The sequence below is a fragment of the Ulvibacterium sp. genome (genome assembly GCF_965248315.1).
GTDB lineage: Bacteria > Bacteroidota > Bacteroidia > Flavobacteriales > Flavobacteriaceae > Ulvibacterium.
The window spans coordinates 1,905,294-1,962,964 of record NZ_CBDFIX010000002.1; the positions used below are offsets into that span (position 1 = coordinate 1,905,294).

Sequence of the window (57,671 nt, forward strand, 5' to 3'; positions counted from 1 at the left end):
TCTGTAAAAATTTCAGTTATGAATATTCCCGACCTGATGCGGATATGGGCTTGAAGGAGTTCTTGGACAAGAGTAACTTACTCGCTATTTCGGATGTGGATACCAGGGCATTGGTCAGCTATATCAGGGACAATGGTGCAATGAATGCCGTAATTTCTACGGATGTGGAAAATTTGGATGCTCTAAAAAGTAAATTGGCAGAAGTGCCCAGTATGGAAGGTTTGGAATTGGCTTCTAGAGTTTCGGCAAAAGAAGCCTATTATTACGGGGATGAGAATGCCAGCTATAGGATATCCGCATTGGACATTGGTATAAAGAAAAACATTCTTAGGAATTTGGCAAAACGGGATGCCTATATAAAAGTGTTTCCCTATAATACCTCATTTGAGGAAATGGCAGAATGGAACCCGGATGCTTATTTCATATCCAATGGACCCGGAGATCCGGAACCTTTAACGGAGGCCATAGCTACAGCAAAGGAAATCATTAAGACTGATAAACCACTCTTCGGTATATGTTTGGGTCATCAAGTCATTGCCCTTGCCAATGGCGTATCTACCTATAAAATGCATAATGGGCATAGGGGAATCAATCATCCCATTCTAAACCTGATTACCGGAAAGGGAGAGATAACCTCCCAGAACCATGGGTTTGCCATCAACAGGGAAGAGACCGAAAAAAATCCAAATTTGGAGATTACCCACGTACATCTCAATGATCAAACCGTAGCAGGAATACGAATGAAGAACAAGGATGTATTCTCGGTTCAATACCATCCAGAGGCAAGTCCGGGACCTCATGATGCGGACTATCTGTTTGATGATTTTTTTGAGATAATCAAGAAGACGTCACAGCAAACGGTTTAGATTAAATAATCGTTATTTCATACAGAATATTGTAGCTCAAAGCCTTAGGATAAGGGCACCGTTTCGTATCTTTGCATTTTCAAAATCAATCCTAAAAATTAAAGAAAAAAAAATGAGTATCATCCTTAGTGTACATGCAAGACAAATTCTGGATTCAAGGGGAAATCCAACGGTAGAAGTAGATGTAATTACAGAGAATGGTGTTCTGGGAAGGGCCGCAGTACCTTCGGGAGCATCTACCGGAGAACATGAAGCAGTAGAGTTACGTGATGGTGGCAGCTCATTTATGGGAAAAGGCGTTAGTAAGGCCGTTGATAATGTAAATTCCGTAATTGCGGAAGAAATTTTGGGAATGTCCATTTTTGAACAAAACGGAATAGATCAGGCTATGATTGCCTTGGATGGTACTTCCAACAAATCAAAACTGGGGGCCAATGCTATTTTGGGAGTCTCCCTAGCTGTGGCGAAGGCCGCAGCCAATGAATTGGGAATACCTTTGTATAGATATGTTGGAGGTGTTAGTGCAAACACCTTGCCCGTCCCCATGATGAATATCATTAATGGAGGCTCGCATTCCGATGCACCCATTGCATTTCAGGAATTTATGGTAATGCCTGTGAAGGCCAAGAATTTTACCCATGCCATGCAAATGGGGACAGAGATTTTCCATAATCTAAAGAAAGTGCTTCATGATAGGAATTTAAGCACCGCCGTAGGTGATGAAGGAGGGTTTGCCCCTACTTTGGATGGTACGGAAGATGCCCTGGATACTATTGCCAAGGCGGTGGAAAATGCCGGGTATAAATTTGGGGACGATGTAATGATAGCATTGGACTGTGCGTCAGCGGAGTTTTATGAAAATGGCACCTATGACTATACCTTGTTTGAAGGAGACAAGGGAGCGGTACGCAACTCCGAGCAACAGGCTGAATACTTGGCCGAACTTTGCTCCAAATATCCCATTATTTCGATTGAGGATGGAATGGACGAAAACGACTGGGACGGTTGGAAACTCCTTACTGAAAAAGTTGGGGATAAAGTACAATTGGTAGGGGATGACCTTTTTGTAACCAATGTAGAACGACTTTCGCGCGGAATCGAAAATGGGATAGCCAATTCCATTTTAATCAAGGTAAATCAAATAGGAACACTTTCGGAGACAATAGCAGCGGTCAACATGGCGAAGAATGCCGGATATACTTCTGTAATGAGCCATCGCTCCGGGGAAACCGAGGACAATACCATAGCCGATTTGGCGGTTGCGTTGAACACCGGTCAGATAAAGACCGGTTCAGCTTCCCGTTCGGATAGGATGGCCAAATACAATCAGTTACTTCGTATTGAAGAGGAATTGGGAGATGTGGCCTATTATCCGCAGGAAAAGGCTTTTAAAGTAAAATAAATTACCTTTTGTTAACCTATAGGAAGCCTTCCTAAAAAAGGAAGGCTTTTTCTTTGTAGTTTATGACCAATCTCATTACATATTCAGTGCGCATTGCTTATATTTTGGCCTTCTAATTTTTACGAATGAACAACTTCCTTTTTGTTGCCGCGGAGAATGATGCCATAGCCAACTGTAAGGCTGGTGGTATGGGTGACGTAGTTAGGGATGTCCCCAGGCAGATTTCCGAAAGAGGGGATAAGGTACATGTTATAGTCCCTTCCTATTCTAGACTTCACAGAGATGGAGGAACATTAAAAACGCGACTTACCTTTCATCTAAGGGGAACTACCTATTCTGCGGAGTTGTATGAGGTGATTCCAAAAAAAGAGTATAACAATATCCATCATTATGTTATCCATCACCCTGAAATAGAGGCAGGGGATATTGCCCATATCTACCATAACAATCCGGTTGAGCCATTTTATACGGATTTCATTAAGTACGTTATATTTTGCACTGCAGTGGCCGAAGCTATTAAGGAAGATGCTTTTGGTAGTTTGGATATTGTTCATATGCATGACTGGCATTCCAGCCTCATGGTATTTTTAAAAACATACCACCCGGCATATGAGTCCCTGAAAAGAATACGATTTGTATATACCATCCATAATTTGGCAATACAGGGCATACGGCCATTCGGAGATAATTATTCTTCGCTACAAAATTGGTTCCCGGATATTTCTTTGGATTATGATAATTTGATGGATTATAGATACCGGGATTGTGTGAACCTTATGGCCTTGGGCATTCGGCTTTCCGATGCTGTACATACAGTATCTCCATCCTATAAGGAAGATGTACTTTTACCCAGTTCTCCTCCTGAGTTTATAGGTGGTGAAGGTTTGGAAAAAGATTTAGGGCAAGCAGAAAATCAAGGTAGGCTTTATGGGATTTTAAATGGATCCAATTACAAAAATATCCGTACCGCCAAGAAAGGGAACATCTATCGCAATACGGTCAAGGCACTTTTTGGATGGTTACAACAAGAGTCTAAAAAATACAAAGCGGATTTTTTGGCACATACAGGGGAAAAGGTGATGGAATTGGTAGATAACAGACCTAAGTTCATCATTTCCAGCGTGGCACGTTTAACAGAACAAAAGTTCTATTTCTTTAAGCGTTCTCCTGAAGTCTTTATTGAAATCCTGAAGAAGTTGCAAAAGGTAGATGGTATCTTTATGCTCTTGGGAACTGGAGCACCGGAGTACGAGGAACTCTTTAGAGGACTGAGTTATGAGCATGAGAATTTCATTTTTACCAATGGCCAATCAGAGGATTTGATTGATTCGATCTATCTGGAAACGGATCTCTATTTTATGCCAAGCCTTTTTGAGCCTTGCGGCATTAGTCAAATGTTGTCCATGCGCAACGGAAATCCCTGTCTAGTGCATGCAACAGGAGGCCTAAAGGACACGGTGGAACATATGAAGACCGGATTTAGTTTTGGTGGGGAATCCTACGATGAGAAAATCAATAATATGCTACTAAGTTTTGATCAGGCTTTGGACGTCTTTCAGAATGATAAACCCAAATGGAAAAAGATACAATCCGCGGCAAAAAAAATGAGATTTACCTGGGAGAAATCTGTAGATGAATATTACGAGGTGCTCTATTTGCTTTAAGCTTTTTCGGCGGTTTTTAATTCAGTCTAAAGGCTATGTTAATAATCTCCTAAACAAGAGGCCTTAATTGTTAACATTCTCTCTTTTTCTTAACTTTACGTTCTTTCAAAATAATATCTAAATCATCCAAATGTCAGACAAAGCTACGCTGGAATATAATGGTAAAAAATATGAATTTCCTGTAACCGAGGGTGCCGAAAACGAACTCGCCATGGACATAAAAACGTTGCGGTCCGTTACCGGGGGAATGATTACCCTAGATCCGGGGTACAAAAACACCGGATCTTGTGAAAGTGCCATTACTTTTCTGGATGGTGAAAAAGGTATTTTAAGGTATAGGGGCTATTCCATAGAAGAGCTTGCCGAGAAGGCCGATTTTCTTGAAGTTGCCTATCTATTGATTTTTGGGGAGTTGCCCAATAAGGAGCAGCTTTCCAAATTCCACAATGATATTCGGGAAGAGTCGCATGTGGATGAAGAGATGAAGAAGATTTTAGATGGGTTTCCTAAATCCGCCCATCCTATGGGCGTACTTTCTTCGCTCACCAGCGCTTTAGTAGCGTTTAACCCTTCTTCTGTGGACGTTTCCTCGGAATCGGAAATGTATAAGTCCATTGTAAGGATCCTGGCTAAGTTTCCCGTACTTGTGGCGTGGGCCATGCGTAAGAAAAAAGGGTTACCCTTGGATTATGGTGATGATACTCTGGGCTATGTGGAGAACATCCATAAAATGATGTTCAAACGGCCCAATAAAGAATATAACAAGAACAAAATCGCGATCGATGCGCTGGACAAGTTGTTAATATTACACGCAGATCATGAACAGAACTGTTCCACCTCCACCGTACGAATCGTAGGCTCTTCACATGCCGGGTTGTTTGCATCGTTATCCGCGGGGATTTCCGCACTTTGGGGGCCATTACATGGAGGGGCCAACCAGGCAGTTCTAGAAATGTTGGAAGCCATTGAGGCGGATGGCGGCGATACTAAAAAATATATGGCCAAGGCCAAGGATAAAAGCGACCCGTTTCGATTAATGGGTTTTGGGCATAGAGTATACAAAAATTTTGACCCTAGGGCCAAGATTATCAAGAAATCCGCAGATGAGGTTTTAGGGGATTTGGGTATCGAAGATCCTATTTTGGAAATCGCGAAAGGGCTGGAGAAGGAAGCATTGGAGGACCAATACTTTGTGGACAGAAAATTATATCCCAATGTGGATTTTTATTCGGGTATTATCTACCGTGCCCTAGGCATTCCTACAGAGATGTTTACCGTAATGTTCGCTTTGGGCAGATTGCCCGGTTGGATTGCCCAATGGAGGGAAATGCGTTTAAATGGAGAGCCCATTGGTCGTCCCAGACAAGTCTATATAGGTGAGAATCACAGACCTTTTGTGGCTGTGGATTTGAGATAATATCGATTAAACAATTTTGTGAAGAATAGCCCTTATCTAATTTTGGATGAGGGTTTTTTATTGGTTCCCGCTATCCGGGAATTCCTATATTTGCCAAAAAATTTACAATGCTCCATCTTAATGTAAACGATGAAACCTCTCGATTGAGGGCGGTGCTTTTGGGAACGGCAAGGAATAATGGGCCCATACCCAAACCCGAGAACGCCTACGATCCAAAATCCCTTCAACATATATTGGCAGGGACCTACCCTAAGGAAGCGGATATGGTAAATGAAATGGAGGCATTGGCAAACATTTTTAAGGCATACAATATTAATGTATTTAGGCCGGAGGTGTTGGAGGATTGTAATCAGATTTTCTCTCGGGATATCGCCTTTGTTATAGAGAATAAATTGATAAAGGCCAATATCCTTCCGGATAGGGAAGAAGAGTTTGATGCTATTTTGCATGTGCTGGAATACATCCATCCAGATAATATCCTATATCCACCGGAGGAGGTCCATATTGAGGGTGGCGATGTTATGCCCTGGAACGATTATATTTTTATTGGTACTTATACAGGTCATGACTATCCGGATTACATTACCGCGAGAACCAATTGGGAAGGAGTGGAGTATATTAAGCGGATGTTTCCCCATAAAAAGGTAAAGTCCTTTGAGCTTCGGAAATCAATCGCCAATCCAAGGGAAAATGCACTTCATTTGGACTGTTGTTTCCAACCCGTAGGAAAGGACAAGGCCATTCTTCATAAAAATGGATTCCTGGTGGAAAACGAATACCAATGGTTGGTAGACTATTTCGGAAAAGAAAACATTTTTGAGATTACCGCTGACGAAATGTATCGTATGTTTAGCAATGTATTTTCCATTTCGCCGGATGTTGTGGTTTCCGAACGTAATTTCACCCGACTCAATGATTGGTTACGGGGCCAAGGGTTAACCGTTGAAGAAGTACCCTACGCGGAAATTTCCAAGCAAGGCGGCTTATTGCGTTGTAGCACAATGCCTCTGATCAGGGATTAACTCCTTATTACATAAACAGTGCCATTAAAATATCCATTTGAAGGTTTTCTGCTTTTTTACGGATAGGTGATTCCATCATCGTGTTGAAATTGGTGGCAATGAAGACAATGGATTCTAATTCCGGCAGGTAAACTAGGACACATCCCGCTCCGATTCCACCTCCGGAGTGACCAATGCCATACGTGGTTTCCAAGTCGTAATACGTTAAACCCAGACCATACTTGCGTTCTCCCTCTTCGCTTAAGACCCATTCCTGCATGATTTCCAGAGTTTTGGGGGTAAGCAGTTTTCCAGAAATCAGACCCTTTAAAAAAAGAACGGCATCTTCAGTGGAAGCCACCATCCCGTCATCACCTTTCATGGAAGATACATTGGCCCTTTGTAACTTCGAAATGTTTGTTGGTATACCTTCCAGTAGCACATCCCAATAAGCGTCTACCAAATGTAAATTAGAATCAATATTGTCTTTTGACAGTATGTGAGTGGATTTTAGGTTGAGCTTTTGAAACAGCTCCTTTTCCATGTAGACCATGTGGTCTCCTGTTATTTTATCCGCAATTAATGACAGGAGGCCAAAATTGGTATTGCAATAAGTGTACTTGCTACCGGGCTCAAAATCCATGGATTTTCCATGGATATAGGAGAGCATTTCGGAAACGCTAAGTACGGTCAAGGGATCTTGGATAATTCGAGATACCAATATGGGATTTGTACTATATTCAGGAAGTCCGGACGTATGGTTCAAAAGCATTTTTATAGTGATTTTGTCAACACCCTTTATCGATTTTAACCAGGGATAATCAAGGTACTGAACAATGGGATCCTGCAATTTCAATTTTCCCTTTTCATACAATTGAAGAATCACCACCGCCATATAGGTTTTGCTTACACTTTGTAAGTAGTGCAAATGTTCCGTGGTAAGTGGGGTTTGGTTTTCAAGATTGGCCAAACCTTCTGCATGGGACCACAATCCCATTTGTTCATTGTAAACAGCCAACGACAGACCGGGAATACCAAGGTCGATGTATTTTTTGAGTACGCTCTTTACCGCTTCCTGCTTTTCCTGGGGAAGCCCTCCTTCTTGTGCAGCAAGGGATAGCGTTGTTACCAATAGTAATCCCATAATTTTAACTCTTCCGTTCATAACTTGAAATTTTGGCAAATATCCAGGTATAGCAAAGCACAATCCCAATGATTTTTAAACGAATAGGATGAACTGTAGCATTTTTAGGGCTGGGATGTAGAATAGGGATGGTTTAAGAACGAGGAGCCGTAATACTGAACCATTTTTTAAAGTCCGGTGCAGTAATCCTACTCACAATTGAAGCCTCCAAGGATAGCCCGGAATCAAATTCAACCAACAATTTGCCATTCATTTCTTTACGGTACCCTTTAATTTGCTCTCTATGTACAATGTATTTTCGATTCAAACGAAAGAAAAATTCTTCCGGTAATACGGGCAGGATTTTGTTCAAGGAGTCGTCCAAAACAAATTGTTCCCCGGTCTTGGTTCTAAGAAAGGTAGCCCTATCCTCTACATAAAATACTGCTATTTGTTCAAAGGCTATTTGCTTTGTACTATTCCCTAGAACTACCGAAAAACCTTTTGACCGTAGTTTTTTGTCGTTTTCTCGTAGCGATTGGGCGATTCTCCATTGATCGTAGAGGTAAAACCCAACATAAATACCATTAATGACCAATATCCAAATAAAAAAAATAAACAAATTGTACGTGTAAAAACCGGTTGGTAAGGGCCCATCACCAAAAAGGGCGTTTACGATTTCAGTTGCCGAGATGATAAAACCTTGAGCTACTAGATTGGTAATCAATAATTGCAATAGCAATCGTTGGACTAAGGCCTTTTCATAGGGCATTACCCCGTCCATCCAAAGAATTGTACGTCTTATCAACCACCAAGCGATGTAACCCGTTACGGTATCAATGGAGTACGTAGTATAGGTATACCAATCCCATCTGATCGTAGCATAAGTAAGATGATAGTTGATGGTATTGATAATGGGTATCAATATCAAAAACAACAGAGCATCATTGTATTTGCCTAGATATTTTGATGACATCCCATACACTATTTAAGCTTAAAGATAACGACCTATTTTCTTTGTTACAAAGAGAGGTCAGGGGCTGATTCCATGAATAGTTTGTCAGGTGGGTTATGGACCGTAAACGGGCATGGACGGAAGAGGTATTTATTGACGTATAGAAAACTTTAACACCTGTTTTTTTGGTTTACTAGACGAGTGGTCATATTTTTGTTCAGAGTTTGAGTTGTGATGCAGAAGACATTGAAACATGAAATAAAGGCAGACTATCTCTTGGAAAGGGGAATGGAATTGCTTTGGTCCAAAGGATACAATGCTACAAGCGTAAATGATATTGTAGTGGCAGCCAATGTTCCCAAAGGGTCTTTTTATTTCTATTTTGACAGTAAAGAGGATTTTGCCATTAAGGCTATCGATAAGTATTTTCTGGCCCAATTTGCCCCAGCGCAGGAAATTTTAATGGACAAAACGGTTTCACCGAAGCAACGTCTTCTGAATTTTCATGAATTCCGATGCAATGTGCTAAAGAATGAAATGGAATGTAAAATGGGATGTTTGGCTTGCAATTTGGGCAACGAAATGGCCGAGCATAACGAAAACATTAGAAAGGCCATCCTTCAAAGGGAAACGCTAGTACAAGCCCAGATCACCGCTGTTGTAGAGGAGGCGCAGGAATTAGGGGAAATTGATTCCACTTTGAACGCAGCGGATATAGTGGCTTTTTTTGAAGATGCAGGAAAAGGGGCGATGACAACTATGAAAGAAATGAAAAGTGCCTATCCCATTGATAATTTTATGAACATGGTAAGAGCCATTTTGTTTAAATAATTTTTTTTGAAATAAAATAGATGACCGGTCAATTATATTATATACAATCCACAAAAGATTTTATTTTAGATTGTCCAGATCAGCAGAATTTAATCGTCTTAGTACTATAACGTAGAATACAATTTTTATTAAACCCTTTCGCAACAATAATAAGCGACTGGTCAACTACTAAACCTAAACATTATGAATGCACTTAAAAAAGCGGGGAATTCCGTGAACACTTTTGCTAAAAAATGGGCGGAATTTGTAATTAAGTTCAAGTGGCCCGTACTACTACTTACTATCGTATTGGCCCTTGGCCTGGCCTCCCAGGGAAAAATGGAATTTGATGGAGACTATCATGTCTTCTTCAGCGAATCCAATCCGGAGTTGGAAGCCTTCGATGCCCTTCAGGAGAAATACACCAAGGATGATAATATTGTTATCGTGTTGGCTCCGGCTAATGGCGAGGTTTTTACTAAGGAAAATCTTGTTGCCATTGAAGAACTAACAGCAAGCGCTTGGAATACTCCTTACTCTTCAAGGGTAGATGCCGTAACCAATTTCCAGCATACTAGTGCCGACGGAGATGATTTGTATGTGGATGATCTTTCCTACGAATCAGCTACGAAGACAGATGCCGAGATTAAGGAAATCAAGGCCAAGGCCTTGAAAGAACCTTTGCTTTTGCACAGAATCATCAATGAAAAAGGGAGTGTTACTGCGATTAATGTTACGGTACGATTACCTGGGGTGGACAGTGCTGCCGAGATTCCCGAGGTTACCGTGGCTACCCGAAAAATGGTAGACGAATTCAAGGAGAAACATCCTCAATTTAAAGTGTACACGACGGGTTTGGTTCCACTGAACACGGCATTTTTTGAAGCTTCGCAAAGCGATTTGGCACTAATTGGAATTATGCTGCTTATTGTTGTTGTTGTCACTTTTTTACTTACACGAAACTTTTTTGCCACCTTTTCCACACTTGTAGTAGTCCTATTTTCTATTATGAGTGCAGTTGGTTTCATTGGCCTTGCTGGAATAAAGCTCACGCCACCTTCGGCCGTATTTCCTACAATGATACTTACCCTGGCCGTGGCCGATAGTATTCATATCCTTATCACCATGTTACAGAAGGTCCGTAGGGATGGATTGGATAAAAAAGAAGCTTTGGTAGAAAGTATGCGCCTCAACTTTATGCCCGTTTTCATCACTAGCCTCACTACGGTTATCGGGTTTCTTACTATGAATTTTGGTGATGTACCCCCCTTCTGGCACTTGGGGAATATTACGGCATTCGGTATGACCATGGCATTTCTGTATTCCACGACCACCCTGCCGGCACTTATGGCCATCTTTCCCCTTTGGAAGAAAAAGGGAGTCATAAAAAAAGAAGAAAGGGTGGGTATGTATACCAAATTGGGCCTCTTTGTGACCAAACAACCCGCTCGTTTGGCGGTAATTTCCCTAGTTATTATAGCTGGCCTTACCTATTTGGCGACATTAAATGTATTCAATGACGAATTTGTGGAATACTTTGATGATTCGGTACAGTTTAGAAGGGACAGCGATTTTATAAATGATAATCTTACCGGTTTTTACAATGTGGAATTCTCCGTGGGAAGTGGCGAAAGTGGCGGAATCAACAATCCGGAGTATCTCCAAAAATTAAATGCTTTTGAGGATTGGCTGAATGACCAATCCGAGGTGGTCCACGTAAATGCCTTTAGTGAAGTGGCCCGAAGGGTAAATCGTTCAATGCACGGAGACGACCAAACATACTACCGAGTACCGGACAATCGGGAAGAAGCGGCACAATTTCTCCTGTTATATGAGTTGTCATTGCCATTTGGGCTGGATTTGAACAATCAGATAAATGTGGATAAATCGGAAACACGGGTAACGGCTACTTTAAAGAATATTTCCAGTGCAGAGATGATCGCCTTCTCGGGCCGGGCAGAGGAGTGGTTAAGAAACAATACCGAGGAACCCATGCATTCCATTGGCGTTAGTCCTACCATGATGTTCTCTAAACTAGGGTTTAGACAGGCAGACAGTATGTTCAATGGAAATATTATCGCCCTGATCCTCATTTCATTAGTATTGATGTTGGCCCTACGCAACTTTAAACTTGGCCTTTTAAGCATTATTCCCAATGTAACTCCGGTCTTGGTAGGTTTTGGAATTTGGGCGCTTTATAAAGGGCAAATCAACACAGGGATGGTCATTGTATTTGGAATGACCCTCGGCATCATTGTAGATGACACCGTGCACTTCATGAGTAAGTTTCTAAGGGCACGTAGGGAATTGGGATATGATGCCAAACAAGCGGTAATTTATGCCTTTGAGACCGTGGGCCGTGCTTTGGTCACCACTACCGTGGTATTGTTATCCGGGTTTGCGGTACTTTCAACATCTTCCTTTGCCCTAAACAGTTATATGGCCCGTATTACGGTCATCATTATTACCGCTGCATTGATTATTGATTTTCTCTTGCTTCCCGCTCTTTTGATTTTGTCTAGCAGAAAAGATGAAGCGGTTGAAGCTATACCAAATCAATTGAATCCCGAATTAAAACTGAACAAATAATATTCACTTTAAACATAAATCACACAAAAATGAAAAAATCGATTTTAACCTTAGCTGCATTTTCCATAATAAGTTTGGCCTTTGCCCAAACACCTGAGGAACGTGGATTGGAAATAGCAAAAGCTGCAGAACTGGCCGATGAAGGATTTGGAAGTTCTTCGGTGGAGCTTAAAATGATCTTGAAAAACAAAAACGGACAGACCAGCGAGCGGACCATGACCACCCGAACTTTGGAATTAACGGAAGATGGTGACAAGTCGCTTATAGCCTTCGGTAGCCCAAAAGACGTTAAAGGAACCGCTACCTTAACCTATACCCATAAGGTAGGTTCCGATGATCAGTGGCTGTATTTACCTTCCATTAAAAGGGTAAAGCGAATTTCATCCAATAACAAATCCGGTCCTTTTGTGGGAAGCGAATTTGCCTATGAGGACCTTTCCTCCCAGGAAGTAGAGAAGTACACCTATAAATTTTTGGAGGCAAAAGGGAATTTGCTGTTGGTGGAACAGGATCCCGTAGATCCCAAATCCGGCTATACGCGCCGTATAGTTACCTATAATAAGGACAAAGGGTATCGCATTGAAAAAGTAGAATTTTACGATAGGAAAAATGCACTGTTAAAAACCTTGACCTATAGTGACTATAAACTTTACAAAAACAAGTTTTGGCGAGCGGCTACCTTTAATATGGTAAATCATCAGAGTAACAAGGAAACCTTGTTGAAGTTTAGCGATTATGATTTTGAGGTTGCTTTTTCTGAGGACGATTTTTCCCAAGTAGCTTTGCAACGAGCAGGAAGATAAATTTGGCAAGGCAGGTCGAAATGATGTTGGTCGATACCGTTTTCGGTTCCACCGGAAATACTAATGGATCATGATTTTTGGCCTGCCTTTACTTCAATATGTACAGATGAACAATAGGAGGGTATTGGGCATTCTTTGCCTTATAGGATTTACATATGGGTTTGCTCAAAATGATGATACCGAAAAAAAAGTGGAACATGATGTTGAGTTGGAAATAGAAGCGGAGTATCGCTATTTTTTTAACCCTGGCCAGTTTGATGAACAGGAAATGCACTACCCTTCTCTGGCCTTCCGACCGGAGTACTCAGCCTCCTGGAACAAAGGCTATGAAAGTATCAATGCGAAAGGTTTCTTTAGGATTGATCGAGATGATGAGCGTACGCATTGGGACATTCGTGAACTCTACTACCAAAAGGCAAAGGGGAATTGGGAATTGAGCGTAGGATTAAAAAAAGTGTATTGGGGGGTTATAGAGAGCAATCATCTGGTGGACGTTATCAATCAGACCGATGCCGTGGAGACCTTTGATGGAGAGGAAAAATTAGGACAACCTATGGTGCAGTTCAGTTGGATTACAAATTCATGGGGAACGTTCGATTTCTTTTATCTGCCCTACCATCGTAAGCGCACATTTCCCGGGGAAGAGGGTAGGTTGCGCTTTGGAACTGTCATCAATCAAGATGATTTGGGTTACGAGAGTAGCGCCGAGGAATGGCGGCAGGATTTTGCGTTTAGATGGAAACATTATTTCGGGATTTTTGACATTGGACTTTCGCATTTCTATGGTAATGGTAGGGAACCGCTATTTTTATTCGAACCGTCGGGTGCCATCAATTCCTTTTACCCCGTAATCCATCAGACCGGATTGGAGCTTCAAGCTACGCATGATGCTTTTCTTTGGAAATTGGAATCTATTTATAGACATGCCGATGCCCAGGATTTTTTTGCCTTGGCAGCAGGACTGGAATATACCTTTAGTAACATAGATGGGAATGGCTTGGATATAGGCATACTAGGAGAGTATTTGTATGATGAAAGGGATGAACTGGCCTTGACCGCCCTTCAAAACGATGTATTCTTTGGTAGCCGAATTGCCTTCAATGACAATGCGGATACTTCCATTTTAATAGGCGGTATCAGCGATTTGGAATCCAGCAGTAAAATTTTTAGTCTGGAGGCTTCCAGACGCTTTGGAAGTACGTGGACCGTAGAAGCGGAGGCAAGGATTTTTAATGCCATCGATGAAAATGAGCTGATTTTTTCGAACTTTCGAGACGATAGTTTTCTGCGGATATCCATTTCCAAATACTTTTAAAAATGCCAGTTAATTAATCTATTGACAAGGCCTTCAAAACATCGACGGCCTTATTTCCTTCTGCATAGGGAACAAAAAGATGATCATGGTAGTACGCTGCAATTACGTTGCAACTAATGTTTTGCTCCGCCAAGGCCGTTGCTACTTTAGCCGTAAGTCCCTTGGCCTCTAAAGCGGAGTGTACGTTAAGGGTTATCCAGGCGGCAACAAATCCATAAGTTAGCCCATACGCTTCGGCCTTAGTACGCTCTAGGATAACCGTAATACCTTCTTGCTCCCTGAATTCGCATAAAATATCGGTTCGGTCTATACCATCAGTTTTACTTACTGTTGAAAACACATACGCCCCAGGGTTAAGTCTGGGATCCATTTCATTGATCAGATTTTTTAAATGCGTTTCTCCGGACATGGTGTTGATTTACTAATGAAAAAAGGTCTTGAATCCTTGTGGGCAAAGGTTGTCTTTTTTTTGTTTAAATAAGATGAAAGACCCTGAGAAAAATCATAATTTAGCCCCTTGGGTCTATAGAATTCCAATATCGCTCAAGTATTCCATTTATACACTATGACACAGGTTACAAATACTATCTTGATGATTCGGCCGGTTGCCTTTCGTATGAACGAACAAACCGCGGTGAACAATTATTTTATGGAACATTTGGAGCTCAATGACCAAACCATTAATTCTCGGGCACAACAGGAATTTGACAATTTTGTGACGATTCTGCGCACTAAGGGCGTGAATGTTATTGTAGTAGATGACAAAAAGGAAACCGATACCCCAGACTCTATTTTCCCCAATAACTGGGTATCCTTTCATGCCAATGGCACCGTTGTGATATATCCCATGTTCGCTGAAAATCGGAGAAGGGAACGTCGTGAGGATATTTTTGATGTTCTTGAAGAAAACGGATTTAGAATTGACACTATTCTGGACTATACCTCGGCTGAAGAGAAGGAGCTTTTCTTGGAGGGTACGGGAAGTATTCTAAAGGATAGGGTCCACCAAAAAGCGTATTGCGCTTTATCCGAGCGTGCGCACGAGGAATTGTTTATAGAATTCTGCGAAGATTTTGATTGTTTTCCGGTAATTTTTACGGCCAACCAAACGGTACAGGGAGAACGCCTCCCCATTTACCATACCAATGTAATGATGGCCATGGCAGAGAATTTTGCAGTGATTTGCCTAGATGCCATCGATGACAAAGCAGAGCGTAAGGAGGTTGTTGAGCATCTAAAAAAGGACGGTAAGGAAATTATTCCTATCACGGAACTACAGATGCACCATTTTGCAGGCAATATGCTGCAAGTAATCGGTGCAAATGACCAACGCTTTATGGTAATGAGCTCGGCAGCCTTTAAGAGCTTGAGACCAGATCAGATCAAGGCTATCCAAGAACATTGTGACATTATTCACAGTCCGTTGGATACTATTGAGACATGTGGGGGTGGAAGTGCCCGCTGTATGATGGCGGAGGTGTTTTTGCCAAAGGCTTAGTCTTGTTCGGAGTGTGACAAGATATTGCTTGAGGTAGTATCATGAGATTCTACGGTAACCCATGGAATTCTAATAAAGTAGGAAGCCATAGCCCAGCCAAGGCGATGTACATACTATTTCTTTTCGACCGTATAATACAATTGTACCAATCCTGTGGAAAAAGTTTTCGTGTCCGTTAGTGTAAGCTTTTTTCTCCCCTTGATAGCGTTGAACAAAGGTTTTCCCTTTCCCAGTAATAAAGGATGTACCGAAATCATCAGTTCGTCCACAAGATTTAGATTTATCATGGTCGTAGTCAGGTCCGCTCCTCCAAAAAGCCAAATATCCTTCCCTGGGGCGTTGATTAGGTCCCGTACTTCATTTTCAATATTACCACTTATAACCCTTGAATGGACATCTGTATTTTTCAGTGTTTTTGAAAACACCACTTTCTTCTTGTCAGAAAAGGCATTGGGCATTTCCTGAACCAATTGCTCATAGCTTTTTCGCCCAAAAAAAATGGTATCGATTCGATTCAAAAAAGCCGTCATCGAATAATCCTGATCCGTTAAACACCAATCGATTTCTCCATTTTCCCCTTCAATAAAGGAATCGAGGCTTGTACATAAATTCAATATTATTTTTCTTTTGCTCATCCGATGTTTATAAAGCGAAATACAGTTCTAAGTACAATTGTTGCCAAATCAAACGGGTACACGTTTGGAGAGTTAGCGGACCTGCCCAATTGGAACTATTAACGCGCGGTAAAGTTAATGGATCATATGAAACTAATTTCAAAGGAATTTACTTGCCACAACTAAATTATCTACTATTAAAATTTTGCGATTGTAAAACTTAATTCAATAGATTACTGAATCTATCCATTCGTTCGCTTTTGAAACCCTAGCCAGCGCCATCACGGAACCGTATTTGATTCTACGGTTCAATGCCCCGGAAACGATACCAACTAGAACGTGTTTGCCATTATGAAACATAAATACTCCTCCACCGCTATCTCCTTTGGAACCTCCTATTTCCAATTCTAAGGGAATCGAAGATCCAAAATGATTGGATTCCCGATCTTCCGGATGATCAAAATCGCACACCATAACGCTGTTGGTAAATTCCCTGTTCTCAAAAATGCCGCCAATGGCATCAATAGTATTCTGCCCTCCAAGTTTTTCCTGTATCCTTGGCGTTGATAATCCCATCATACCATTTCCGAAGTATCCGTAACCAATTTTTGTAATGGTTTTACTTAATTCTTCATTTCCTAGATAACGTTCAGCTGGCTTAATATCCAAAACTGGTTTCTCCAGCTCTATCAGAGCCATATCCTGACCGGTCCATTGTGTCTCTTGCGCATTCGGTTTTAAATCGGGATGTTTTACTATTCTTTTTGTTCTATAATACGCATTTCCGAATTTCCATACAGACGAATCGACCACAAAGTGTGCGGCCGTTAAAACCCATTTGGGAGATATAAGAACACCTGTGGCATAGCTTTTATTTGTTTCAGAAAGCGAATATCTACCCACACAATCAAATTCCGATCGAGCACCCAGCTCCCTATACTTTTTAATATCCACATCATGTCGGATCATACCAAAGTAGTTGGACGGACTAAAACTGACAAGGACAGTGCTTGCCGAGAGTGCGAATAGAATAAAATGTTTTTTCATATTTTTAGGTTTTAGACCATTGGGCCATGTTTTTCAGTGCTTCCCGTTTCGACCCAGATAACAAATCGACCGGTAATGAATAAAAGAATGAAAGTCACTATATACCAAGGGCTTATGTCCGTCGATTGTATTTCTAAAGGGTGAATTCCTTCAAGCAAAAAGTTCGGGATATCCATTTTCAAAATGAATGGAATACTAAGGAACACCCCGATTAGGCCCATGAGATACAAGGGTGTTTTTAGGGGTTTGTGAGCTACTTTGTCGCTTTTTTCAAGAGCACGAAACTTTTTCATAGTAGTATCAACGAATTGTTCCGAAGGTTCTTTGAGAGTAGATGTTTTTAAGATATCTATCAAATTTTTATCATCTTCTATATCCCCATTATTAAAATCCAATTTTTTCATTTTAAGTCGTTTATTTCATTTTTAAGCAAATATGAAAGCTCCACATACAAATTTTGTCTTGCCCGATAAAGCCTGGTTTTAATGGTGGATGTATTCCAGCCGGTAATTTTCCCGATTTCTATAATGGAACATTCGTTGGTATAATATAAGGTTATCACAATGTTTTCTACTTCGGAAAGCTTGGAAATGGCTCTATTCACAAATTCGATTTTATCTTTTTTAATCAGCTTTTCAAAACCATTGGCGTAGGTATCCGGTAGGATAAGTTGAAAATTTTCCGGCTCATCCAGTGAATCCAATTTCAACCTACGACCCCTTAAACTTGTAAGGGATGTGGTATATACGATGCGATACAACCAAGTGGAAAACTTACCTGCTTTTTTGAACCTACCTAGATTTTTGAAAGCCTTGATAAATGCATCCTGTACTATTTCTTCGGCGTCCTCCCCGTTTTTCACAATCCGTAGGGCTATGGTAAATGCGAAACCTTTATACTTTTCCAATAGATAGCGGTAGCCGTTTTCATCGCCAACTATCGCCCTTTCAATTGCCGTATCTTCCGAATAGTTGGATTCGTCCATTATTCCAAATATGGCTTATGCGTCTCTTTTTCTAAGCTTCTTGTTAAGAAAGAATGAAACTAGCATTGCCAATCCCATAAAGAAAGTTATCATGCCGATATAGGCCTGTGGATAGTTTCTATAGTTCTTGGGATTGTAGTGTTCCAATAAATATTTCTCAAAAAAGAAGCCACTGATCACTCCTATTGAAAAACCGATGAATACCAAACCCAAACTCAATAAAATACTGTTTTGTCGCTGAATGGTTTTTCTAAAATACTCTAGATCCAGACCGGATTCGATTAGGGACATACGTTCCTTGTTCCTGTAGGTGAAAAAGGTATAGGCTATACCAAAAACAGTTAGGCTTATTACAATGATTACGATGTAGGCGAACATATTTTTACTATTTTGGTTTCTATTCTATAAGACTACGGATTTTTAAATTGGGTTTCGAAATATGTGACTTTTCCGTTTTGCTGGCAAATAAAAGGATAATCCAACTTGTATAGCCCATAGTATTACAAGATTGAAAACCTCATCATATTGTAGCTTAATAAAAATGGTTGCTTAAAAGGAAAGAAGGTGTACCAAGAAATGCCAATTTTTATAAGAGCCATTGTTCTGTAACGTTTTAGTTATTGGCTTTCTTCAGATTATTTCCTGATAATGTCTAAATTTTAAATTGGATTACTGATATTTAAACTGAATAACAGAATAATCTTTATCCGGAAAAACTATGAAGCAGATGAAATTGCAAATATCGATTGTTATAGTAGGCCTTCTCACCTTTGCGCCTGTGCACACTCAAATCAAAGTTGAGAACAAAAGAATTGTAAAAGTACTATCGTTCAATATTCTTGGGGGAAGAACTACAAAGGGTGATTTTAATTTAGATGTATTGGCCAAACTTATTAATGATGCGGATCCAGATTTTGTGGCCATGCAAGAAGTAGATTATAAAGTGAACAGGTCCAAGAAATATGATCTGGCCACTGAATTGGGTTGGAGGACCCAAATGGCTCCCATATTCGCAAGGGCGATGTACTATGATGGTGGAGAGTATGGCGAAGGAATCTTGTCCAAACTCTCATTTTTAAGCACTAGAAATGTAACCCTTCCCTACATTTCGGGACAGGAACCAAGGGCCGCCATCGAAATAGTGGCGGAATTACCTTCAAAGGATACGATCGCTTTTGTAGGCACACATTTTGCCCATGAGGGTAATGTTGGAAGGGAATTGCAGGCCAAGAAGATAAACGAGATATTTTCCAAGAATAAGTACCCTACCATATTGGCCGGAGACCTAAATGCGACCCCAGGAAGTGGGCCCATTTCCATCCTTGAGGAAGTTTGGGAGGCGACCTACGATAAAGAAAGCCCAGAACCTACCCATCCTTCGGATAACCCAAAGACAAAAATCGACTACGTAATGTTTTATCCCAAAGACCGCTGGAAAATAATTGAGCGCGAGGTTATCAAAGATACTATTGCCTCCGATCATTGCGCTTATCTGGTCACCCTGGAATTGCTAGGTGAATAACGAAATAGATAAAATATACAATAAGGACGATAGATTTAATCCTATCCATTAGGTGTTCAACCGGAGCCAATTTTTTTTTTCGATTTGATCATGAAGCGACTCTTTTATGAAAGTTTTGTTAGATGAAGAACTCAGATGTAGTCCGGTAAAATGGATATCTCTTAAATACTTCGGACCCAATTGCCATGTATTCTTATTAGGATATGTAATATTTATGTACTTTAGGAGCTGGACCATTCTGAATACGAAACCCCATGACTAAAATATATATCACTAAATACATTGCACCGATTATCCTAGTATGTACAACTGGATTGACCTCCTGTAAAGAGAAAAATGTTAAAAAAGAAGAGGTTAAAGAAGATACAACGGAAGACGGTTTAAAGGAGGCGCTCAGTTTTTATGCCTCGTTTGATACCGGGGTCAATGCCGATTTTTCGGTCGGGGATTCCCTCATGTATACCGTTGCCAACAGAGATTCCCTCGATTCTTCCAAAGTTGGCCTGCATAAACCTGATATTAGTCGCCAGAAGGGCAAGGGCAAATATGGCCATGGGCTCCAATTTACCGAGCGTAGTAAGGGATATATCTACTATCCCAGTACTGGGAACATAGCGTATAGCAAGGAGAATTGGAACGGGGCCATTTCTTTTTGGTTAAGTCTTGACCCAGCCACCGATCTGGAACCGGGCTATTGTGACCCCATTCAAATTACGGATGTTAGTTATAACGATGCCGCCATTTGGGTAGATTTTACCGAAAATAACCCCAGAGACTTCAGATTAGGTGTCATCGGAGATCGAAATATCTGGAACCCCGATGGATTGGAAGATGAGGATGATCTTTTTCTGCCACAACTCGCACCCGTAAGCAATCCTCCTTTCGCCAAAGGGGAATGGACACATGTATTCATCAACCTTTCCCGATTGAATACCGAAAAAGGCAAAGCTTCCCTTTACTTAAACGGGGAATTGAAAGGAACAAGGCCGGATATTACCGATTCCTTCACCTGGCAATTAGATCGGTCCAACATCTATTTGGGACTAAGCTATATTGGGTTTATGGACGATTTGTCCATTTACAATAGAGCTCTTACCGAAAACGAGATTAAGGCACTTTATTCCCTGGAAAATGGAGTTCACACGATTTTAAAATGAGTGACGCTTTTTGAAACTTCGCTTTCTTCTAGATTCTGTTCATTTAATTTGCCTACAGAACCTTTTAATGATTTATGGAGACCTAGCCTTTCCAAACTTCCTTTAGAAAAATACCGGTCATTACCACCATAAAAAGGGCAAAGGGCAATGACGTAATGATCAGTAGTTTTTGGACCGCGACCAAAACATCGATCTCCGGCTTGGCATTTCCCAATAGGATAAGGGCCAAGGTAGCTAAAAGAATACAAATGGACCATAGGAGTCTGTGACTCTTACGAGGTGTCCTTTTCCCGCGATCCGTAAACATGCTGAGTACGAAAACGGCCGAATCCACCGAGGTCACCAAAAAACTTATCAAAAGCAAAACAGTGGTCAAGTTGAGAAGGCCGGCCATAGGATAGTTCTCAAAAAACACAAAAATTGAGGAGAACACATTGCCAAACTCGTTGGCATATGTACCCCAACTTTCTATTACTTGAAAGGCCGAGGTGCCAAAAACGGAGAACCAGAAAAAGGTGCCCAATGAAGGGATGATCAGAACCCCCAATAACAATTGACGCAATGTCCGGCCCTTGGAAATCCGTGCGATAAAGATGCCCGTAAACGGGGCCCAGGCCAACCAAAAGGCCCAATAGTAAAAGGTCCAGTCCGTTAGGAAGGCAATGCCCGGATCAAATTTGCCCCAAGCGAGGCTCATTGGAATAAAGTCCAATATATACTGTAAGGTAGCGCTTCCCAAAGAACTTAAAATAGCGCCCAAATCGCTTGAGATGAATACAAAGAACAACAAGAGAAGGGTTATAACAATGTTGAATTTTGAAATGACCTTGATACCTCGATCTACCCCTTGCCAAGCCGAATAAAAGGCAATTGTGGAAATCAAAACGGCCAGAAGAAGCGTAGTACCCAAACCAAAACTAGACGGAAACAAATGATTCAACCCCCCGTTAATCTGCGCCGTTCCGAGTCCTATGGCGGCAATAAGCCCAAAAACTGTAGTAAGAATGGTCATGACATCTATTCCCTTTCTTGCTACTGTATTGGGAATGGTATCTTCTATCGCAGAACTGACCAAAACCCTTTTTTTTCTTACAAATAAGGCGTATCCAACGACCATGGCAAAGAGGCCGTAAAAGGCCCATGCGGTAAACCCCCATTGATAAAACGTAAACTCCAGGGCCAAAATCTCGGGTTTCAATTCGGAAGGATAAGGCGGATTCTGAAACATAAAAACGGGCTCCTGAACAGCGCGCAACAAAATTCCCGCACCCATACCCGCACTGTACAGCATGGCTGTCCATGCCCAGAGGGAATGTTCCGGTTTCTGGTTTTTTTTACCGAGCCTTATCCTGCCCAAGGGAGAAATGGCCACTGTTAAAAGTAGGAGAACACAGCCCAATCCTAGATACAGATAGAAATAACCGAAGTAGTTTCGAACCCAAATTGAAGCGGATTCTATGGCATCATAGCTGGCTTCTGTGGCAAAAAGGACAATAATGGAAAACAGAAATAGTATTCCTAAGGAAACGGATAGTAAATAATTCTTTTTTAAAAGTTGTAGTAACTCGATTACAATACTATTTAGCTTTGGCAATATTCCTGATCATTCCTTCAAAGATAAAATAATGGAAAGGAAGTATGCTGTACCAGTACAATCTGCCCCGTAACCCTTTAGGTCTAAAAGTGGCCGTTTGGTGAAGAACGTTCTGCTCATCGATTTTAAATTCCAGCCAAGCCTCCCCGGGCAATCGCATTTCTGCAAAAAGCAACAGTCTTTTGGCTTCCTTGTCCGCCAAAAGTACCCGCCAGAAATCCAGGGAATCTCCGGGATAAATTTTATCGGGATGGGTACGTCCCCTTCGCAATCCCACACCTCCGTTGAGCTTATCCAAAAACCCCCGTACCCTCCAAAGCCAATTCCCGTAATACCAACCCGTTTCCCCGCCAATTTTCCAGATATTCCGTAGTACTCTTTCCTTATCTTTTATCTCAAGTTTTTTTTCATCCTTCAGAACCCCATACTTTGGGACTTGGATATATTTTTCGAGGTTCTTTTTAAAGCGACCGCTGACCATGCTGTCCTTCCAGCTACTGACCACAAGGTTCTGTTCAATTTTTTTAAAGGCCATACCAATGGCCTCTTTATAGGTATGTGTACGTATTCCTAAAAGTTCTTGCAAGCGATTATCCTTGGCCACCACCTCCATTTTCATACTATCCACGAGGTTTACGGCCAATTTATAGGAAGTGGAGGTTACAAAATAGAGCCAATAGGAGGATAGCTTTGGAGTCATTACGGGAACCGTAAAAATCCAATTTTCAAACCCCCGGACTTTGGCATATTGCTGAAGCATTTGCTTGTACGTGAGTATATCCGGACCTCCAATATCAAAGGACTCGTTATAAGTGTCTTCATTCCCGATTACTCCAATGAGAAATCGTATGACGTCACGGATGGCAATGGGCTGTGTTTTGGTCAACACCCATTTTGGGGTTATCATAAAGGGTAACTTTTCGCACAGGTCTCGTATAATCTCAAAGGAAGAACTACCGGAACCCACGATAATTCCGGCTCTAAGAACGGTAAGGTCAAACTTTCCGCCATATAGAATGTCCTCCACATTTTTACGGGAACTTAAGTGTTTGGACAGTTGGGTGTCATTTACAATGCCGCTTAAATAAACCACCTGTTGCACCTGGGTTCTTGCCATATACGTATTGAAGGTTTTGGCGGATAGGGCTTCCTTCTCATCAAAATCGACGGTAGAGGAACTCATGGAATGGATAAGATAATACGCCACATCAATATCCTTGGGGAGCAAACTCTCTTGAAATTCCTTGAGAAAATCAATTTCCACAATTTCTACGAGTGCCTTGGTTTCGGTATCAATGGACAAACGATTTTCGTTCCGGACGGCACAGACCACTTTATGCCCCAGATCCAATAATTGGGGCAGCAATCGCATACCTATATATCCATTGGCACCTGTAAGCAGGATTTTCATAAATCCTCGATTGAAGTAGGCCTATTATTGGCCTTATAGTCCAAAATCTTTTTGAAGAACTTCTGTATCGCCTTGGTATCTGCCTGAACCTTAATAAAATGATGATCCCGATAAATGGAATATTTGGCCAGTTCCCCCTTATATATGGTCAATTTATAATACGGTATGATCAGGGCAAAAGTTTCCAATAAGGAACGAAACCGGACAATAATCCCTTTGGGCCGCATTTCAATATTGCATTGATCCCGATTGTTGTCCAAAATAAGTAGATTGCGAATTTCAATACTGGTTTCCGTAATGAACAACCTCGGAGATCCGATCCCGCCCATCGCCCATCGTTCCTTTAGCGTAAAAGGCTTACCAACTTCCGAATCGATTTTTTCGGTAATTTTTTTATCGCTGTACGATACGTTCAATAGCATGGGCTTTCTTTTTCTGTAGCTCCATAAAGTTACTGAAACCACACTTAAATAGGACAATTGCATTCGTAAAAGCACAAAAAAATGTAGTTTTGCAGCCGCATAACCCAAGTTTTAATGGATATACAAAGCATTTTAAAGACCAAGGTAAAGGAAGCCGTAAAATCCATTTTTGATATTGAGTTGCCTTCCGTGGAATTTCAGCCCACCAGAAAGGATTTTCAGGGCGATATTACCGTGGTTGTTTTTCCCATGTTACGCCATATAAAGGGAAATCCTGAGCAAATTGGAAAGCGAATCGGGGCATTTTTGGAAGAGCAAGTGGGGGAAATCTCCGATTTTAATGTAATCAAAGGATTTTTGAATTTGATTATCGACGATGCTTTTTACCTCCACTTTTTTGATTCAATTTATGAAACAGAAAATTATGGTTATGTCGTAAACGGGGATACCGATGCCATTATGGTGGAGTATTCCTCGCCCAATACCAACAAACCTCTGCATTTAGGGCATATTCGAAACAACTTACTGGGGTATTCCGTGGCGGAAATATTGAAGGCATCGGGGAAAAAGGTATACAAAACCCAGATTATTAATGATCGGGGTATCCATATCTGTAAAAGCATGTTGGCCTGGCAGCGCCTTGGAAATGGGGAAACTCCAGAAACTACCGGATTGAAAGGCGATCAACTGGTGGGGAAATACTATGTGGCTTTTGATAAGGTATACAAGGCTGAAATTACAGAATTGATGGCCGAAGGAATTGAAAAGGACAAGGCGGAAAAAGAGGCGCCTATTTTATTGGAAGCCCAGGAAATGCTCCGCAAATGGGAGGCTGGGGACGATACCGTAGTTGCTCTTTGGACTACCATGAATGGCTGGGTTTATAACGGTTTTGAGGAAACCTACAAAAATTTAGGGGTGGATTTCGATAAGCTCTATTACGAAAGCGATACCTATTTGTTGGGGAAGGATGTAGTAGAAGATGGACTCAAAAAGGGAGTTTTCCATAGGAAGGAGGATGGAAGTGTCTGGATCGATCTTACCAATGAGGGACTGGATGAAAAAATAGTGTTGCGTTCCGATGGTACAGCGGTCTATATGACCCAGGACATCGGTACGGCCATACAACGGGTTAAGGACTATCCGGATATTAATGGGATGGTATATACTGTTGGCAATGAACAGGACTACCATTTTAAGGTACTTTTCCTGATTTTAAAAAAACTGGGATTCTCCTGGGCCAAAAACTTATATCATCTTAGCTATGGAATGGTAGACCTTCCCAGTGGGAAAATGAAGAGTAGGGAAGGGACTGTAGTAGATGCAGATGATCTGATGGAGGATATGACGCAAACTGCGGCCCAACTATCGGAAGAACTGGGAAAACTGGAAGGCTATTCGGATGCCGAAAAACAGGAGTTATACCGCATTATAGGGCTAGGAGCCTTAAAATACTATATTCTAAAAGTAGACCCTAAAAAACGCATCCTTTTTGATCCACAGGAATCGGTGGATTTTCAGGGAAATACAGGGCCTTTTATCCAGTATGCCTATGCGCGGATACAGTCCATACTTCGTAAGGCCGATTCAAACCAGGGTGTCACTCTGAGCGCCCGCCTGAATGACTCTGTCGGGCAGGTAGTCGAAGAGTTGCATCCCAAGGAAAAAGAATTGATCAAACAGATTCAACTCTTTCCTGAGGTTATTGGTCTTGCTGCTGAAAACTATAGTCCTGCCCTTATTGCCAATTATGTGTACGATTTGGTCAAGGAATTCAATTCGTTCTATCAGCAGGTTTCCATTCTCGGGGAGGCCAATGAAAATAAGAGAATTTTACGGGTACGTTTGTCCAAAAAAGTTGGGGAGGTTATCCAATCAGCGTTCCAACTTTTGGGTATCCAGGTACCGGATCGGATGTAGACCCAAACGGGTCCCTTCATCTAAGTATGAATGTGGTTTTTTGATTCTTCGATTTATTTAAAACCGTACTCTAAAACTAAAATTTGGGGGGTAACGCCTGTGAAGGTGTTTTGATGGTTCCAATCCCAATAGATAATCTATGGGACTATGCCACCTAAGGGAACATAAAAAAGGGACTGTCCTAGGAGACAGCCCCTCTTATTAACCAACTAAACCAAAACTGGGACCACTGAATTAGGTTCCGTTTGAAGAAATGTTTTAGTCCTTTTGGGTAGCTGAGGTTTGGGCCACGGCCAATCCGTAGACCACAAGGCCAAATCCTATTTTATTAATGGCATCCCCAATGTTATAAATAACGTCCATGTTCAATCCTGTAAAAATTCCTTCATACCAGCCTGGGGTTCCGGCCATGTAACCTATGGGATATATGGCCCATCCTACCAAAACAAACCAACATAACGTCTTATGGGCACTTAGCACGGACCCACCAGCCGCTTCGGCCAATTTTTTCGCTGAACCGAACCATATTTCATAAACGATAATGAAATAAGCTATTCCCGAAATAAGGCCCCATAACCAAGCTTGATCGCGATATACGGCTTCCCCGAAATATCCTGTAACTAGCATAACTACGGATAGAACGATCAACCGCCACATGAGGGATTTTTTTGCTCCGGCGACTTTAAGAATTAGGTAAAATTCAACACACATTAGCGGAACTGTTAATACCCAATCCACATAACGAAAGAAAGTCGGTGATTCCTCATTCACTGCCCAATAGTCCCGCATGTACCAATAATGTACGGCAGCGATAAAAGTAATTAGGCCGGAGACAAGTATGGAGGTTTTCCATTTCCGATCGTAGTTATTCATAGAAAAAAAGAAAAAAGCAGAAGCAGCCATCATGGCCATGCACCCTACAAAGAAGGTGAAACCGACATAATCATTGGTAGCCATTTTAGCAACCAACGGCAAAGAAGTCATAAAATTTTCAATAAACATAGCTAATTAATTATTTTGTTTAAGTAAATTTACAAAACGTTAAACATTAATTGTTTAATTTTTTTGTTAAAATTTTAAACAAAATGAAATTTAAGGGTGCTTATTTTTCACAGTTGACCAATATTGCCATAGTGGCCACCTTTTTCTCTTTGTGGGTCGCTATCTTTTTTAATGACGTGGTACAGAATACCCTTGCCTACATTCTCATTCTCACTTTTGGCATGCTACATGGAGCAAATGATTTGAAATTAATTCGAAAAAGTACTGGGAATAACAGTGGTAAGAAGCCTTTTTTAAGGATACTTTTTTTATACGTTACGGTCGTGATTTTGGGATTTGCCCTTTTTTATTTTTTACCAGGCCTTGCTTTTTTCTTATTCATCGTTGTAAGTGCATATCATTTTGGGGAGCAACATTGGGCTCCAAAACTAAAAGGAAAAGGACTTTTGAAACCTGCCTTGGAACTTATTTACGGTCTTTTGGTCTTGAGCATATTGTTCCAAGCACACCCGGAAACGGTTTCTTCCGTAATTGAAAGGATAACTAAATATAATATTCCACAGGCCTACTACCAATGGAGCGTTTGGATTTGTGGCTTCCTAACAGCGCTTATCTTTCTTTTGTTATATCTCCAAAAACGGATTAAGGCTCATCCGGTAAAGCAGTTATTTTTTTTAGTGGTGTTCCTTGTAGTATTTAGTACGGCCTCTTTGCTATGGTCCTTCGCCATTTACTTCATACTTTGGCACTCTTTGCCATCTATAGCCGATCAGATAGTTTTCCTCTACGGCGGTTTAACAAGGCATAGTTTTTTGAAATATATAAAATCGTCTTTCATATACTGGTTGGTGGCCGCACTGGGCTCGGCGGGAATTTTATTTATCCTTAAAGACGACTTGCAAGCATCACTTTCACTTTTTCTTTCGTTTCTCGCGGCAATTACATTTCCTCATGTCTTTGTAATCAGTAGGCTCCACCATGATTAAAACCGTACCCTAAAACTAAAATTTGGGGTAATGCCCAAGGAAACATTTTCAATAGCTTCTACTTCGCCAGAGTCATTGATGCGGTAGTAGGTGTTTAGAATATTTCTTCGATCCGTAAAATTCAATACGGAAGCCCCGACCGAAGCTTTAAATCTCCGGCTCAGGTCAAATTCATATACTGCGGATGCATCTGCCCTGAGGTACTCGGGTAATCTACTACTATTGGGATTCTGAAAGTTGACCCGAAACGGAAAAAAGGTGGTGTCTATGGGATTATCCGGATCAGGTTCCGTAAAAGGCCGTCCGGTACGATAATTTAGACCTATGCCAAACTTGAAATCATTATAGGTATAGGTGCCGGCAAAGGTGAGGTTATGCCGAATGTCCAAATTGTTGGGGAACTCTGTCGGATTTATTTCGGGAAAGGTATATCTATTAAAGTTGTAGGTATAACTTAACCAAACACTATAATCATTGGTCTTTTTATTGATTAAGAATTCTATTCCTTTTACCTCGTACTGTCCTATTTCCCCATCAAATTGGTTTTGGTTCTGAAAGCCTTGCGTTTCCGTACTGATTCCTTTTACCTCCTTATAGAAGGCTTCTACCCCAACGTAGAGCTTTGGATGATCGTAATTAAGACCGATGGAAGCCTGTTTACTGCGCGTTATGGGTAGGGAATCATTATCGGATAATATCCAGCGGCGCTTTTCTATACCCAAAAAATTCTGCTCTAAATCAATCACTTGATTGGTAGCCTGGCTCTTAAATTCCCCTAAGAGTTCCGCCCTGAAATTTTTGGCCAGGGCATAGTTGATATTTAACCGAGGTTCTATAATCGCCTTCTCAAAAGAGTCGAACGTTTGGGGATCCCGAATATAATTGAGTCGGGCTCCTGCGCGCGCCATAAGTTTGCTGTCCGGTGATGTATGTTCGATCTCCGAAAAAAGGGAGTGGGTTCTGATCACACCTTTTACATTGCTCTTGAAAGGAGGCTGGGTAACATCGGCAATATTTCGAATCCCGGTCTCCGTGAGTTGATACCCGTTAAGCCAATTCAAGCTTTCATTAACCTGAAGATGGGTATTTAATTTCAGGGCCGTTTCTATCACTTCGTTATTCTGGAAAAGGATTTGTTGGCCGTTGGCGGTACTATTTTCGGCATCCAGATTATAATTGGTATAGTATAGATTAAGATGGGAAGAGAATCGATCGGTCCACTGGCTTTCCAAGCTTCCGCCGAAGGAAATATTCGTTTGATCTAAGGTGCTTACCGAACTTCTAAAACTGTCCGTGTTCGTTTCCTGATAATCCAACCGATTGTTGATATTGATAAAACTTAGACGTACTTTCTGATTTGGATTAATGTCATAAAGTAGCTTCCCTGTAAAATCATAAAAATAGAAGTCGCTATTTTGTGTTACACGCGTGTCCTGAAAAACACGGTTTACAAATTGGCCATAGGTAGGGGTTTCCAAAAAATCGGTAAGGGAACGCCGTGCGGAGAACTGAAAGCCTAATTTATCGGATAAGGGTAATTGACCGTATAGGTCCCCTCCAATAAGATTTACCCCTGCACCTCCTGTAAAAGTATCTGTAATTTCATTTTTGGTACGCATATCCAAAACTCCACTAACACCATCGCCGTATTGGGCCGAAGTCCCATTTTTAATGAGGGTGATCCTATCGGTCAGATAGGGGTTAAACGCGGAGATAAGCCCAAAAAAATGACCGGACTGATACATTTTGATACCATCCCATAGCATAAGGTTCTGATCGTTGGTACCCCCACGGATATTGATGTCCGAAACAGTTTCATCTATACTTTTAATTCCAGGTAAGGCTTGTACGGTCTGCAATACATCAGGTTCTATCAAACCGGGAAGGATACCAAATTCTGCCGTATTCATTTGAATGCTCCCATCGGACTCCTTTATGATTCCCGTGGTAAGGAACTGGTACACGATTACCTCGTCCAACTGTTGGTAGAATTGGGCCAATAACAACGTTTTACAAGGATGGGTGGCGGTTAATTCCTCTGCCTTTATAAAGAGGGTCTTAAACCCCAAATGCTTAATTTCCAATACGGCCTTTCTAGGAATATTGGTCAATGAAAAAGTTCCATCCAAATTAGTGATGACCGCAACTTCGGAATCCAATACCTTAACAGTCGCCCCCATAACCGTATTTTGTTTAAAATTGTCCAATACCGTGGCACAAATATCTACGGTGCTACTCTTGGTAAGCGTATAATATCGCTCGTTAAGCTGCTGAATTTTTAGCTGGGTCTGAGCCTGAATTTCAGAAAGGATTTTCTGAAGTTCGTTAGTTTCCGGAACAATGATCTGAAGATTTCTAATATCCTCGTCCACATAGGAAAATTTGACCTCGAATCGATTCTCCAAGATTTGGAGATAAGAAATCAATGGTTCCGTAGTGCCTGCTCTATCCTGGCCAATTCCGTTTTGTACGAAAACCAGAAACAGTAAGAAAGAAAAAAAGAATATAAGGCGTTTAGGGTGCGTTTTCAGCATAGAATAGCACTTTATTCCCCTCTAATTTAAACTTTATTTGAGAAGGAACACTTATACTCTGTAACGCCAAATCTGCATTTGTGTTGCTAAAAGTGCCGGTATATAATTGATTTAAATCGATATTTTTGGTTTCAACGGTAATATTGTGCTGCCTTTCAAATTCATCCAAAACATATTGTAATGGAATACTCTTAAAGGAACTTTCGTCACTCATCCAGGAAGGTTGGGAAATGTTGACCACTTTGCCCTTTGCAATTTTTCCATTAATGGCCAGAAAGGAATCCCCCGCGGGCAGTTTGGTTTCCGTACCGTTAAAGGTAACGCTTACCAACCCTTCGTAACAGGTCACCTCAAAAAAACCATTGCGGTTCTCCACATTAAATTGTGTGCCCAAAACGGCTACGGTACCGCTCTCCGTGGAAACGGTGAAACGTTTTCCCTTGGCCACCTTAAAAAAGGCCTCACCCTTTAGGGCTATGTTACGTTCTTTATCCCACGCTTTTTCGCTATAGGAAATTTCAGAATCGGCGTTCAATACAATTTCGGAATTGTCCGGAAGTACAACTTCCTTGTTTTCGGCAAATTGAGTGGAAACATTCTCATCCAGGGAATTCAAATAGAAGTATGAAGCAACAAGCAATACGGCAATGGCCGCCGCTACTCGCAAGAACTTTCGGAAAGGATGTAATTGCACCACTTTTGGGGCCGTAAGTTCACGCTTGTTCTTTAAAGCGGTCAATGCCTGATCTACATTAAAATCAGGGCCTTCCAATGTACCGGAGGCCTCAAGAATCTTCCGGTAGGTGGTATACTCGTCGGATTTTTTAAATTCCGCGAGTTCCTCCTCGGAAAGTTCATTGTTGAGCCATTTTGCCAAGTAATTTTCTTGCATGATTTCTAGCTTTACACCTTAATAACAATTCACTACCAAAAAACCCTACTTCTATATTTGGTTTTGTGTAATCTGTTGTCAGTTGTTCACAACATATCATAATGAAGTGTATGATTTCCTAGTTCGGCACTTTAAACTTTACATCTTAACCTCAAACCTCAAACCTCAAACCTCAAACCTCAAACCTCAAACCTCAAACCTCAAACCTCAAACCTCAAACCTCAAACCTCAAACCTCAAACCTCAAACCTCAAACCTCAAACCTCAAACCTCAAACCTCAAACCTCAAACCTCAAACCTCAAATCCCATCGATCTGTTCACGGAGCGTCTTCAATGCCAAATGCATCCTTTTTTCTATAGCCTTTACACTTACCCCTTCCATTTCGGCAATCTCCGCATACTTTTTTCCATCGATTCGATTCAACAAAAAAACGATACGTTGGTTCTCCGGTAAACGGGCCAACGCTTGGTCCAATTTCTCCTTAAACTGGTTTTCCTCCATTAAGAATTCCGGCGACTCATTGGTGCTGTTCAATGTTTTGTCGGCATACTTTAGACGTACCTTTTCGGCTTTGATGACATTGAGGTAAAGGTTATTGGCAACGGTATATACATAGGACTTCGCCTTTTCTGGGCTAACCTTGGCACAGTTTTCCCAAAGCTTTAGAAATGCTTCCTGGACGGCATCATAGGCTTTCTCTTCATTCCCGAACTTATAATATATATAGTTAAAAACCGTTTTGGAATTAGATTTGAAGAGCGAACTAAACACCGCTTCTTCACATACATTGTCCTGAGATTCAGTTTTCAATGGGTTGGTTTTGCGTCAAAGATATTTGAAAAAATCGAAAATAAAGTAGGGTATTTTTCAAATGGGTTGTTTTAATGACGAACGAACAAAAAAATCCAAATCGTTATGAGAAAGTTTTTGAATTACGCACTGTACGCAAGCCTACTAACATTTGCGCTTACCTTTTCTTCCTGCCAAACGGAATATGAGGAACTCCCAGGAGAGAATGAACAAGAAACCATTATGGCGAGTTCGTCTACGGCGCAACTGGTAGAAAAGACCGTTTCCAATGATGGGTCTTTTGATAATATTGTGGATGGTTCTAGTTGTTTTAACGTCCGTTTCCCTTATACTGTTGAGGTAAATGGATTGGAATTGACCATCAATGCAGTAAAGGACCTTGAGTTGATCGAGGAAATTTTTGACGCCTTGGAGGATGATGAGGATGTTTTGGAGATTCTTTTTCCTATCACCATTACTTTAGGAGATTACACGGAGATTACCATTAATGGCGAGGGTGATCTACGTGAATGGGCGGAGAAATGTATTGAAGGTGGCGATGATGATGATATAGAGTGTATAGACTTTGTATATCCTATTACCTTGTTCACCTTTGACATCAACAAACAACAAACCGGAAATGTCGCTGTGGAGAGCGATATGGAAATGAGACGTTTTTTCGCCGGATTGGATGAAGAAGACCTGATCAGTATTCAATTTCCCGTGACTTTAAAATTGTTTGATGGTACGGAAATAGTTGTTGATTCCAATGCAGAATTGGCCAACGCCATTGAGAATGCCAAAGAGGCCTGTGATGAGGACGATGATAACGATTACAATGACGATGATTTTGATGAGGAAAGATTGGATTTCTGCCTAACACAATGTTCTTGGTTGGTTAAGGAAGTAAAAAGGGACGGTGTAAACCAAACCGATCAATATTTTGAATACTTGATGAATTTTAAGGAAGATGGCTCCGTAACCGTTAAGGATAGAGAAGGTAACAACTTGGAGGGAACTTGGAGTACCCGTGCAAGTGATGATGGCGCCCTTTTAAAAATGGAGTTTGATGTTCTGGTAGACTTTAGCTTGGAATGGTTGGTCTATGAAATTGAAGAGCATAAGATTAAATTATTGGCCGGGGAAGGGAACAGGATTATTATGCAACAATTCTGTGAAGAGGATAACAATCCGGATGGCCTACGTGAAATACTAAGGGAATGTAGCTGGATCATTAAGAGAGTAAAAAACAATGGTGACCACTTGAATAGGTTGTTGGGCTTTGAATTCGAATTCATGGGGGATGGAGTGGTGACCCTAAGTGATGGGGATACAGTTTCTGAAGGTACATGGGCCATAACTACCAATAATGAAGGACGTCTCGTCATGGCCATTACTATGGGCGACGAGCCAGGAGTAAGTTTCGAGTGGTTATTATCCGATATGAAGGACAGATACCTAAAGTTTAATGTGGAAGGCACCTTTTACGAATTGGTTTTGGTCAGAAATTGTGATGGTGAAGATGATGACGACGGGGATGTAAGCTTCATCAGGGAATTGTTCAGTGATACCGAATGGGAAATCGCCCTATTTTCTGAGAATGGAGATGACACCACAGACGCTTATAATGACGTTACCCTTTTCATAGGTGATGATGGTAGTCTTGAAGTCAGAAACGCTACTCAAGAGGTTATTAGCAATGGGAGATGGTTTTTGTATCGCAACACCGAGAATCGTTTGGAATTGATCATTGCCTTTGGTGCAGGAAGCAATTTCTATCCGCTGGCCAATGACTACATTATTGTAGAAGTAGACGAAAGCCGTTTGGAATTGAAACATGAGAATGATGATGATGGATATGACCAATTGGTACTGGAACGAATAATGCAATAATATGGAATCTCCCCGATGTCTTAACATCGGGGATTTCCTTTTTACCCCTACAAACATGAACCCATGAAGAGAATTGTTAACCTACTGGTATTGAGTTTTGTATTGGTCTCCTGTAGTACCGATGAGAACAATGGAGACGATGAAATTATGATGGTCAACACGGAAGAGGTAAAAGCTATGGTGACCGATGGCGAATGGAAAATAACCTTCTATGCGGATTCCGATGTTGAGGAGACAAGTAACTACGTTGGATATGTTTTTACTTTCAATCCGGATGGAACCCTCGGGGCCACCAATGGAAGTACGTCGTTGTCTGGTGCATGGTCCATAACAGAATCGGAGAATAGTAATAACGACGACGGCGAGAGTGATGTAGATTTTAATGTCTTCTTTGCTTCTCCCGATATTTTTGAGGAATTGGCAGATGATTGGGATATCCTAAAATATACCAATTCCAAAATAGAACTTTGGGACACAAGTGTAGATGACGGAAGTACCGATTATCTAACTTTTGAAAAGATTTAGAAGCCTTTTTTGCCCCATATCCCAAAAAAGAGCATCCATCGAAAGATGGGTGTTTTTTTGTTTTTTGTCCTAAATCTTATGATGAGGGCCTTGGATTCATAAGACCATGGCCATTGGGAAAACCTCAGGCCGGTTTTCGTATCTCCATCAGGATTATGCTATTCATTACATTTTTCCCTTCAACCCCATCTCTTTCCCTTGGTAATTCTTAAATTTGCTTTTCTTCAAAAAGGATGTAAGACGATGTTTGATAATTTAAGTGAAAAGCTGGATAAGGCACTCCATGTCCTTAAAGGACATGGGCAGATAACCGAAATCAACGTTGCGGAGACCACCAAAGAGGTCCGTAGGGCCTTGTTGGATGCCGATGTCAATTTTAGGATTGCCAAGGAATTTACGAATAGGGTCAAGGAAAAGGCCTTGGGCCAGAATGTATTGACCACCCTACAGCCCGGCCAATTAATGGTAAAGATCGTAAAGGATGAACTTACGGAACTTATGGGTGGCGAAACCGAAGGCATCAACCTGTCCGGACACCCATCCATAATCCTAATGTCCGGTCTTCAAGGTTCGGGTAAGACCACGTTTTCAGGAAAACTGGCCAATTTTCTTAAGAGTAAAAAATCCAAGAAACCTTTATTGGTCGCCTGTGATGTATACCGTCCTGCCGCTATTGATCAGTTGCATATCGTAGGGGAACAGATTGGGGTTGAAGTGTATTCCGATCGGGAGAACAACGACCCAGTAGCCATTGCCAAAGCCGGTATTGCCCAAGCTAAGACCAATGGGAACAACGTGGTCATCATAGATACTGCCGGTCGTTTGGCGGTCGACGAGAAAATGATGACCGAAATCTCAAATATCCACGCCGCGATACAACCGCAAGAAACTCTTTTTGTTGTAGATGCCATGACCGGTCAGGACGCAGTAAACACGGCCAAGGCTTTTAATGATGTCTTGAATTTTGATGGAGTAATCCTTACCAAATTGGATGGAGATACCCGTGGTGGTGCGGCTATATCCATAAAATCCGTTGTGGATAAGCCCATTAAATTCATTGGTACCGGCGAAAAGATGGAAGCCATAGATGTTTTCCATCCGTCACGAATGGCCGATCGTATTTTGGGAATGGGCGATGTGATTTCATTGGTAGAACGGGCCCAGGAACAATTTGATGAAGAAGAGGCAAGGAAAATCCAGAAAAAGATTGCCAAGAACAGGTTCGGGTTCGATGATTTCCTAAGCCAGATTCAGCAAATAAAGAAAATGGGCAACATCAAAGACCTTATGGGGATGATTCCAGGTGCTGGTAAGGCACTTAAAGGTATGGATATAGATGATGATGCCTTTAAACATATCGAGGCTATTATCCATTCCATGACCCCGGACGAACGCTCAAACCCCTCCAAATTGAACGCTAGTCGTAAAAAGAGGATAGCCTTGGGCAGCGGCCGGACCATTCAGGATGTAAATCAATTGCTCAAGCAGTTTGATCAAATGAGCAAAATGATGAAAATGATGCAAGGCGGTGGCGGCAAGAAGATGATGCAGATGATGCAAAAAATGAAATAATTATTTTTTGTATTCAAGGTCCAAAGTTCAAGGTCCAAAGAAGATTGAATGGTCTAGATTTTATCATAATGGGAAAAGTTGAGCGGTTCGAGGATTTGGAAATTTGGCAACTGGCACGGGAAATATGCAATGATATCCATAATTTCATTGAAACTACAAGTTTGGGAAAGAATTATGCGCTTCGTGATCAAATGGATAGATGTTCAGGCTCCATAATGGATAATATTGCTGAAGGCTTTGAAAGAAATGGAAATAAAGAGTTTATTCAATTTCTGAGTATTGCAAAAGCTTCATGCGGCGAATTACGATCCCAGTATTATAGAGCTTTGGACAGAAAACATATTGATCAAGAAACTTTTGAGATTCAAATCCAAAAAGTACTCCTGGAAAGTAAAAAAATAAGTTCATTCATGACCTATCTTATCAAGTCGGAATTTAAAGGTTCTAAATTTAACCGATAGCTCCTTGAACTTTAAACCTTAAACTTTGAACCAATAATGAAATTATTAGACGGAAAAACAATCTCCAATAAGATAAAGGAAGAAATAGCCCTTGAGGTTACCCAAATAAAGGAACGTGGTGAAAAAGTACCACATTTGGCCGCAGTTCTTGTAGGGAATGACGGTGCTAGCCTCACCTATGTGGGTAGTAAGGTAAGGTCTTGTAAGAAAATCGGTTTTGAATCCACCCTTATACATTTGCCCGAAGAAACCTCAGAGGAAGAATTACTCGAAAAAGTGGAACAATTGAATTTGGATGAAGCCATAGACGGCTATATCGTGCAATTACCTTTACCCAAACACATTGATGAGGAAAAGGTATTAATGGCCGTACATCCTGATAAGGACGTAGATGGTTTTCACCCGACCAACTTTGGAAAAATGGCTCTGGATATGGAAACTTTTATTTCTGCTACTCCCTTTGGCATAATGGAATTGTTGAGGCGATACGAGGTGGATACGGTAGGTAAGCATGCTGTGGTCATCGGTCGAAGCCATATTGTGGGCAGGCCTATTAGCATACTGATGAGTCAAAAGGGAAAAGCGGCAAATTGTACGGTGACATTGACGCATAGTCGTACCAAAGATATCAAGGCATTGACATTGCAAGCGGATATTATTGTTTCGGCCTTGGGCGTGCCCCATTTCTTAAAGGCGGATATGGTAAAGGAAGGAGCGGTAATTATTGATGTGGGCATTACCCGGGTACCGGATGAATCCCGGGAGCGAGGCTATTACATTACCGGTGATGTGGATTTTGAAAAGGTTTCTAAAAAAGCATCCTTTATAACTCCCGTTCCAGGTGGGGTAGGCCCAATGACCATTGCCATGTTGCTAAAGAACACCTTACTGGCCAGAAAAAGGCATAGAAGTAAAAAGTAACCGACTTTTACGAGTATCTACCAGGTTAAATCAAACGTGGAAATTGTTTTTCCTGCTAAAGAGAATCAGGATTATCTCCTATAGCCGTTTGCGTACTGTCATTGGGAGTCAGTACATCCAAATCATTGCTGTCATCATAACTGCAACTTCCTATGGCTATAACCATGGCCAAAATAAGCCCAACACAAATTAGTTTCCTCATAGCTGATAATTTAGTAGGTGTCTTCATCGAGCTACCGTAATTTAATAACGGTGAAATCCGATATTTGGTATTTGATGGTTAATGGGAAATGAGTACCTTTTGTGGGAATTGAGTGCTAAGTTTTAGCCAAAGAATTCGATATTCTCCAAAAGATACTATGATAAAATTGGATTTTAGCTTTAAAAGAAGTACGGTTGAAGTAAATAGCGGGGTAAAGTCTAGTCTTTCAAGTTTACGAACCGGTGCTTTTTGGTTGAAGATTAGTATCATTTTTTTGTCGGTTTCACACCTGTATGCACAAAGACCTAAGCTGATAGTAACCACGGATATTGGCCAGGATCCTGATGATCAGCAGTCATTTGTACGGCTTTTACACTATGCCAACGAGTTTGATTTCTTAGGGTTCGTAGCCAATGCCGATTCAAACTACGACCATGAACCCCCATTGATCCGGGATGATATACTACATAACCTGATTTCAAAATACGCATTGATACAGGACAGGTTAAAATTACATTCCCCTCATTATCCTACTGCGGATTACCTGCATGCGCTTGTAAAAAAGGGGAGTAATAATAATGGTGTAAAAATACCGGTAACCGATTATGTGGGCCCGGGCCATGATACGGAAGGCTCCGATTGGATCATTGAATCGGTGAAGCAATCTAGCGGACCTATCAATGTTGCCGTATGGGGCGGGGCTTGTGATTTGGCTCAGGCGTTGTGGAAGGTAAAGGAGACACATTCCAGGGAAGAATTGGCAACATTCGTTAAAAAGCTAAAGGTCTATTTTATTGGGAAGCAAGATTCATCCAATGAATGGATTATCCAAGAATTTCCGGAGCTTTGGCTGATATTGGCACTTGACCCATCCGGAGATAAATGGGCTTCATCCTATAGAGGAATGTTTCTTGGAGGAGATATTTCTTCAACATCACGGGAATGGCTTAATGAAAATATAATAGGAAAAAATCCCTTGGCCAGCGAGTATCCGGATGAAGCCTATACCGGAGGTAAAAAGCTCAACCCACATATGGCTCTGAAGGAAGGAGATTCTCCCTCTTGGCTGTATTTTCTTTCCAATGGGCTGAACTTTCCGGATTATCCGCATTGGGGAGGATGGGGTGGTCGTTTTAAACAAGAACGCCCAAACTTTTTTAGGGATGTGCAGGACAAATATTTTGACAAGGACAAAGAGGCTTGGAGAATGTCATCCATGGCAACTGTATTTCGATGGCGGACCGATTTTCAGAATGATTTTGCGGCTAGGGCACATTGGGGATCCGAGGATCAAGATAGGGTAAACCATGCCCCAATTCCTGTAATATCCGGTAATCCAGAGGACGCATATGTAGAAATCCCCGTAGAAGCGGGAAGCACAATTACTTTGGACGCCTCAAATTCCATAGATCCGGATGGGGACAACCTTAGCTTCAATTGGATAGTCTATCCAGTGCCAGGAACTCTTATGGAGGCGGATAATACCATTATTGAAGACACGGACAATACAAGGGTTGCGGTCAATATTCCGAGGAGGGCCAAAGGTACGTCCATTTCTATTGTTTTAAGGGTAGTGGATGATGGGGACATTCCATTAACCGGCTACAAAAGAATACTATTGAAGGTAGAACATTAATTATCATACTACTTAAAAACCAGCTAAATACGAGTTTATGCAAAAACACCTCTTTTTTTCCATCACCTTACTTAGTATTTTAACAGGTTGTCGGTCGGAAGTAGAAAAAAAATCACAAATGGCTATAAATGTATCTTTTTCTGAGATTTTGGAGAAAGGGGAACTGGATGGACGGCTCCTTTTAATGCTGTCGGACAAGGATGGAGACGAACCCCGTTTTCAGATCAATACAGGCCTTGATACACAAATCATTTTTGGAATGAACGTCGAAGGAATGAAGGCTGGTAAGATACAGAAGTTCGATGCCGATGTCTTTGGTTTTCCGTATAACAGCTTGTCCGATGTCCCGCCAGGGGAATACCATGTTCAAGCGCTTTTACACGTCTATGAAACCTTTGACCTATCTACAGGTCACACGGTAAAACTGCCTATGGATAGGGGTGAGGGCCAACAATGGAACAAATCACCTGGAAATCTGTATAGCAAACCTCTTAAAATAACCATTACCAAGGAGGGTGCTGAAAACATAAACGTAGTTATGGATCAGGTGATTCCTCCAATTGAGGAACCAGAGGATACGGAATGGATAAAACATGTAAAAATCAAGTCCGAGAAACTTTCCGAATTCTGGGGGAGGGATATGTACCTAGGGGCCCACGTACTTTTGCCCAAAGGGTTTAAGGAACACCCCGAGGCCAAATATCCATTGATGATTTTCCATGGACATTTTCCAAGTGATTTCGGTGGATTCCGAACCACCCCTCCCGACCCAAATATGGAACCTGAGTACTCGGAAAGATTTGATGTACAAGGTTACAATATTGTTCAGGAGCAGGAGGCCTATGACTTTTATAAACGTTGGAATGAACCTGATTTCCCAAGGTTTCTTATTATCGAAATCCAGCATCCTACCCCGTACTATGATGACTCCTATGCAGTGAACTCAGCAAGTCAGGGACCTTATGGTGATGCCATCACCTATGAGTTGATTCCATACCTCGAGAAGACGTTCAGGGGCATGGGGGAAGGTTGGTCACGCTTTTTATATGGCGGATCTACAGGAGGATGGGAAGCCCTGGCGGTACAAGTTAAGTATCCGGAGGAATATAATGGTTGCTTTGCCGCTTGCCCGGACCCCATTGATTTTAGGGCCTATTGTCTTACCGATATCTATAATGACAAGAATGCCTATTTTTATGAAAGTGACCATAAGCCGTTGGAAGTCCCGGGACACCGAAATTATCTGGGACATGTACAGACCACGATTAGGGAATACAATCATTTTGAGTTGGTTTTGGGGGATAAAAGCCGCTCCGGTCAGCAGTGGGATATTTGGGAGGCCACCTATTCTCCACAAGGTGAGGATGGCTACCCGGTTCGTTTATGGGATAAAATGACTGGTGACATAGATCATAAGGTAGCGGAATACTGGAAGGAAAACTATGATCTACGCCATATTTTGGAGCGGGATTGGGATAAATTGGGAGAGCGTCTAAAGGGCAAGATCCATATTTACTGTGGAGATATGGATAATTACTATTTAAACAATGCCGTCTACTTAATGGAGGATTTTTTGGAGAGTACGACCGACCCCTACTACGAGGGTGAAGTACTGTATGGGAATCGCGCAGAACATTGTTGGAACGGAAACCCAGAGCAACCCAATCATATATCTCGTTTGCGATATAATAGCATGTATGTACCTAAAATTATGAAACGCATTGCGGAAAGTGCACCCAAAGGTGCGGATTTAACCAGTTGGCGCTATAAATAAAATGTAAATGAACACCACGAACAAAGTAGCATGGGCGGTATTTGCCATTTTGGCGGTTGTTATCGGGCTCTATCCAGCGCTTTATTTTTTTATCGATAGAGAATTCGGGTTATTGACTTCTAAGGAAGATGCGCTACTTTCCAACTTATTTTGGAACATCGGATTCTACGGCCACATTCTATTCGGGGGCTTGGCCCTATTGGTAGGGTGGGTACAATTCAATAAAAAGTGGAGAAACGCAAACTTGAAAAGACATCGCACCATTGGTAAAATATATATCATTTCCGCTCTGATTAGTGGGGTTTGCGCTATCTATATTGCCTTGTACGCAACAGGGGGAATTATCTCCACACTCGGTTTTATGAGTTTAGGTGTTCTTTGGCTCTTTTTTACAGGCAGGGCCTATCTCGCGGTGCGCAAAAGGGATTTACAATTGCACCAAGGGTTTATGATATATAGTTATGCCGCTTGCTTTGCAGCTGTAACCCTTAGGATTTGGTTGCCTTTACTGACCTTTATTTTTCACGATTTTACAATGGCCTATCGCATCGTGGCGTGGTTATGCTGGGTACCCAATATGATATTCGCATTTTTTTGGGTGCGAAGGCGAGGTTTGCAATTGGGATAAATACGATGATTTACAATGTTCTTACCAATAAAAAATAAAAATTCATGAAACCATTTTTAGGCATTATGCTATTGTTCGTCTCCATTACGGTTTCCGCTACGGAACGATGGGACATTTTTGAAATAGAACTAAAAGGGCCAAAAGTAGAAAACCCCTTTACCGAGATTTGGGTACAGGCCGAATTTCAATTTAAAAACTTCCGTTACCATGTAGATGGATTTTACGATGGCAATCAGACCTACAAAATTCGATTTATGCCGGAACATGTTGGAAAATGGACGTATGTCATAAAAAGTAATTCTCCTGAAATGAGCGGTAAGACGGGAAAGTTTCGATGTACCCCGGCAACACCGAACAACCACGGCCCTGTTTCCGTACGGGATACCTTTCATTTTAAATATGCGGATAGCACGCCCTTTTATGTGTTGGGTACTACGGCTTATGCCTGGATTCACCAAAAGGAAGAACGGATAAAGGAAACGTTGAACACCTTGGAACAGGAGGCCTTTAATAAAATTCGGATGACGGTTATGCCCAAGTATTATGGCAGATACGTTTCCAATGAACCGGATCTATATCCTTTTGAAGGTTCGTTGGAATCAGGTTGGGATCGGACGCGATTTAATGTGGAGTTTTTTAAGCATCTGGAAAAACAGGTCGGGGAACTTCGGAAGCGGAACGTAGAGGCCGATATTATCATTTTTCACCCTTATGATAAGGATAGTTGGGGCTTTAGCAAGGGTACCATAGAAGAAAATGTATTCTATTTAAAATATCTGGTCGCAAGATTGGCATCGTATCGAAATGTCTGGTGGAGTATGGCCAATGAATATGATGTAATGCACAAGCCAGAATCGGAATGGGAAACTTATTTTAAGGAGCTTGTTGCCAACGACCCGTACCAACATCTAAAATCCATTCACAATGGCAAGTCCTGGTACAATCATTCCAACCCTTGGATAACCCATTTAAGTGTGCAGACTCCATATTTGGAGAAAACTCAAACTTGGCGGGAGACCTATCATAAACCCGTTATCAATGATGAATTCGTCTACGAAGGCAATGTTCCTTTTGACTGGGGAAATCTTACTCCGGAGGAAACCGTAAACCGATTTTGGACCATATATTGCCGTGGGGGATATGCCTCACATGGGGAAACCTATGTACATCCAGAGAATATTCTTTGGTGGGCCAAGGGAGGCAAATTGTACGGGGAGAGCCCTAAAAGATTGCGGTTTCTGGCGCAAATCATGAAAGAGGCCCCGGAAAAAGGATTAACGCCCATACACACGCAATGGAATAAAGAAACCTATCTGTACAAGGAACAGGACTACTTTTTGTTCTATTACGGAAATAGTCAACAAGCCAGTGCACGGTTGAAGCTTGCAAAGGATAAAAAGTATAGTGTCGAGATTATTGACGCCTGGAACATGACTATAGAAAAACTACAAGATGAATATAGCGGTACGGTGGAAATTCCGCTCCCCCAAAGACCCTATATGGCGGTAAGGGCCATGGCACAATAGAAACCCGAAATCTATAAGAACAATTCAAAAATTTCAGGAGAAGGAAAATGAAAAGTACAGTATTGATAGTAGTGGTTCTGATGGGCACTTTGATGCTTTCATTAAAGGAAAAAGAAGATTCTAGCCCCAGAGTATTTGTATTTACGGATGTCAATATCGATTCGGGCGATCCGGATGATAGGCAATCCTTAATCCATCTCTTATGGTATGCGGATGAATTGAAAATAGAGGGAATTGTACCAGATCGATGGAATGCAAAAGGCTATGAGGCTTGTGAAATGGTTTTGGAGGCCTATAAAAAAGATTATGAAACCTATGGATTCCAGGATTTGGGATATCCTGATACTAAGCACATTCAAAATAAAATCGCCAAAGACACCTTGGATGCCGTACGACTTTTTTCAAAAGCCGCCTCAATAGAAGACAATCCGCTTTATGTTTTGGTTTGGGGCAATATGGAAGTTTTTTATAGGGCATTGGAGCAGAACCCCCATTTGGCAAAGAACATTCGATTGATAACAATAGGTACCGGATTGATGTTGGAACAGCATATTCCGGAAATGCCACCAAGTTGGGAAAGATCGGTTCCTTGTAAACAATTGAACTGGAACGGCTTTGGAAGGGACAAAATTTACAATGACTCCAAGTTTGATAGCATGTGGTGGTTGGAAATCAACTGGACCTATGCCGGAATGTTTACCGGAAAGCAACCGGAGCAAATGTTTCAAAAACTATCAAAATATGGGAACCTGGGAATGCACATCAAGGAAGTGGTCAAAAATCACAACTGGGCCCAATACTTCCGCGTTGGGGATACTCCATCCGTTTTATATGTCCTAGATCCGAACAATCCTTTGGCCGATCCTACATCTGGCAGCTGGGCCGGAAAATTCGTAAAACCTTTTCCAGTTGAAAGACCTAACTATTACACGGATGACCACGGGCCGATTACATGGAATTATAAGGACCCATGCTTAACATGGGAAAACCATACCAAGGTAGATGCCTATGCCAGAGGAACTTTGGAGGAAAAAAGAGAGGGAATGTATGAAGCATTGTTGAGCAAAGTAGGAAGGATCTACAGGCAGAAATAAGTAAAAGAACATAGGTAATAGTAGTTTGATTATGGATCGTAGAAAATTTATGAATCAATTGGGCTTAGGATCGACAGCAACGGTTTTACCTTCGATGATGCTACCGTTTAGCACTTCTGGCCAGGGAAACCATAAGACCAAACCCCTGGTTTTTGGGATTGTAGCCGATGTACACAAGGACCTTATGCCAGATGCGGACGAACGCTTGGAAAAATTTATATCCGAAGCACAAAAAAGAAAGGTTGATTACATCATGCAGCTTGGGGATTTTTGTATGGCCGATGACAAAAACCAAGATTTCATGGATATTTGGAAAACCTTTAAAGGTCCCAAATACCATGTGTTGGGCAATCATGATATGGATAGGAATTCCAAAAAAGAGATGTTGGAATTCTGGGACATGCCCAAAACGTATTATTCCTATGACTTTCATGGTTTTCATTTTGTTGTACTGGATGCTAATTTCCTCTATAAGGATGGGGTTTTTATAGACTATGAAAGATCCAATTTTTATGTGGATAACTCATACAGGACCTTTATTGATGATGAGCAAATGGAGTGGTTAAAGGCAGACTTGGAAGTGACTACGGCTCCAACGATCATATTCTCACACCAAAGTCTTTGGCACTATCAATGGGGCGTAAAAAATCGGCTGGCCATACAAAAGATTATGGAAGCACATAAAAAGAAAATTATCTGCTGTATGAACGGCCATAACCATATCGATTTTCATCATCGTCAAAATGGTATCGATTATCTAGAAATCAATAGTATGTCCTACCAGTGGATGGAAGATAAGTACAGAAATACCCAACGCTGTCCAAAGGCCATGTACGAGCAATACAAATGGTTGCCCAATATGGCTACCTATAAGAATCCGCTCTATGCTTTTGCGACCCTTGACCCAAAAGGGATTCTATCCCTGGAAGGTGTCAAGAGCGAATGGGTCCCGCCCTCGCCCTATGCCATGGGAATGCCCAAAAGTATTTATGGTAACGAATACTCTCCGGAAATCTCGGATTACCATTTACAATTTGGATAGGGATAGCACGTAGTTTAAAGTACGGATTCTTGACATTCCAGTCATTTGTATTTCAAAGGGACGATGAACAGATTCGCGGGTGAAACAGGACTATGCAAACATGAATATTCACTATATTGTAGATCTTCAACCAAGACCATGCAAAATGAAAAAATCACTCCTCTTTTCACTATTAAGTGTAACGATTTGTATATCAGCTATTGGGCAATCGGGAAAGGTCTATGACAACCTGACCCTGAGCAGCAAAATCCTGAATGGCGAACGCAACTACGCGGTGTATCTGCCTCCGGATTATGAAAGCTCCGAGCGTAGTTATCCCGTACTTTATCTGTTGCATGGTGCTACAGATAATCATACGGGGTGGGTACAATTCGGTGAGGTACTTCATATAACCGATAAGGCCATTAAGGAAGGTAAGGCAACACCTATGATTATAGTAATGCCCGATGCCGATACCGGTCAGATGGGCTATTTTAATGTAGGCGACTGGAAATACGAGGACTTCTTTTTTGAGGAATTGATGCCGCACGTAGAAAAGAAATATCGCATAAAAGGAGAAAAGCGTTATCGCGCCGTAGCCGGACTTTCCATGGGAGGCGGAGGATCCTTTATGTACGCTTTGCACCATCCGGAATTGTTTTCTTCGGCCTGTCCGTTAAGTGCTTATGTGGGACCGTTGACCATTGAAGATTTGAAGCGACGTATTGCTCGGGGCGACAAAAAATATTCGGATAAGGAAATCAAAGAATACTTTCAAAAACACAATGCCCTGAATTTATTGGAAAGTGTTCCCGTTGAGGATATCAAGTCCGTCAGATGGTATATTGATTGTGGTGATGATGATTTTTTATATGAGGGCAACAGTTTGGTACATATAGCGATGACCAAAAAGGAAATTCCACATGAATATCGCGTACGGGACGGAGGGCATAGCTGGACCTACTGGCGCGAGTCCCTGCCGGAAGTACTTCATTTTGTATCCCAGGCCTTTCACCAATACTGATTTTATATGAGGCAAAAAATCATAATATTTTTGTTTTTGGTTGTCTTCGGATCAAGTCTTGGGCTTTCGCAAGAGTACCATACCATCTCCAAAAAGGAACTTCGAAGCAAAATAGAAGGGTATTGGTTAGGACAACTGGTAGGGAATTATATGGGATTTCCATTTGAATTTGTGTATAGTGCTGATCCGGCGCCCATTTTCGTTGATAGATATTACAATGTGACGGATTCCGCCGGCATCAAGATGAATTACACCGATCGCCGGGGCAACGTCAATATTTTTGCGGATGCCTTGGGAGGAGCTTGGAGCGATGATGACTCAGATATCGAATTCGTTACCCTACATGCCGTTGAGGAACATGGGTTGGATATCAATTACCAAGAAATTACGGATGCCTGGAAAAAGCATATCAACCGTTTTATTTGGGTAAGTAACCGCAAAGCTCGTGACCTTATGGAAGAAGGGCTGGTAGCCCCGGATACCGGTAAAAAGGAGAACAACCCTTACTGGTATGCCATAGACCCCCAATTGGTGAACGAGATTTGGAGCGCTTTTTACCCCGCAATGCCCGATATGGCCGTTGAGCGTGCCGAATGGGGGGCCAGGATTACCAGTGATGATTGGGGTACACACCCTACGATGTTCTATGCCGCCCTTTACAGCGCCGCTTTTTATGAGAAGGACATTGCCAAATTATATGATATAGGCATGTCTTATATTCCAAAGGACAGCCCCTTTTATAAGGGTTTGCAAGACGTAAAAAAGTGGCACAAGGAGAACCCGGATTGGAAAACTACCCGGGAGCTCATAAAGAATAACTACTTGGCATATCCAAAAGTGGTGGATAGTCCATTTTATCAGGAGGTCTCTGCAATGGTCAATGGACTCTGTGGGGCCATGGCCATACGCTACGGTGAAGGAGATTTTATAAAAACCACGGGCATTGCTGTTTCCGCCGGATATGATTGTGACAACCAAGGAGCCACTTGTGCCGGCTTGATCGGGGTATTAAATGGTGCCGGGTGTATTCCCAGGGAATTGACGTATGAAATGGGTTACAACGAAAAATGGGACGCTCCGTTCAACAACCAATACATCAACTATTCCCGTGATGGCCTACCCAACCTCACCTATATTTCGGACATCGTAGATCGAATCTTGGCCATTTCCGAAAAGGCCATTTTGGAAAATGGCGGAAAGAAGACGGAAGAAGATGGTACTACGGTCTATCACATCAAAGCTTAGAATGGATAGAAAGCGAATCATTGCCCAAGTTGTAGCGGCCATACTGCTATATACCATTATTTCCTTGATTTTAGAAAAGGAGTACACCCAACCGGTTGTCCTCAGGGAATTGGGTGAAGGGTCAATATTCGGAATTATCTATGGACTTTTTATCTGGATACGGGAAAAATGGAGGAACAAGGAAAGTGAATAAGGGATTTGGAAAAAATCTTTTGAGTGTTGCCCTGGAGCACTAGGTGTCCAAATACTATTTGGCCATGGCTTTAAGGTTTTCGAACAGCCAGTTTCCCCTACTCAACATAAATGCCCTCACTTTGCAAATAGTTGTCCTATATCCTTAAAGGACTTAAATTCAAGGGCATTTCCAGCAGGGTCCAAAAAGAACATTGTGGCCTGTTCCCCAGGTTGTCCTTCAAAACGAATGTATGGTTCAATAATAAATTCAACCCCTTTGTGCTTCAATCCATCCGCAAAAGGTTGAAACATATCCCAAGGTAATACAACACCATAATGCGGTACAGGAACATCATGCCCATCTACTGGGTTATGGTGCAGGTCTTCAATCTCCGATTTAGGTTTATAGTGAATCACCAATTGGTGGCCGAAGAGGTTAAAATCTACCCAATGGTCACTACTTCTGCCTTCGGAACAATTCAAAACATCCCGATAAAACTTTCTGCATTCGTCTAGATTGTGAACAGGAATGGCGATATGAAAAGGTGCTACATTTGGCATAAATCAACATTTGACCCCACTTCTTCGAGCTTACGTAGGGTCGCGATTGTGGGTTATAAATGTAGCCCTTTCCTAGGACTTCAAAAAATCCACGATTTGTTCGTTAAGATGTTCTTGATGCATAGAATGCCCTAAACCTCTGGTTCGAATAAATTGACTGCCATTCCAACAAGCATGAACTTTTTCCGAGGCGTGAAAAGGAGCAAGGGTATCCAACTCATCATGAAGCAAAAGCCCCTTTTTGGTATTGTTTTCCACAAATTTGGAAGAAGAAAAGTCCCGTACCTGAAAATCGAATCGCTTAAAAATATAGTCTTCGAAAGCTTTTAACACTCTAGTATTAAAGCCCAAGAGCTTTTGATAGTGTGCCAGTATTTCATGAAATTCGGAGGGGGAACCGATGGTTACAATTTTTTCTAGCTCCAAATGGGAATGTTTACTTTGGTTGTACAAAATCGTCATACCACCCACGGAGTGGCCAATGATATGAGTAGGGCTAAATGTCTTTATCATATCCTCTAGACAGTCTGCGTAGAGTGGGACATAAAGTATTTTTCCGGAAGAATGTCCATGTGCCGGGGCATCAAAGGCAAAAACATTGTAATCGGCATCTCTCAATTTGGCGATTAGATTGCGCCAGCGAAAGCTATTGCTTTCCCAACCATGAACCAATAGCACGGTCTCTTTGTTTCCGGGCCAATGGTAGGTCTGTAGTTGGTGTCCCTGGGTATCCTCAACCGAATATTTTGCTTTTTCCAGATAATCGAACTGCTTTGGAAGTACCCTGCCCTTGCGAACCGTACAGAAAACATTAAATGCCTTTTTAGCGGCCTTTGTTTTGGAAAATAGGGAGAGCAGATTAAAATAAGCCCCGTAGAGCCTTGGAATAAGTTTAGTAAGAATCTTTTTCATAAAACGAATTAAGTAACTTTTTGTAACTTACTCTTTTAAAGAAACTAAAATATGCATTTGTTTTACGATAAAAAAGAGGTTGTAAAGTAATAACTAGGTATGGGTATGGAAACTATTACTGAAAATGAGAAGGTTAGGGTGGCAAAAAAAATAAAAAAAATGTTTGGCCATATCGATCGGCGTACGGCGGAATACTGCCCTATTCGCGATGTTATGGCCTTGGCCTCGGATAAATGGAGTATTCTTATCGTTCTATATTTAGGATACTACCCCATACTTCGCTTTAATGAACTTAAAAAAAAGGTATACGGGATTTCAAATAAGGTCTTGAGCGAAAAATTAAAACTTCTGGAAACGGATGGTTATTTATCCCGAACCTTATATCCGGAAGTGCCTATACGGGTAGAATATGAGCTTACCGATTTTGGACACTCCTACCTACAGAAATTGTTAGATCTTACCGAATGGGTAACCCAATACAGCGATACTATTTTGGCTAACCGAAAAAAAACTCAAAAAACGGCAACTCGCCAATAGTGGTTGGTTGTCGGTTGGTTGGTGTTCAGTAAGCAGTTAACAAGTATCAGTTGATATTTTTCGAAGACTATCGACCAACAACCAAAAACGAACAACCAATTAATCCCAGCCGATCATCATATATTTAATTTTGGCCTTATCCGGTATTTGAACTGCCTCTATATTTACGCTGGATGCATAGCGCAGACTGGAAGGAAGCTCTTCCTTGCTTATGGTGAAGTAAGCATCACTATCCTTTAGCAGAACCAGTATATTGTTCATAGAAGTAATAATCTTCTTAATTTTATGCTTTTCCTTGATATCCTTAAAGGTACTTTGAATGCCAACTCCTCTTTCGGTGAGAAATCTTGGATCCTCAATGCGAACATTTTCAATGATTGGAATACTATCCGAACTTGGTGTTAGGGTTAATAAAAGTTGGCCGCCCTTTTCGAGTATTTTAATCCGTTGGGCCTTGTTCGCAAAATTTAACGTAGTTGTATCTTTTGCCACGGAATCCGAGGCAAAAATCAATTCCACATCCCTGGCCAAACTACCCTTTTCCAATTTGCCTACCTTGTTTTGAGTTATCAAAAAGGTCGTGTCCCTTTCTTTTTCGCAACCCCACGGGAAAATTAGTAAAGCGACAACAAAAAGTATGTAAGCGATGCGCATTATCGGATAACTTTTTTCAATACACCCAATACACCACGGATAAAGGTGGCACTGGTCAGTACTTTAATGACTGGATTTTGACGTGTACTCCTACGGGAAGTAGTACGCTTGCGGGTAGGTTGGTTCCTTTCCTTTTCGGCCAAGGCCTCCGCCTTTTCTATTTTTTCGTTCAATATTTCATAGGCACTTTCGCGATCGATGACTTCACCGTATTTCTTGACCAGTTTGGAACCATCGATTACTTCTTTCAACTCTTTATCGGTAAGCACGTCCATACGACTCATTGGGGCTCGTAGCAAAGTAGCAGCCAATGGGGTAGGGCGACCTTTCTCATCCAGGGCCGAAATTAGGGCCTCCCCGATTCCAAGCGAGGTCAAGACTTCTTTCGTGTCATAATAGTCTGATTCCGGATAATTTTCCGCAGTTAACTTTATCGCTTTTCTGTCCCTAGCTGTGAAGGCACGAAGTGCATGTTGTACCTTTAATCCCAATTGCGCCAGTACCTCGTTAGGCACATCGGTAGGGTTTTGGGTCACAAAATAGAGACCTATACCTTTGGAACGGATTAATTTTACAATACTTTCTATTTGTTCCAAAAGGGCCTTGGACGCCTCCTTGAAAATCAAATGGGCCTCATCAATAAATAAAATCAGTTCCGGTTTGTCACTATCGCCCTGTTCCGGAAAAGTGGCATAGATTTCGGCCAATAGGCTCAACATAAAAGTAGAGAAAAGTTTGGGCCGATCTTGGATATCCGTGAGCCGAATGATGTTTATATAGCCCCTACCTTCTTCATTGATACGTGTAAGATCATCTACTTCAAATGATTTTTCACCAAAAAACAAATCGGCGCCCTGTTGCTCCAGTTCTATAATCTTTCGCAGGATAGTACCCGTAGAACTTGTGGAAATACGGCCATATTCTTTTTGAAATTCCTTTTTGCCGGCTCCCGTGGCGTATTGCAGTACTTTTTTAAAGTCCTTGAGATCAAGCAGGGGTAGTTTGTTATCATCACAATATTTAAACACCACGGAAACAATACCTTCTTGGGTTTCGCTCAAATCCAGAATTCTAGATAAGAGCACGGGCCCAAATTCTGAAACCGTAGCCCTGAGCTTTACCCCATTTTGCTCGGAAAGGGAAAGGATTTCCACGGGAAAACGCTTCGCTTCAAAAGGCAGGCCTATTTTCTCATGGCGTTCGTCTATTTTTGGATGCCCGGGACTCGGTTGGGCAAGACCACTGAGGTCCCCTTTTAAATCCATTAAAAGAATGGGAATGCCTTGGTCGCTTAAATTTTCGGCCAATACCTGCAAAGTTTTGGTTTTTCCGGTACCTGTTGCTCCGGCAATGAGTCCATGTCTGTTCAAAGTCTTTAGGGGAACCTTAACATGTGCCCCGGTTACGGCCTCTCCTTCCAACATGGCTGCACCCATGGTGATAAAATCGCCTTTGGTAGTATAGCCTTTTTCGATATGGGTGAAGAATTGGTCTTTACTGCTCATTCAATGAATTTTGGCCTAAAAATAGGGATTTTTGTGGGTTTAGGGTTTGTTCTCAGGTGTTTATTGCATTATGGACATAGGTTTCTTGGTACGTAAATCAGGATGCCATAGGCCGGGTTTATTGATTTTTAATCGTGCCGATACCGTAAATTAAATGTTTTCGATTAAATTGAGATTTTTATCAAGAAAATTGGCGAAAGAAACGTTCTTAAAGAAAAGGTGGTATCTACTTTGGTCCATTTCCCGTAGTTCAAAGTTGGCCGGGATACTTTGTTTTCTTTTGGGGCCAATCCTATCCTATTCCCAGACAAATAGTGCACCGGTAGTAACCGCCCAGGGCGATCAGATTTACTGCCCTTTAACAAGCGTCCCTATTGTAACCGATTTTGATATCACTGACCCTGACGATAACGAAATCGAAGCTTTCTACGTTCAAATTTCTTCGGGCTATCAAAGAGGTCAGGATATTTTAAGGTTGCGTAATGATCATCCACAAATTACTACCTCTTGGAACAACCAAGAAGGCAAACTGTCCGTAACGGGGTCCTTGGGCGGCCCGGTACAATACAGCGATTTGATATCCGCGGTTAGGGATATAGTTTTTGAGAGCACCTCGGGTACGCCTACAGAAGAAAAGTTGTTTTCGTTAACTATTGGCAATGCCAACTATTTGCCTCAAACGGGACATTATTATGAGTTCGTTTCGGATATTGGTATTCGTTGGGACGAAGCGCGTGATGCGGCAGAGGCCAGGACGTTTTTTGGCCTTCAAGGTTATTTGGCAACGGTACTATTGCCAGAAGAAGCCCAATTAACTGGGGAGCAGGTAAGTGGTGCAGGTTGGATAGGTGGTTCAGATGCCCAGACCGAGGGAAGATGGCTGTGGGTTACGGGCCCTGAAAGTGGACAGGTTTTTTGGAATGGTGGAATTAATGGGAGTAGCCCTTCTTTTGCATTTTGGAACAACGCCGAACCTAATGATTTGGATAGGGGAGACGGTATCGGGGAAGATTTTGCGCATATAACGGCACCCGGCATTGGAATTCCGGGTTCTTGGAACGATTTGCCCATTGCCGGAGACTCCTCCGGTGATTTTCAGCCTAAAGGATATGTCGTAGAATATGGAGGCTTTCCAGACGACCCCGTATTAACATTATCGGCCAGTACACGCCTAAGAACTCCTAAAATATTGAATACTGTGGACGCCACCCTATGTGGTGAAGGAATATTAGAACTCTCTGCTGAGGCATCCTTGGGCCAGGTAGTATGGTTTGATGAACCCCTTGCCGGAAATCTCATTCATGTGGGTGATACTTTGACCACCGATTTGATTTCGGAAACTACAAGTTTCTATGCGCTTGCTTCTGTGGATGGATGTTTGGAAGGCCATAGAACGGAGGTTATGGCCATCATCTATCCCCTTCCCACGGTTACCGAGGCCATTACTTTTAAGAACTGTGATGAAGATGGTTTTGCGGACGGTTTTGCGGATTTCAATCTCAATGAGACAATTTCTTTTTTTACAAATGAGAATAATGACCATGGGATATCCTTTCATTTATCTGAGGCCGATGCAAATCTTAGCGAAAATGAAGTTGATCCCTTACCCTTTAACAACGCGGTAAGTCCCATCGTTTTTGCCAGAGTGGAGAATGTGTACGGTTGTTATGGGGTGACCGCCATAAACTTGGAAACTTCTACTACGGCCTTTCCAGAAAATTTTACTTATGAATTGGCCAATTGCGATATTGATGAACAAGACGGGTACTCCAGCTTTGATTTGAACCAGGCATCCGCGGCCCTCACTGCCCAATTTCCGGCCAACCAAAATCTACGTGTCCAATTTTATAGAAATGGCTCCGATGCCCAACTGGAATTGAATCCAATTGGCCAGACCACCCAATTTGTTAATGAAAACCCCTTTCAGCAAACCTTGTTTGTTCGTGTAGAAAGTGAAGATAATGGGGATTGCTTCGGAATCGGTCCTCATTTGACCTTAATTGTTCATCCGCTGACCGTTTTTGAAGTAGCGGAAGATTATGTGTATTGTTCCGGAGAGTTTATCGAAGTAGGCCCCATTAATGCCCTGGGCAACTATGATTATGTTTGGTATGGTCCGGATGGAATGGAAATAGGGAATCAAGAGCGTGTTATAATCGATAGTGCAGGCCAATATTCGGTTGTGGCCACATCAAGTTTGGGATGTGAATCCGAACCTAAAAGTTTCTTGGTAAGGGAATCCAATACACCTGCATTGGAAACACAGTTCATACGCGTACAAATGGATGGGGAAGTAGGTATAATTACCGTTTTGAACGAGAACCAAGAATTGGGCATAGGGGATTACCGCTTTGCTTTGGATAGCCCTTTTGGGCCATTTCAGGAAAGTGGCGTGTTCACTGATGTTGAGCCTGGTCTACATACCTTATACGCCAATGATACCAACGGCTGTGGAAGTGACCAAATAGAGGTAGGTGTAATCGGTGTGCCAAAATTCATGACCCCCAACAACGACTCTATTAACGATACATTGGGTATCCTAGGTTTGACTAACGAATATTATCAGAGCGCATTGCTGTTTATTTTTGACCGGTTTGGCCAATTAATGGGTAGTACAAATGCCCTTGAGAGCCCTTGGAATGGAATTTATAGCGGTCAAACCCTCCCTCCTTCCGATTATTGGTATGTGCTTGAACTTAAGGATTTCAATGGCAATGGGCATACCATGAAGGGCCATTTTACATTGAAGCAATAATCGTTGACCATGGTGTTGGTAAACATTCTACGTTTTATCTTTGCCGAATGGTGAAAGATAAAATAATGACCTTGGTGGATAAGGGATTGATGCTCCCCTTAATGGAGGAATTTTACACTATCCAAGGGGAGGGATATCATAAAGGTACTGCTGCCTATTTTATTCGGGTAGGTGGCTGTGACGTCGGTTGCCATTGGTGCGATGTGAAGGAAAGCTGGAATGCTGATACGCACCCACCTACAGCCGTAGAAAGTATAGTGGAAAATGCGGTCAAATATTCGGACACCATTGTTATTACGGGTGGGGAGCCCTTAACTTGGGATATGACACCGCTTACCCGTGCCCTTAAGAAAAAAAAATTAAAAACCCATATTGAAACTTCGGGAGCCTATACACTAACGGGGGTTTGGGACTGGATTTGTCTTTCGCCTAAAAAAAATAAGTTGCCACAGCCCGAAATCTATGACGTGGCCCATGAACTAAAAGTCATCGTTTACAATAAACACGATTTTCTTTTTGCCGAGCAGGAAGCGGCAAAGGTGAACGAAAACTGTATTCTGTACTTACAACCGGAATGGAGCGTCCGTGAAAAAATGATTCCGTTAATCGTAGATTACGTGATGAAAAACCCCAAATGGATCGTTTCCTTGCAAACCCACAAATACTTGAACATTCCATAGGCCAACTTCAGATTACTTAAAATTATATTACGAAATTTGCGAATAGAAAATACCTGTATTATTTACCGCCCTCCGTTAGATTGTAAATCCAAAATACATTCAGGATCAAGATTGGGAACAATCATTGCGGAACCACTGGCTGTTTTTGTCTCCAATAATTTTAAAACACTTGCTCCACTTAGAGAACAAGCGGATTTGATTTCGCCAGATTTACCGGCCAAAGCGCTTTTAAAGCTTGGGCTTCCAAATTGCAATTCCGCCCGCATTAAACAGCCTTCTACACTACAATGGTTTGGGGCGTCCGGGTCTTCATGCTCATTGATTGGGTCAGTACCTAAATCTACAAGTCCAAACAGGTGGCCAAATTCGTGTTCCAATGTGGCTGTTTCTACATCGGTAATGGAAATAAAAATACTTTGAGCCGCCAAACTCCAAACCGTGGACTCATGAATAATCATGGAAGTATTGCGATATACGGCACCTAGGGTCACCAAACCTTCTTCTTCATCGTCATCATCTGCCGGGGCATCCGCAAAATAAATATAAATGGCCAAGGTATCGTCCTCGTTGTAGGCCGTTCTATTATCGCTTTCCAATTGGGCAACTTCCTCCAAGCTTAAGGTCTCTTCATCTGGAGAGGGCAATTGGGTATAAACAAGTTCTATATCCTGCTTAAAAGTTCTAGCCCTAAGAAAATTTACAAAATTCTCCATGGCCCTCGGGGTAGGTCTGAACCCTATAACGTAGGCTATCTCTATTTTGAGCTTGGTAAATGTATCATTGGAAAGAATGTCGTTTGCCGAATCACCGGTGCCCAAAAGATTGGCAGATTTATCTATGGTAGGTGGGGGGTCTGGCCCATCATCATCCGAACTGCTGGAACATCCTAAAAGCAGAAGGTAGAAAGCGGATAGCACCAAAATGGTATTAATCTTCATGACAATTTTTTTTGTATCAAGATAACGCAAAAAATGTACCCAACTGTATTCTAAAAGGGTCAAAATACATTTAATTTTGCTAAATAGTCGTAATGTTCCCCATTACTTACGAGTTCACAGGCCATGCCATGTACAACCGATGCCCTTTTTAAAGTGTTGTAATCCAAATACAACCAGTAAAAGGGAAATCCTTTGTTCCCTTTGTACTCTAGGGTAAATTGTACTTCTCCGTAATAATATTGACTACTAGGGAGCCATATACTGCCATCGTTATCTTCATCATACATATAAATAATGTCACTAGAATCCAATAGAATTTGTCCGTTGGGCTTCAATAAAGACTTAAGATGCGTAAAATAACGATCTAGGGTTTGAAGTTTGCCGATAATACCAATTCCGTTCATCAACAACAAAAGGGTGTCATATTTTTTGGTGTGATCCAAAATATTGCTGCATACAGTTTGTTCAATTCCCCGAGATCTACAAGTTTCAATGGCCCCTTGGGAGCGATCCAAGGCAGTCACTTTAAATCCTTTTTGTTGCAAATAAAGGCTATGGCTACCTGCACCACATCCTATATCCAATACTTCGCCGTAACAAAGATCTAATGCTTTTTGTTCAAGAGTGGGCATGTTGTCATAATCTCTGAAGAGATGGGGCAGGGGCAAAGTATCCTTAATATTTAGAGAAGAAAATGTAACAATATCTTCGGTATAGCGTCCAATTTGAAAATCCAATAAAGCTTTGCCAAAGATGTCTTCCATTCTATAGGATTTAGTTTCTACAAAAATGGTGTATTTATGGATTTCTTGGCTAGTTTTGACGGATGATTTAATAGGTATGGAGGAAATATTGAGACAGCTTCCACAAAAGGCAAAGGAAAAAAACACAGAAAACACAAAGTTTTTTGCCCGGTTAAAAAAGAAACCGCCCAAAAACTTGGATTACGTAATGCAGGAACTCCATGAATTGGAATTTGAGCATACCGATTGTCTACTCTGTGCCAATTGCTGCAAGACCACAGGTCCACTTTTCACCGATGTAGATGTGGTACGGATTTCAAAACATCTAAAATTGAGGCCCCAAAAGTTCATTGATGAATATTTACGTATCG

General features: G+C 41.6%; 54 protein-coding genes (2 of these 54 cut by a window edge). 32 read left to right on the forward strand and 22 right to left on the reverse strand.

Translation table 11 applies throughout. The features are described 5' to 3' along the window. From carA to ACP2AF_RS09775, 5 genes are all read left to right on the forward strand, one after another. Nucleotides 1-866 carry the 3' portion of a glutamine-hydrolyzing carbamoyl-phosphate synthase small subunit gene (gene carA, locus ACP2AF_RS09755; protein WP_425235967.1) on the forward strand. Its footprint begins 256 nt before the window's first position, so only the last 866 of its 1,122 coding nucleotides appear in the window; its start codon lies beyond the left edge, outside the window; the stop codon is at nucleotides 864-866. Nucleotides 867-978: 112 nt separating this feature from the next. After that, nucleotides 979-2,268: a phosphopyruvate hydratase gene (gene eno / locus ACP2AF_RS09760; protein WP_425235968.1), complete on the forward strand. Its 1,290-nt coding sequence runs from the start codon at nucleotides 979-981 to the stop codon at nucleotides 2,266-2,268. Between the two features lie 125 nt (nucleotides 2,269-2,393). Beyond that, on the forward strand, nucleotides 2,394-3,932 hold the full coding sequence (locus ACP2AF_RS09765) for a glycogen synthase (protein ID WP_425235969.1): 1,539 nt from the start codon (nucleotides 2,394-2,396) through the stop codon (nucleotides 3,930-3,932). Nucleotides 3,933-4,062: 130 nt separating this feature from the next. Then, nucleotides 4,063-5,349, forward strand: a complete 1,287-nt coding sequence (locus ACP2AF_RS09770; RefSeq protein ID WP_120712468.1) for a citrate synthase — start codon at nucleotides 4,063-4,065, stop codon at nucleotides 5,347-5,349. Nucleotides 5,350-5,456: 107 nt separating this feature from the next. Continuing rightward, the gene (locus tag ACP2AF_RS09775; RefSeq protein WP_425235970.1) at nucleotides 5,457-6,371 is read left to right on the forward strand and encodes a dimethylarginine dimethylaminohydrolase family protein; all 915 of its coding nucleotides are present in this window, start codon (nucleotides 5,457-5,459) and stop codon (nucleotides 6,369-6,371) included. A 7-nt stretch (nucleotides 6,372-6,378) separates the two neighbouring features. Here the strand turns inward: ACP2AF_RS09775 and ACP2AF_RS09780 are convergent, their stop codons facing one another. Together ACP2AF_RS09780 and ACP2AF_RS09785 are read right to left on the reverse strand one after the other, a co-directional pair. Then, nucleotides 6,379-7,515 carry a serine hydrolase domain-containing protein gene (locus ACP2AF_RS09780; protein WP_425235971.1) on the reverse strand — a complete coding sequence of 379 codons (1,137 nt, stop codon included), beginning with the start codon at nucleotides 7,513-7,515 and terminating at the stop codon, nucleotides 6,379-6,381. Nucleotides 7,516-7,627: 112 nt separating this feature from the next. Beyond that, on the reverse strand, nucleotides 7,628-8,449 hold the full coding sequence (locus ACP2AF_RS09785; RefSeq protein ID WP_425235972.1) for a LytR/AlgR family response regulator transcription factor: 822 nt from the start codon (nucleotides 8,447-8,449) through the stop codon (nucleotides 7,628-7,630). Between the two features lie 213 nt (nucleotides 8,450-8,662). On the opposite strand from ACP2AF_RS09785, the gene ACP2AF_RS09790 reads away from it, so the two are divergent. The 4 genes from ACP2AF_RS09790 (at nucleotide 8,663) to ACP2AF_RS09805 (ending at nucleotide 13,945) form a co-directional block, all read left to right on the forward strand. After that, the gene (locus ACP2AF_RS09790; RefSeq protein WP_425235973.1) at nucleotides 8,663-9,259 is read left to right on the forward strand and encodes a TetR/AcrR family transcriptional regulator; all 597 of its coding nucleotides are present in this window, start codon (nucleotides 8,663-8,665) and stop codon (nucleotides 9,257-9,259) included. 183 nt (nucleotides 9,260-9,442) lie between these two features. Continuing rightward, complete coding sequence (locus ACP2AF_RS09795) at nucleotides 9,443-11,827, forward strand: efflux RND transporter permease subunit (protein WP_425235974.1); 2,385 nt, start codon at nucleotides 9,443-9,445, stop codon at nucleotides 11,825-11,827. Nucleotides 11,828-11,856: 29 nt separating this feature from the next. Next, nucleotides 11,857-12,630: an outer membrane lipoprotein-sorting protein gene (locus ACP2AF_RS09800; protein WP_425235975.1), complete on the forward strand. Its 774-nt coding sequence runs from the start codon at nucleotides 11,857-11,859 to the stop codon at nucleotides 12,628-12,630. Nucleotides 12,631-12,736: 106 nt separating this feature from the next. After that, complete coding sequence (locus tag ACP2AF_RS09805) at nucleotides 12,737-13,945, forward strand: hypothetical protein (RefSeq protein WP_425235976.1); 1,209 nt, start codon at nucleotides 12,737-12,739, stop codon at nucleotides 13,943-13,945. Nucleotides 13,946-13,958: 13 nt separating this feature from the next. Here ACP2AF_RS09805 and ACP2AF_RS09810 read toward each other — a convergent pair whose 3' ends face one another. Continuing rightward, nucleotides 13,959-14,354 carry an ACT domain-containing protein gene (locus ACP2AF_RS09810; RefSeq protein WP_425235977.1) on the reverse strand — a complete coding sequence of 132 codons (396 nt, stop codon included), beginning with the start codon at nucleotides 14,352-14,354 and terminating at the stop codon, nucleotides 13,959-13,961. Nucleotides 14,355-14,510: 156 nt separating this feature from the next. Between ACP2AF_RS09810 and ctlX the strand changes: the two genes are divergently transcribed. Beyond that, nucleotides 14,511-15,443 (forward strand): citrulline utilization hydrolase CtlX, encoded by a 933-nt coding sequence (gene ctlX, locus ACP2AF_RS09815; protein WP_425235978.1) that lies wholly within the window; start codon nucleotides 14,511-14,513, stop codon nucleotides 15,441-15,443. Nucleotides 15,444-15,556: 113 nt separating this feature from the next. On the opposite strand, the gene ACP2AF_RS09820 is transcribed toward ctlX, so the two are convergent. The 5 genes from ACP2AF_RS09820 to ACP2AF_RS09840 form a co-directional block, all read right to left on the reverse strand. Next, on the reverse strand, nucleotides 15,557-16,078 hold the full coding sequence (locus tag ACP2AF_RS09820; RefSeq protein WP_425235979.1) for a dihydrofolate reductase family protein: 522 nt from the start codon (nucleotides 16,076-16,078) through the stop codon (nucleotides 15,557-15,559). A gap of 204 nt (nucleotides 16,079-16,282) precedes the next feature. Further along, nucleotides 16,283-17,104, reverse strand: a complete 822-nt coding sequence (locus tag ACP2AF_RS09825) for a trypsin-like serine protease (RefSeq protein WP_425235980.1) — start codon at nucleotides 17,102-17,104, stop codon at nucleotides 16,283-16,285. 11 nt (nucleotides 17,105-17,115) lie between these two features. Beyond that, the gene (locus ACP2AF_RS09830) at nucleotides 17,116-17,508 is read right to left on the reverse strand and encodes a hypothetical protein (protein ID WP_425235981.1); all 393 of its coding nucleotides are present in this window, start codon (nucleotides 17,506-17,508) and stop codon (nucleotides 17,116-17,118) included. After that, on the reverse strand, nucleotides 17,505-18,089 hold the full coding sequence (locus ACP2AF_RS09835) for an RNA polymerase sigma factor (protein WP_425235982.1): 585 nt from the start codon (nucleotides 18,087-18,089) through the stop codon (nucleotides 17,505-17,507). Before ACP2AF_RS09835 ends, ACP2AF_RS09830 begins: the two co-directional genes overlap by 4 nt. Nucleotides 18,090-18,104: 15 nt before the next feature. Then, on the reverse strand, nucleotides 18,105-18,467 hold the full coding sequence (locus tag ACP2AF_RS09840) for a DUF6249 domain-containing protein (RefSeq protein WP_425235983.1): 363 nt from the start codon (nucleotides 18,465-18,467) through the stop codon (nucleotides 18,105-18,107). Between the two features lie 349 nt (nucleotides 18,468-18,816). Between ACP2AF_RS09840 and ACP2AF_RS09845 the strand changes: the two genes are divergently transcribed. Continuing rightward, entirely contained in the window at nucleotides 18,817-19,611 is a 795-nt protein-coding gene (locus ACP2AF_RS09845) for an endonuclease/exonuclease/phosphatase family protein (RefSeq protein ID WP_425235984.1), read from the forward strand. A gap of 254 nt (nucleotides 19,612-19,865) precedes the next feature. Further along, nucleotides 19,866-20,768, forward strand: coding sequence for a LamG-like jellyroll fold domain-containing protein (locus tag ACP2AF_RS09850; RefSeq protein ID WP_425235985.1), 903 nt, complete (start codon nucleotides 19,866-19,868; stop codon nucleotides 20,766-20,768). Between the two features lie 82 nt (nucleotides 20,769-20,850). On the opposite strand, the gene ACP2AF_RS09855 is transcribed toward ACP2AF_RS09850, so the two are convergent. Genes ACP2AF_RS09855 through ACP2AF_RS09865 form a run of 3 tightly spaced genes read right to left on the reverse strand, consistent with a single transcriptional unit; the run spans nucleotide 20,851 to nucleotide 24,195 of the window. Then, complete coding sequence (locus tag ACP2AF_RS09855; RefSeq protein WP_425235986.1) at nucleotides 20,851-22,362, reverse strand: BCCT family transporter; 1,512 nt, start codon at nucleotides 22,360-22,362, stop codon at nucleotides 20,851-20,853. Next, a complete protein-coding gene (locus tag ACP2AF_RS09860; protein ID WP_425235987.1) occupies nucleotides 22,346-23,773 on the reverse strand; it encodes an SDR family oxidoreductase in 1,428 nt (475 codons plus the stop codon). The genes ACP2AF_RS09855 and ACP2AF_RS09860 overlap by 17 nt, the downstream gene beginning before the upstream one ends. Next, nucleotides 23,770-24,195 carry a hypothetical protein gene (locus tag ACP2AF_RS09865; RefSeq protein WP_425238026.1) on the reverse strand — a complete coding sequence of 142 codons (426 nt, stop codon included), beginning with the start codon at nucleotides 24,193-24,195 and terminating at the stop codon, nucleotides 23,770-23,772. Before ACP2AF_RS09865 ends, ACP2AF_RS09860 begins: the two co-directional genes overlap by 4 nt. Before the next feature lie 114 nt (nucleotides 24,196-24,309). On the opposite strand from ACP2AF_RS09865, the gene argS reads away from it, so the two are divergent. Further along, the gene (gene argS, locus ACP2AF_RS09870; RefSeq protein ID WP_425235988.1) at nucleotides 24,310-26,115 is read left to right on the forward strand and encodes an arginine--tRNA ligase; all 1,806 of its coding nucleotides are present in this window, start codon (nucleotides 24,310-24,312) and stop codon (nucleotides 26,113-26,115) included. A 258-nt stretch (nucleotides 26,116-26,373) separates the two neighbouring features. Here argS and ACP2AF_RS09875 read toward each other — a convergent pair whose 3' ends face one another. Beyond that, nucleotides 26,374-27,117, reverse strand: coding sequence for a bacteriorhodopsin-like (locus ACP2AF_RS09875; protein WP_425235989.1), 744 nt, complete (start codon nucleotides 27,115-27,117; stop codon nucleotides 26,374-26,376). Between the two features lie 83 nt (nucleotides 27,118-27,200). Between ACP2AF_RS09875 and ACP2AF_RS09880 the strand changes: the two genes are divergently transcribed. Beyond that, nucleotides 27,201-28,103, forward strand: a complete 903-nt coding sequence (locus ACP2AF_RS09880; protein ID WP_425235990.1) for a Brp/Blh family beta-carotene 15,15'-dioxygenase — start codon at nucleotides 27,201-27,203, stop codon at nucleotides 28,101-28,103. On the opposite strand, the gene ACP2AF_RS09885 is transcribed toward ACP2AF_RS09880, so the two are convergent. The 3 genes from ACP2AF_RS09885 to ACP2AF_RS09895 form a co-directional block, all read right to left on the reverse strand. Continuing rightward, complete coding sequence (locus tag ACP2AF_RS09885) at nucleotides 28,100-30,637, reverse strand: TonB-dependent receptor (protein WP_425235991.1); 2,538 nt, start codon at nucleotides 30,635-30,637, stop codon at nucleotides 28,100-28,102. The genes ACP2AF_RS09880 and ACP2AF_RS09885 overlap by 4 nt on opposite strands. After that, nucleotides 30,618-31,529, reverse strand: a complete 912-nt coding sequence (locus ACP2AF_RS09890) for a FecR family protein (protein ID WP_425235992.1) — start codon at nucleotides 31,527-31,529, stop codon at nucleotides 30,618-30,620. Before ACP2AF_RS09890 ends, ACP2AF_RS09885 begins: the two co-directional genes overlap by 20 nt. Nucleotides 31,530-31,827: 298 nt before the next feature. Then, the gene (locus ACP2AF_RS09895) at nucleotides 31,828-32,340 is read right to left on the reverse strand and encodes an RNA polymerase sigma factor (protein WP_425235993.1); all 513 of its coding nucleotides are present in this window, start codon (nucleotides 32,338-32,340) and stop codon (nucleotides 31,828-31,830) included. A gap of 105 nt (nucleotides 32,341-32,445) precedes the next feature. Between ACP2AF_RS09895 and ACP2AF_RS09900 the strand changes: the two genes are divergently transcribed. The 5 genes from ACP2AF_RS09900 to folD all read left to right on the forward strand — a co-directional run bounded on the left by ACP2AF_RS09900 (nucleotide 32,446) and on the right by folD (nucleotide 37,691). Continuing rightward, entirely contained in the window at nucleotides 32,446-34,212 is a 1,767-nt protein-coding gene (locus tag ACP2AF_RS09900; protein WP_425235994.1) for a hypothetical protein, read from the forward strand. Nucleotides 34,213-34,275: 63 nt separating this feature from the next. Continuing rightward, the gene (locus ACP2AF_RS09905; RefSeq protein WP_425235995.1) at nucleotides 34,276-34,737 is read left to right on the forward strand and encodes a hypothetical protein; all 462 of its coding nucleotides are present in this window, start codon (nucleotides 34,276-34,278) and stop codon (nucleotides 34,735-34,737) included. Between the two features lie 243 nt (nucleotides 34,738-34,980). After that, the gene (gene ffh / locus ACP2AF_RS09910; RefSeq protein ID WP_425235996.1) at nucleotides 34,981-36,309 is read left to right on the forward strand and encodes a signal recognition particle protein; all 1,329 of its coding nucleotides are present in this window, start codon (nucleotides 34,981-34,983) and stop codon (nucleotides 36,307-36,309) included. A 68-nt stretch (nucleotides 36,310-36,377) separates the two neighbouring features. After that, nucleotides 36,378-36,770 carry a four helix bundle protein gene (locus ACP2AF_RS09915; RefSeq protein ID WP_425235997.1) on the forward strand — a complete coding sequence of 131 codons (393 nt, stop codon included), beginning with the start codon at nucleotides 36,378-36,380 and terminating at the stop codon, nucleotides 36,768-36,770. A gap of 36 nt (nucleotides 36,771-36,806) precedes the next feature. Further along, the gene (gene folD / locus ACP2AF_RS09920) at nucleotides 36,807-37,691 is read left to right on the forward strand and encodes a bifunctional methylenetetrahydrofolate dehydrogenase/methenyltetrahydrofolate cyclohydrolase FolD (RefSeq protein WP_425235998.1); all 885 of its coding nucleotides are present in this window, start codon (nucleotides 36,807-36,809) and stop codon (nucleotides 37,689-37,691) included. Nucleotides 37,692-37,746: 55 nt separating this feature from the next. Here the strand turns inward: folD and ACP2AF_RS09925 are convergent, their stop codons facing one another. Next, entirely contained in the window at nucleotides 37,747-37,893 is a 147-nt protein-coding gene (locus tag ACP2AF_RS09925) for a hypothetical protein (protein WP_425235999.1), read from the reverse strand. A gap of 157 nt (nucleotides 37,894-38,050) precedes the next feature. On the opposite strand from ACP2AF_RS09925, the gene ACP2AF_RS09930 reads away from it, so the two are divergent. From ACP2AF_RS09930 to ACP2AF_RS09970, 9 genes are all read left to right on the forward strand, one after another. After that, entirely contained in the window at nucleotides 38,051-39,529 is a 1,479-nt protein-coding gene (locus ACP2AF_RS09930) for a nucleoside hydrolase-like domain-containing protein (RefSeq protein ID WP_425236000.1), read from the forward strand. A 118-nt stretch (nucleotides 39,530-39,647) separates the two neighbouring features. Beyond that, nucleotides 39,648-41,303, forward strand: a complete 1,656-nt coding sequence (locus ACP2AF_RS09935) for an alpha/beta hydrolase-fold protein (RefSeq protein ID WP_425236001.1) — start codon at nucleotides 39,648-39,650, stop codon at nucleotides 41,301-41,303. Between the two features lie 7 nt (nucleotides 41,304-41,310). Next, nucleotides 41,311-41,931 (forward strand): DUF2306 domain-containing protein, encoded by a 621-nt coding sequence (locus ACP2AF_RS09940; RefSeq protein ID WP_425236002.1) that lies wholly within the window; start codon nucleotides 41,311-41,313, stop codon nucleotides 41,929-41,931. Nucleotides 41,932-41,975: 44 nt separating this feature from the next. Then, nucleotides 41,976-43,457, forward strand: a complete 1,482-nt coding sequence (locus ACP2AF_RS09945; RefSeq protein ID WP_425236003.1) for a DUF5605 domain-containing protein — start codon at nucleotides 41,976-41,978, stop codon at nucleotides 43,455-43,457. 47 nt (nucleotides 43,458-43,504) lie between these two features. Then, nucleotides 43,505-44,551, forward strand: coding sequence for a nucleoside hydrolase-like domain-containing protein (locus ACP2AF_RS09950; RefSeq protein ID WP_425236004.1), 1,047 nt, complete (start codon nucleotides 43,505-43,507; stop codon nucleotides 44,549-44,551). Between the two features lie 31 nt (nucleotides 44,552-44,582). Then, nucleotides 44,583-45,593: a metallophosphoesterase family protein gene (locus ACP2AF_RS09955; protein ID WP_425236005.1), complete on the forward strand. Its 1,011-nt coding sequence runs from the start codon at nucleotides 44,583-44,585 to the stop codon at nucleotides 45,591-45,593. Between the two features lie 145 nt (nucleotides 45,594-45,738). After that, complete coding sequence (locus tag ACP2AF_RS09960; RefSeq protein WP_425236006.1) at nucleotides 45,739-46,596, forward strand: alpha/beta hydrolase; 858 nt, start codon at nucleotides 45,739-45,741, stop codon at nucleotides 46,594-46,596. A 6-nt stretch (nucleotides 46,597-46,602) separates the two neighbouring features. Continuing rightward, nucleotides 46,603-47,841 carry an ADP-ribosylglycohydrolase family protein gene (locus ACP2AF_RS09965; protein ID WP_425236007.1) on the forward strand — a complete coding sequence of 413 codons (1,239 nt, stop codon included), beginning with the start codon at nucleotides 46,603-46,605 and terminating at the stop codon, nucleotides 47,839-47,841. Nucleotide 47,842: 1 nt separating this feature from the next. After that, nucleotides 47,843-48,034, forward strand: a complete 192-nt coding sequence (locus tag ACP2AF_RS09970) for a hypothetical protein (protein ID WP_425236008.1) — start codon at nucleotides 47,843-47,845, stop codon at nucleotides 48,032-48,034. A gap of 116 nt (nucleotides 48,035-48,150) precedes the next feature. Here ACP2AF_RS09970 and ACP2AF_RS09975 read toward each other — a convergent pair whose 3' ends face one another. Together ACP2AF_RS09975 and ACP2AF_RS09980 are read right to left on the reverse strand one after the other, a co-directional pair. Next, nucleotides 48,151-48,576: a VOC family protein gene (locus ACP2AF_RS09975; protein WP_425236009.1), complete on the reverse strand. Its 426-nt coding sequence runs from the start codon at nucleotides 48,574-48,576 to the stop codon at nucleotides 48,151-48,153. 72 nt (nucleotides 48,577-48,648) lie between these two features. After that, nucleotides 48,649-49,488: an alpha/beta fold hydrolase gene (locus ACP2AF_RS09980; RefSeq protein WP_425236010.1), complete on the reverse strand. Its 840-nt coding sequence runs from the start codon at nucleotides 49,486-49,488 to the stop codon at nucleotides 48,649-48,651. 105 nt (nucleotides 49,489-49,593) lie between these two features. On the opposite strand from ACP2AF_RS09980, the gene ACP2AF_RS09985 reads away from it, so the two are divergent. After that, on the forward strand, nucleotides 49,594-50,025 hold the full coding sequence (locus ACP2AF_RS09985) for a winged helix-turn-helix transcriptional regulator (RefSeq protein WP_425236011.1): 432 nt from the start codon (nucleotides 49,594-49,596) through the stop codon (nucleotides 50,023-50,025). A gap of 99 nt (nucleotides 50,026-50,124) precedes the next feature. Here ACP2AF_RS09985 and ACP2AF_RS09990 read toward each other — a convergent pair whose 3' ends face one another. Further along, a complete protein-coding gene (locus tag ACP2AF_RS09990; RefSeq protein ID WP_425236012.1) occupies nucleotides 50,125-50,679 on the reverse strand; it encodes a hypothetical protein in 555 nt (184 codons plus the stop codon). Beyond that, nucleotides 50,679-52,184 carry a helicase HerA-like domain-containing protein gene (locus tag ACP2AF_RS09995; protein WP_425236013.1) on the reverse strand — a complete coding sequence of 502 codons (1,506 nt, stop codon included), beginning with the start codon at nucleotides 52,182-52,184 and terminating at the stop codon, nucleotides 50,679-50,681. The genes ACP2AF_RS09990 and ACP2AF_RS09995 overlap by 1 nt, the downstream gene beginning before the upstream one ends. Nucleotides 52,185-52,353: 169 nt before the next feature. Here ACP2AF_RS09995 and ACP2AF_RS10000 point away from each other — a divergent pair, with 169 nt between their 5' ends. Further along, entirely contained in the window at nucleotides 52,354-54,939 is a 2,586-nt protein-coding gene (locus ACP2AF_RS10000) for a T9SS type B sorting domain-containing protein (protein WP_425236014.1), read from the forward strand. 47 nt (nucleotides 54,940-54,986) lie between these two features. Then, nucleotides 54,987-55,619: a 7-carboxy-7-deazaguanine synthase QueE gene (locus ACP2AF_RS10005; protein WP_425236015.1), complete on the forward strand. Its 633-nt coding sequence runs from the start codon at nucleotides 54,987-54,989 to the stop codon at nucleotides 55,617-55,619. A gap of 62 nt (nucleotides 55,620-55,681) precedes the next feature. Here the strand turns inward: ACP2AF_RS10005 and ACP2AF_RS10010 are convergent, their stop codons facing one another. Together ACP2AF_RS10010 and ACP2AF_RS10015 are read right to left on the reverse strand one after the other, a co-directional pair. Then, a complete protein-coding gene (locus ACP2AF_RS10010) occupies nucleotides 55,682-56,557 on the reverse strand; it encodes a hypothetical protein (protein ID WP_425236016.1) in 876 nt (291 codons plus the stop codon). 59 nt (nucleotides 56,558-56,616) lie between these two features. Further along, nucleotides 56,617-57,321 carry a class I SAM-dependent methyltransferase gene (locus tag ACP2AF_RS10015; RefSeq protein ID WP_425236017.1) on the reverse strand — a complete coding sequence of 235 codons (705 nt, stop codon included), beginning with the start codon at nucleotides 57,319-57,321 and terminating at the stop codon, nucleotides 56,617-56,619. A gap of 76 nt (nucleotides 57,322-57,397) precedes the next feature. Here ACP2AF_RS10015 and ACP2AF_RS10020 point away from each other — a divergent pair, with 76 nt between their 5' ends. Next, nucleotides 57,398-57,671: the 5' portion of a YkgJ family cysteine cluster protein gene (locus ACP2AF_RS10020; RefSeq protein ID WP_425236018.1), read on the forward strand. 227 nt of this gene lie beyond the right edge of the window; 274 of the gene's 501 nt are visible here — the first part of the coding sequence; the start codon lies at nucleotides 57,398-57,400; the stop codon falls past the right edge of the window.

Excerpts from the sequence above, each read along its gene's own strand:
- ACP2AF_RS09950 (WP_425236004.1), top strand. The coding sequence starts at position 43,505 with ATGAAAAGTACAGTATTGATAGTAGTGGTTCTGATGGGCACTTTGATG.
- ctlX (WP_425235978.1), top strand. The coding sequence starts at position 14,511 with ATGACACAGGTTACAAATACTATCTTGATGATTCGGCCGGTTGCCTTT.
- ACP2AF_RS09840 (WP_425235983.1), bottom strand. The coding sequence starts at position 18,467 with ATGTTCGCCTACATCGTAATCATTGTAATAAGCCTAACTGTTTTTGGT.
- ACP2AF_RS09880 (WP_425235990.1), top strand. The coding sequence starts at position 27,201 with ATGAAATTTAAGGGTGCTTATTTTTCACAGTTGACCAATATTGCCATA.
- ACP2AF_RS09990 (WP_425236012.1), bottom strand. The coding sequence starts at position 50,679 with ATGCGCATCGCTTACATACTTTTTGTTGTCGCTTTACTAATTTTCCCG.
- folD (WP_425235998.1), top strand. The coding sequence starts at position 36,807 with ATGAAATTATTAGACGGAAAAACAATCTCCAATAAGATAAAGGAAGAA.
- ACP2AF_RS09970 (WP_425236008.1), top strand. The coding sequence starts at position 47,843 with ATGGATAGAAAGCGAATCATTGCCCAAGTTGTAGCGGCCATACTGCTA.
- ACP2AF_RS09975 (WP_425236009.1), bottom strand. The coding sequence starts at position 48,576 with ATGCCAAATGTAGCACCTTTTCATATCGCCATTCCTGTTCACAATCTA.
- ACP2AF_RS10005 (WP_425236015.1), top strand. The coding sequence starts at position 54,987 with ATGGTGAAAGATAAAATAATGACCTTGGTGGATAAGGGATTGATGCTC.
- ACP2AF_RS09835 (WP_425235982.1), bottom strand. The coding sequence starts at position 18,089 with ATGGACGAATCCAACTATTCGGAAGATACGGCAATTGAAAGGGCGATA.
- ACP2AF_RS10015 (WP_425236017.1), bottom strand. The coding sequence starts at position 57,321 with ATGGAAGACATCTTTGGCAAAGCTTTATTGGATTTTCAAATTGGACGC.
- ACP2AF_RS09955 (WP_425236005.1), top strand. The coding sequence starts at position 44,583 with ATGGATCGTAGAAAATTTATGAATCAATTGGGCTTAGGATCGACAGCA.
- ACP2AF_RS09830 (WP_425235981.1), bottom strand. The coding sequence starts at position 17,508 with ATGAAAAAATTGGATTTTAATAATGGGGATATAGAAGATGATAAAAAT.
- ACP2AF_RS09800 (WP_425235975.1), top strand. The coding sequence starts at position 11,857 with ATGAAAAAATCGATTTTAACCTTAGCTGCATTTTCCATAATAAGTTTG.
- ACP2AF_RS09805 (WP_425235976.1), top strand. The coding sequence starts at position 12,737 with ATGAACAATAGGAGGGTATTGGGCATTCTTTGCCTTATAGGATTTACA.
- ACP2AF_RS09925 (WP_425235999.1), bottom strand. The coding sequence starts at position 37,893 with ATGAGGAAACTAATTTGTGTTGGGCTTATTTTGGCCATGGTTATAGCC.
- ACP2AF_RS09865 (WP_425238026.1), bottom strand. The coding sequence starts at position 24,195 with ATGCTATTGAACGTATCGTACAGCGATAAAAAAATTACCGAAAAAATC.
- ACP2AF_RS09960 (WP_425236006.1), top strand. The coding sequence starts at position 45,739 with ATGAAAAAATCACTCCTCTTTTCACTATTAAGTGTAACGATTTGTATA.
- ACP2AF_RS09885 (WP_425235991.1), bottom strand. The coding sequence starts at position 30,637 with ATGCTGAAAACGCACCCTAAACGCCTTATATTCTTTTTTTCTTTCTTA.
- ffh (WP_425235996.1), top strand. The coding sequence starts at position 34,981 with ATGTTTGATAATTTAAGTGAAAAGCTGGATAAGGCACTCCATGTCCTT.
- ACP2AF_RS09790 (WP_425235973.1), top strand. The coding sequence starts at position 8,663 with ATGCAGAAGACATTGAAACATGAAATAAAGGCAGACTATCTCTTGGAA.
- ACP2AF_RS09980 (WP_425236010.1), bottom strand. The coding sequence starts at position 49,488 with ATGAAAAAGATTCTTACTAAACTTATTCCAAGGCTCTACGGGGCTTAT.
- ACP2AF_RS09795 (WP_425235974.1), top strand. The coding sequence starts at position 9,443 with ATGAATGCACTTAAAAAAGCGGGGAATTCCGTGAACACTTTTGCTAAA.
- ACP2AF_RS09900 (WP_425235994.1), top strand. The coding sequence starts at position 32,446 with ATGAGAAAGTTTTTGAATTACGCACTGTACGCAAGCCTACTAACATTT.
- ACP2AF_RS09860 (WP_425235987.1), bottom strand. The coding sequence starts at position 23,773 with ATGAAAATCCTGCTTACAGGTGCCAATGGATATATAGGTATGCGATTG.
- ACP2AF_RS09775 (WP_425235970.1), top strand. The coding sequence starts at position 5,457 with ATGCTCCATCTTAATGTAAACGATGAAACCTCTCGATTGAGGGCGGTG.
- ACP2AF_RS09915 (WP_425235997.1), top strand. The coding sequence starts at position 36,378 with ATGGGAAAAGTTGAGCGGTTCGAGGATTTGGAAATTTGGCAACTGGCA.
- eno (WP_425235968.1), top strand. The coding sequence starts at position 979 with ATGAGTATCATCCTTAGTGTACATGCAAGACAAATTCTGGATTCAAGG.
- argS (WP_425235988.1), top strand. The coding sequence starts at position 24,310 with ATGGATATACAAAGCATTTTAAAGACCAAGGTAAAGGAAGCCGTAAAA.
- ACP2AF_RS09945 (WP_425236003.1), top strand. The coding sequence starts at position 41,976 with ATGAAACCATTTTTAGGCATTATGCTATTGTTCGTCTCCATTACGGTT.
- ACP2AF_RS09820 (WP_425235979.1), bottom strand. The coding sequence starts at position 16,078 with ATGAGCAAAAGAAAAATAATATTGAATTTATGTACAAGCCTCGATTCC.
- ACP2AF_RS09845 (WP_425235984.1), top strand. The coding sequence starts at position 18,817 with ATGAAATTGCAAATATCGATTGTTATAGTAGGCCTTCTCACCTTTGCG.
- ACP2AF_RS09765 (WP_425235969.1), top strand. The coding sequence starts at position 2,394 with ATGAACAACTTCCTTTTTGTTGCCGCGGAGAATGATGCCATAGCCAAC.
- ACP2AF_RS09780 (WP_425235971.1), bottom strand. The coding sequence starts at position 7,515 with ATGAACGGAAGAGTTAAAATTATGGGATTACTATTGGTAACAACGCTA.
- ACP2AF_RS09825 (WP_425235980.1), bottom strand. The coding sequence starts at position 17,104 with ATGAAAAAACATTTTATTCTATTCGCACTCTCGGCAAGCACTGTCCTT.
- ACP2AF_RS09930 (WP_425236000.1), top strand. The coding sequence starts at position 38,051 with ATGATAAAATTGGATTTTAGCTTTAAAAGAAGTACGGTTGAAGTAAAT.
- ACP2AF_RS09940 (WP_425236002.1), top strand. The coding sequence starts at position 41,311 with ATGAACACCACGAACAAAGTAGCATGGGCGGTATTTGCCATTTTGGCG.
- ACP2AF_RS09995 (WP_425236013.1), bottom strand. The coding sequence starts at position 52,184 with ATGAGCAGTAAAGACCAATTCTTCACCCATATCGAAAAAGGCTATACT.
- ACP2AF_RS09850 (WP_425235985.1), top strand. The coding sequence starts at position 19,866 with ATGACTAAAATATATATCACTAAATACATTGCACCGATTATCCTAGTA.
- ACP2AF_RS09785 (WP_425235972.1), bottom strand. The coding sequence starts at position 8,449 with ATGTCATCAAAATATCTAGGCAAATACAATGATGCTCTGTTGTTTTTG.
- ACP2AF_RS09810 (WP_425235977.1), bottom strand. The coding sequence starts at position 14,354 with ATGTCCGGAGAAACGCATTTAAAAAATCTGATCAATGAAATGGATCCC.
- ACP2AF_RS09905 (WP_425235995.1), top strand. The coding sequence starts at position 34,276 with ATGAAGAGAATTGTTAACCTACTGGTATTGAGTTTTGTATTGGTCTCC.
- ACP2AF_RS09935 (WP_425236001.1), top strand. The coding sequence starts at position 39,648 with ATGGCTATAAATGTATCTTTTTCTGAGATTTTGGAGAAAGGGGAACTG.
- ACP2AF_RS09965 (WP_425236007.1), top strand. The coding sequence starts at position 46,603 with ATGAGGCAAAAAATCATAATATTTTTGTTTTTGGTTGTCTTCGGATCA.
- ACP2AF_RS10010 (WP_425236016.1), bottom strand. The coding sequence starts at position 56,557 with ATGAAGATTAATACCATTTTGGTGCTATCCGCTTTCTACCTTCTGCTT.
- ACP2AF_RS09890 (WP_425235992.1), bottom strand. The coding sequence starts at position 31,529 with ATGCAAGAAAATTACTTGGCAAAATGGCTCAACAATGAACTTTCCGAG.
- ACP2AF_RS09875 (WP_425235989.1), bottom strand. The coding sequence starts at position 27,117 with ATGTTTATTGAAAATTTTATGACTTCTTTGCCGTTGGTTGCTAAAATG.
- ACP2AF_RS09770 (WP_120712468.1), top strand. The coding sequence starts at position 4,063 with ATGTCAGACAAAGCTACGCTGGAATATAATGGTAAAAAATATGAATTT.
- ACP2AF_RS09985 (WP_425236011.1), top strand. The coding sequence starts at position 49,594 with ATGGAAACTATTACTGAAAATGAGAAGGTTAGGGTGGCAAAAAAAATA.